The following is a 56809-nucleotide window of genomic DNA, read 5'->3' as shown; positions in this document are numbered from 1 at the left end:
CTGACACCCGCGCTGAACATCCCGGGAGGTGTCGTCCGCACGCTGGAGAGCCACCAGGCGCGGGCGACGATCGCCCAGCAGCAGAAGGTGGTCGTCGACGCCCTCGTGGACCCGAAGTCGCCGCAGTACGCCAAGCCGGCTCCGAAGTGACGGGGCGCCCGACGAACGGCCCGTCAAGGGCGGGCGGCACCCGCCGGGGGACGCCGCCGTCACATGGGCGAGACTGGTTCGCACCAGTACGCTCCGGAGGAACAACCGCAGTACCGACCGCCGGAGTACCGCTCCGGCGATCCCGAGCCGCAACGACCGGGCTCGCAGCATGTCCGAGGTTCTCACCCTGCCCCGCGGGCGGGTCTGTCACACGCAAGGGGATTCGCCCGTGAGTTTCTTCTCGAAGTTGTTCGGTCGCAACAAGGGCCGTGACGCGGCCGCCGTCGAGGCGCCCACCGCGCGTCACCGCCGACCGGAGGACGAGCCCGCAGTGCCGGGCATGCGTCCGGCCCCCGAGGCCGCGCCGTACGCAGGTCAGCAGCTGTACCGGGACGGCGGCGCCGCCCAGTACGCGGGGAATCCGGCGGGCTACGGCGCGTCGGTTGACCCCTCCGGCGAGCCGCGCATAGGTTTCCCGTCAGGACCCTCAACCTCTGGTGGAGGGTTTGCCCCGGATCCGTACGCCGGGCACAACCCGTCGGGTGTGCCGCGCCAGGAGGCTGTGAACATGGCTGGCCCCACTCCGTGCCCCAGGTGCGGCAACCAGAACCCGGCCTCGGCCCGGTTCTGTTCCAACTGCGGCACGGCGCTGCGCGGCGGCCTGCTCCCGGAGGGGGCGGCGGAGACCACGTCGACCATCTCCATCTCCGGCCTGGAGTCGTACGACCCCACCACCACGACCGGCACCGGCGCCACGCCGGCCCTGTCGGCCGAGGTGCTGTCGGCGATCGACGCGCTGCCGCCGGGCTCGGCCCTGCTGATCGTGCAGCGCGGTCCGAACTCCGGCAGCCGCTTCCTGCTGGACTCGGACATCACCACGGCGGGTCGTCACCCGCAGGGTGACATCTTCCTGGACGACGTCACGGTCTCGCGCCGCCACGTGGAGTTCCGCCGCACCCCGGCCGGCTTCAGCGTCGCGGACGTGGGCAGCCTCAACGGCACCTACGTGAACCGGGAGCGGATCGACGAGGTGTCGCTGAACAACGGCGACGAGGTGCAGATCGGGAAGTACCGGCTGGTGTTCTTCGCCGGCCACAACCGGGGGTACTGAAAGCGACGTCGGCAGGAGCCCGAGTGAATACGAATACCCCTTCCTCTTCTCTCGGGGCGGCCACCCCCACCCCGTCCGGTCCGCAGGCGGACCGCGGCGGGCGCGGGGTGGTCGCGGGCCCGCGGCAGCCGCTCCGGAGCGAGCGGCCCGCCGGGCGGCGGCGCGGCGGTGACGAACTGCTGAGCATCGGCGCGGTGCTGGCCTTCCTGCGCGACGACTTCCCCGAGGTCACCATCTCCAAGATCCGCTTCCTGGAGGCGGAGGGGCTGGTCGAGCCGCAGCGCACGCCCTCGGGGTACCGCAAGTTCAGCCCGGCCGACGTCGAGCGGCTGGCCTACGTCCTGCGCATGCAGCGGGACCACTACCTGCCGCTGCGGGTGATCCGGGAGCACCTGGACGCGATCGAGCGCGGCGAGAACCCTCCCGCGCTGCCCTCCGCCGCCGACACCCGGCCCGGGCCGCTGGAGGAGGCGGACCGGGAGCTGGTGGCCGCCGGCGAGGTGCCCTCCGGCGTCCGGCTGGGGCGTGCCGAGCTGCTCGCGGCGGCCGAGGCGGGGGAACCCGAGCTGGCCGAGTGGGAGTCCTACGGGCTGGTCGCCGCGGGCCCGGACGGCGGCTACGACGGCGAGGCGCTGCAGGTGGCCCGACTGGTCGCGGAGCTCGGCCGGTACGGGCTGGAACCCCGGCACCTGCGCGCGATGAAGGCCGCGGCGGATCGCGAGATCGCGCTGGTGGAGCAGGTGGTGGCGCCGCTGCGCCGGCACCGGAACCCGCAGACCAGGGCGCACGCGGAGGCCACCGCCCGGGAACTCGCGACCCTGTCGGTGCGGCTGCACGCGGCGATGGTCCAGGCCGGTCTGCGGTCCCGCGGATAGCGGCCGTGGTACTCCGGCGGCACCGGCTGCACCGCGCTGACCAGCGGCGTCGGCTCTGCGCTTTCATATCCGGGAGCGGAGCCATAGGGTTGCGTGTGTGAATGAGCTCGACGTCGTGGGTGTCCGAGTGGAGATGCCTTCCAACCAGCCGATCGTGCTGCTGCGGGAGGTCGGGGGAGATCGCTACCTGCCGATCTGGATCGGCCCCGGCGAGGCGACCGCGATCGCCTTCGCCCAGCAGGGCATGACGCCGGTGCGCCCGTTGACGCACGACCTCTTCAAGGACGTCCTGGAGGCGCTCGGCCAGCAGCTCACCGAGGTGCGGATCACCGACCTGCGGGAGGGCGTGTTCTACGCCGAGCTGGTGTTCTCCGGCGGGGTCGAGGTGAGCGCCCGGCCGTCCGACGCCATAGCGCTGGCGCTGCGCACCGGCACGCCGATCTACGGGAGCGAGGAGGTGCTCGCCGAGGCGGGCATCGCGATCCCGGACGAGCAGGAGGACGAGGTCGAGAAGTTCCGCGAGTTCCTCGACCAGGTGTCGCCCGAGGACTTCGGGGGCAGCGGTCCGCAGTAGCGGGGACCGGCCGTGCGGCCATGTGGCCGACCGTTTTGCCAAAAACCGTCCATCTACCCACACTAGGGGCACGAAAAACCACTCTCCTGAGTGATGTGGTTTGTCTGGCCCGGCGTGGCGATCGTTGACGGGTCATAGGGGACTGCCTACCGTCAGGAGTGGCTGTCCGGGTGGCCGATGCCCGCAGTCGGGTTGCCCGCAGCACAAGTGGACGGAGGCAGGCATGAGCAGCACCGGCGATGACGCGGCCGTGGGAGGCCGGTGCGCCGTGCACATGCCGCGCACCGCTCGCACCGTCACGGATCTCCCCCGGATGGGCAGGTTCCCGGCCGTACAACCGGGCCAGCCGGCCATCGAGCGGCTGGCCCCGACGTCCGACCTGCTCGGCTTCCGCGGCCCGACGGCCTGCGCGGCGGCCGGCATCACCTACCGCCAGCTGGACTACTGGGCCCGCACCGGACTGCTGGAGCCCAGCGTCCGCACCGCGTACCCGTCGACCAGCCAGCGGCTCTACAGCTTCCGCGACATCCTGCTGCTGAAGATCGTGAAGCGGCTGCTCGACGCGGGTGTCTCGCTGCAGAACATCCGGGTGGCGGTCGCCCACCTCCAGGCCGCCGACCAGGCCGACCTGGCCGGGCTGACGCTGATGTGCGACGGCGCGACGGTGTACGAGTGCACCACGCCGCAGCAGGTGGTGGACCTGCTGAAGGGCGGTCAAGGAGTCTTCGGCATCGCGGTGGGAGCGGTCTGGCGGGAGCTGGAGCTCACCCTCGGCCGGCTGCACGCCGAGCGCACCGACACCGGCGAGACCCTGGTCGGGCACGACCCGGCCGACGAGCTGGCCCAGCGGCGCAACCGGGCGGTCTGAGCAGGCGTTCGACGGGGCCGCGGGCCCGGACGGGGAACCGTTCGGACCCGCGGCCTCGTCGTGTTGCCTGGTTGACGGGATCGAGGGAGGGCACGTGGAGGTCGGCACCGGGATAGCGGGGCTGCTGCGGCGCAGGGCCGGGCTGCTGAGGACGCGGCTGCGGCAGCGGCGGACGCAGCGCAGGGTGTTCCAGGTCGCAACGGTGCTCTGCTCGCTCGCGCTGGCGCCGAGCGCCTGGGTGTGGTTCGCCGCCGGGGACCGGGTGGGCACCGTGGAGAGCGCGCCTTCCGCGCCGGTCGCCGTGGTCTTCGGCGCCGGGCTGTACCAGGGCAAGCCCTCCGCGTACCTGGAGCACCGGCTGGTCGCGGCGGTCGACCTGTACCGGGAGGGGAAGGTGCAGGCGATCCTGGTGACCGGGGACAACGGGCGGGTCGAGTACGACGAGCCCGACGCGATGTACACCTACCTGACCGAGCACGGGGTGCCCGAGGACCGGGTGGTCCGCGACTACGCGGGCTTCGACACCTGGGACTCCTGCACCCGGGCGCGCCGGATCTTCGGGGTGGACCACGCGGTGCTGGTCAGCCAGGACTTCCACGTCCGCCGCGCGCTGGCCCTGTGCGAGGCGGCGGGCATCCGCTCCTACGCCGTCGGGGTGCCGGAACTGCACGACGCGACCTGGCTGTACGGCGGGCTGCGGGAGGTCGCCGGGGCGGGCAAGGCGGCGGCCAACGCCTGGCTGCGGCCGGACCCGCTGTTCCTGGGGCCCCAGGAGGACGGCATCCCGAAGGCGCTGGCGGAGGCGGCGAAGCGGTAGCCCCCGGGCGCGGGCCGTCCGGCCGGGTTCGCACGCACTGTCGGACCCGTGCGCGATGATCGGCGGGTGCGATCTCTGCCGAGCATCATCCACCTCGACATGGACGCCTTCTTCGCGGCGGTGGAGCAGGCGGCCAAGCCGAGCCTGCGCGGCAAGCCGGTGGTCGTCGGCGGGCTCGGCGGACGCGGGGTGGTCTCCACGGCCTCGTACGAGGCGCGCAGGTTCGGGGTGCACTCGGCGATGCCGATGGCGCAGGCGCGCCGGCTCTGCCCCAACGCCGCCTTCCTGTCGGGGCGGTTCGAGGCCTACCGGCAGAACAGCGAGATCGTGATGGGGCTGCTGCGGCAGCTCTCCCCGCTGGTGCAGCCGCTCAGCCTGGACGAGGCCTTCGTGGACCTGGAGGCCGGTCCGTACGGACCGGCGCTGCTGGAGGCGGACCACGAGACCGGCGAGCGGCTGGTGCTGGCGCTGGCGGAGGACCTGCGGGCGGACATCCAGCGGCTGACCGGGCTGACCGGATCGGTCGGGGCGGCCGGGTCCAAGCTGATGGCCAAGATCGCCTCCGAGCAGGCCAAACCGGACGGGCTGGTGATGGTCGAGCCCGGGCAGGAGCGGGCCGTGCTCGGCCCGATGCCGGTGCGGGCGCTGCCCGGGATCGGGCCGGCCACCGAGCAGGTGCTGCGCCGGGCCGGGCTGAACACGGTGGCCGACCTCGCGGAGGCGGGGGAGGCGGAGCTGGTGCAGCTGGTCGGGCGGGCGCACGGTGCGGGGATCTTCCAGATGTCCACCGGGCTGGACGAACGGCCGGTGATCGCCGACCAGGACGCCAAGTCCGTGTCGGTGGAGGACACCTACGAGGTGGACCTGGCCGACCGGGAGCGGGTGCTGCGCGAGGTGGAGGCGCTGGCCGGGCGGTGCGTGCGGCGGCTGCGGGCGGCCGGGCGCTCCGGGCGGACGGTGGTGCTCAAGGTCCGGCGGTTCGACTTCTCGACGCTGACCCGCTCGGAGACGCTGGGCGGGCCCACCGACGACGAGACGGTGATCACCGCGACCGCGCGCCGGCTGGCCGAGCAGGTCGACATCACCGGCGGGGTCCGGCTGCTCGGCGTGGGCGTCGCCCAACTCGCCGACTACACCCAGGAGGACCTGTTCGCCCAGGCGCTGCGGGAGGAGGCCGCGGAGCACGCGGAGGCGGCGGCCGAGACCGAGGAGGCCGCGGAGGAGCCGGAGGCCGTCGTGGTGCGGCGCTGGATGCCCGGGCAGGACGTCCGGCACGCGGAGCACGGGCCGGGCTGGGTGCAGGGCAGCGGCGTCGGGAGGGTCACCGTACGGTTCGAGACGCCGTGGAGCGAGCGCGGGCGGGTGCGGACCTTCGCGGTGGACGACCCGGCGCTCGAACCCTCCCGGCCGCTGCCGCTGCGCCGGGACGAGGGGGCGGACGGAGCGCCGGACGAGGGCGGCGGTCCGGCGGAGGGCGCCTGAAACGCGAAGCGGCCCCACCCGGTGGGGGAGTACCGGGTGGGGCCGATCACCGTGCCGGACCCCGTACGTTCGTGATGCCCTCGCGACGTACGGAGGCCGGGGCCCCGCGCCCTGTCCCTGAGCGCGGGGGCCGGACGCCCTGTCAGGCGTCGGTCTTGACCAGCTCGGGGCTGGAGTCCTGCTGGGCCGCGCCGCCGGCGACCGTCGCGGTGGCGGCCGCGGTGCCGCCGCGGATCAGGAACGGGACGACGCCGGCGACGGCGCAGACCACGGCTGCCGTCCAGAACGCGTGCTTGTAGGCGTCCAGGGTGGGCAGGGAGAGCGGGATCTGCGGCGGCAGCTTCATGGTGTCGCCGGTCAGGATGGCGGCCATGACGGCGGTGCCGATCGCGCCACCGACCGTGCGCAGCACGGAGTTCATGCCGTTGGCGATGCCGCTCTGCTCGACCGGGACGGCGCCGTTGATGTAGGCCGGCATCGCGGCGAAGGCGAGGCCGACGCCGAGACCGAAGATCGCCGAGGCGGTGTAGATGTCGCCCTCGTGCCCGTGGCGCACGGCCAGGTAGGCCATCGCGACGGCGCCGAGGACGCCACCGAGGACCAGCGGCAGACGCGGGCCGCGACGGGCGATCAGCAGGGCGCCGACCGGGGCGGCGACCATCGAGCCGATCGCGGACGGCAGCAGCAGGAGGCCGGCGTGCAGCACGCTGGCGGTGAAGCCGTAGTGGGTCAGCTTCTCCGGGGTCTGGGCGAAGTTGCTGATGACCATGAAGGAGCCGTACATGCCGAAGCCGATGAGCAGGCCGGCCACGTTGGTGAAGGCGACGGCCGGACGGGCCATCATCTTCATGTCCACGAGCGGGTGCGCGACCTTGGTCTCGATGATCCCCCAGACCAGGGCGACCACGGCGGCGACGGCGAACAGGCCGAGCGTCTTGTTGGAGGTCCAGCCCCAGTGGTTGCCCTGGCTGACCGCGACCAGCAGCGCGGAGAGCCAGCCGGCCAGGGTGAGGGCGCCGAGCGGGTCGGCGCCGCCCTCCTTGTCGGTGACCGGGTCGGTCGGGACGCGGAAGGCGACCAGGGCGATCGCGATCAGGCCGAAGACCAGGCCCATCCAGAAGATCGACTTGTAGTCCCAGTGCTCCAGCAGGAGGCCGGTGGCGACCAGGCCGAGGCCGGAGCCGACGCCCATCGAGGCGCTGATGGCGGCGACGCCGCCGGTCACCTTCCGCTTGGGCAGCTCGTCCCGGACGATGCTGATCGCCAGCGGCAGGACGCCACCGCCGGCGCCCTGGAGGACACGGGCGACGACCAGCCAGGTGAAGGAGTGGGTGCTGACCGCCAGCGCCGAACCGGCGACCAGGCCGGCCAGCGAGATCAGCAGCATCGGCTTGCGGCCCCGGAGGTCGCCGAAGCGGCCCAGGAGGGGAGTCAGCACGGCTGCGGAGAGCAGGTTGGCGGTCATCAGCCAGGTGATGCTGGACGCGGAGACGCTCAGTTCCTTGGCCAGCGAGGGCAGGATCGGGACGACCGCGGTCTGCACCACGCTGAACGACAGCATCGCCAGGATGAGGGCCGGCAGGACCCGGGCGCTGCTCTGCTTCTCGGCCGCGGTGGTGGGCTGTGGTGCCTCACTCACGGTTGCTTCCTCCCGTACATAGTGAATGAACTGAAGTAACCATGCAGGGAGATACTTCAGAGTGTCAAATATCGAGTGGTTAAGCTTTGGCAAAGACGAACGGTCGGGTACGCGACAAGGGAGGTCGGGCGCCCGGTCGGGCGCGCGACCAGGGCCCCGGACGGTGTCCGGGGCCCTGGTCGCGGGGCGTTGCCCCCGCGGTCAGACGAGCGGTCGCAGGCCGGCCGGGCGGGGCGCCTCGTGGGCCATGTCACGGGCCGCGTCGGGGGACGCGCCGGAGGGCGGGGCGGCGGAATGGGCGGGGGTGGCCGAGGCGGTGGGCCGGGTGGCGGTGGCGTCGTGGACCTCGACGTTCTCGCGGCGGAGTTCCTCCCGGACCACCTCCTCGGTCGTGTACCGCTCGACGATCAGGCGGACCCGCTCGACGGGGGCGAGGTACTTGCGCACCACCGCGCGTTCCTCGCGGAGGGTCACCTCCTCGACGGCCTCGGAGATCTCCTTCTCGGTGAGCGTGGCGCGCTCGGCGTCGCTGATCGGCGTCCGCTCGACCCGGACGCGCTCGCGGACCACCGGGATGCGGCGCTCCACCTGTTCGGTCGTCACGTACTTGCGCAGCTTCGCGGTACCGAGGGTGTGCCACTCGGTGGTGATCTCCAGCCGCTCCTCGCGGCAGGTGATCTCGACCGGGCTGCTGGGGGCGGACGAGGAGGCGTCGGCGTTCGCGGCGGCGGTGACGTTCGCGGCCGCGGTGGTGGCGGCCGCCGGGGCGAGCGTGGGGACGGGCGTGGCGGCGGGCTGCGGCTGCGGCTTCGGCTCCACGACGGGGGCGGCGGAGGCGGTGCTGGCGGCGGGTGCGGCGAAGCCGGGCTCGGCCGGCGGGGAGGCGGTGGGGGCCGCGGGGGTGCTGAGGCTCCGCAGCTCGGCCTCCGGGGCGGTCCTGGTGGTGTCGGCGGCAACGGGCGCGGCGGCAACGGGGGGCCTGGTCGGTGCGGACTCGGGGGAGTGCTCGGGCGACCGCTCGGGTGACCGCTCGGGGGTGTGGAAGGTGAGCGACTTGGCCGGGGCCGCCGCGGTCGTCGTGGCGGCCGCCGCCGCCGTGGTGCCGAAGTCGAGGTCGGGCTGCCTGGGCCGGCTCCCGTTCTCGCCGTTCGGGCGGCTGTCCATCGGGGTGTCGAGCCCGTAGTAGCGGTAGAGCTGGAGCTCCTGGGCGGGGGACAGGTGCTGGCCGACGCCGAAGTCCGGCGACTCCTTCACCAGCGACTTGTCGTACGGCACCCGGAGCTCGTCGCCGGCGAACTCGCTCGTGGTCAGGGGGACGAAGGCGTCCCGGCCGAAGATGCCGGTCCGGACCGCGGCCCACTCGGGCCGGCCGGTGGCGTCGTCCAGGTAGACCTCGTCGACCGTGCCGATCTTGTCTCCGTTGCGGTCGACGGCTTTGTGGCCGATGAGGTCCCGGGGGTCGATGTCCGTCTGCACTTCTTTCCTCCCGCGCGCTGAACCTGCGGAACTCCCGCAGGAAGGCGGCCGGAGCACCCGATTCCGTCCGCCACTTCACACCAAAAGCCATGAATCGGACGAGCGCGACCCCGGGTGCGCCGTACGGGGTTGGCACTGGACCGTCCGGGGGACGCGCGTAGACCTCCAGTGACCAGACACACCCGTGATCGGGGGGCCTCCCGCTGGTACCCTGGGCGGCGACCGCAGAGCCCGCTCGGGAGAGTCTCCGATCACGAAAACCGCTGGTCGGAGCGCCGAAGGAGCAACTCCTCCCCGGAATCTCTCAGGCATCCGTACCGTGTGGGGTAGGTCACTCTGGAAAGCAGGGCAGGAGCGTCGGCACGGAAGCCGGCGATCACCACCCTCACCGACGGTGCAAGCCGGCGGGGCGCCCACAGCGCTCCGTGCGGGTGAAGCTCTCAGGTCCCGATGACAGAGGGGGAGGCCTGTTGGGTCCGCGCGCCCAGGCTCGTCCGCTGCCCGCAGCGGTGGAGCCGGCCGGCGTGCGTACCCCCGCCGGTCCGTGACCAGGAGGCCTCGACCACCATGAACGCCCAGCCGAACGCGGGACGCCCCACCGGCGCCTCGACCCTCACCGAGCTTGAGCTGGCCAGCCCCTTCGAGAACCGCCACATCGGCCCCGACGCCGCCGCGCAGGAGAAGATGCTGGCGTCCGTCGGCTACGGCTCGCTGGACGAGCTCGCCGGGACCGCGGTGCCCGAGGCGATCCGCTCCATCACCGCCCTGGACCTGCCCGCGGGCCGGTCCGAGGCCCAGGTCCTCGCCGAACTGCGCGAGCTGGCCGGCCGCAACCAGGTGCTCCAGCCGATGATCGGCCTGGGCTACTACGGCACCTTCACCCCGCCGGTGATCCTGCGCAACGTCATGGAGAACCCGGCCTGGTACACCGCCTACACCCCGTACCAGCCGGAGATCTCGCAGGGGCGCCTGGAGGCGCTGCTGAACTTCCAGACCCTGGTCTCCGACCTGACCGGCCTGCCGACCTCCGGCTCCTCCCTGCTGGACGAGGGCACCGCGGCCGCCGAGGCGATGGCGCTGGCCCGCCGCGTCACCAAGGTCAAGGGCGGCGTCTTCCTGGTCGACGCCGAGACCCTGCCGCAGACCGTCGCGGTGATCAACACCCGCGCCGTGCCGACCGGCGTCGAGGTCGTCGTCGCCGACCTGTCCGAGGGCATCCCGGCCGAGATCGCCGAGCGCGGCGTCTTCGGCGTGCTGCTCCAGTACCCGGGTGCCACCGGCGTGGTCCGCGACCTCACCCCGGTGATCGAGCAGGCGCACGGCCTGGGCGCGATCGTCGCCGTCGCCGCCGACCTGCTCGCGCTGACCCTGCTCAAGTCCCCGGGCTCGCTGGGCGCCGACATCGCCTGCGGCACCTCGCAGCGCTTCGGCGTGCCGATGGGCTTCGGCGGCCCGCACGCCGGCTACCTGTCGGTGCGCGCCGAGTACGCCCGCTCGCTGCCCGGCCGCCTGGTCGGCGTCTCCGTCGACGTCGACGGCAACCGCGCCTACCGCCTGGCGCTGCAGACCCGCGAGCAGCACATCCGCCGCGAGAAGGCCACCAGCAACATCTGCACCGCCCAGGTGCTGCTCGCCGTGATGGCCTCGATGTACGCCGTCTACCACGGCCCGGACGGCCTGGCCGACATCGCCCGCCGCACCCACCGCTACGCCGCCGCGCTCGCCGAGGGCCTGCGGGCCGGCGGCGTCGAGCTGCTGCACGGCGAGTTCTTCGACACCGTCACCGCCGTCGTCCCGGGCCGCGCCGCCGAGATCGCCGCCGCCGCCCGCGCCAACGGCATCAACCTGTTCCAGGACGGCGCGGACCGGATCTCCGTCTCCACCGACGAGACCACCACCCGCGAGCACCTGGCCGGCGTCTGGGCCGCGTTCGGCGTCGAGCCGGTCGAGGTCCCCGAGACCGCCGACGCGCTGCCCGCCGCGCTGCTGCGCGAGGACGAGTACCTGACCCACCCGGTCTTCCACAGCCACCGCTCGGAGACCGCCATGCTGCGCTACCTGCGCCGCCTGTCGGACCGGGACTACGCGCTGGACCGCGGCATGATCCCGCTGGGCTCCTGCACCATGAAGCTCAACGCGACCACCGAGATGGAGGCGGTGACCTGGCCGGAGTTCGGCCAGCTGCACCCCTTCGCGCCGATCGACCAGGCCCAGGGCTACCTCACCCTGATCCGCCAGCTGGAGCAGCAGCTGGTCGAGGTGACCGGCTACGACGCCGTCTCGATCCAGCCGAACGCCGGCTCGCAGGGCGAGCTGGCCGGCCTGCTGGCCGTCCGCGCCTACCACCACGCCAACGGTGACACCCAGCGCGACGTCTGCCTGATCCCGTCCTCCGCGCACGGCACCAACGCGGCCTCCGCCGTGATGGCCGGCATGCGGGTGGTCGTGGTGAAGACCCTGGTCGACGGCGACGTGGACGTCGAGGACCTGAAGGCCAAGATCGAGCAGCACCGCGACAACCTGTCGGTGCTGATGGTCACCTACCCGTCCACCCACGGCGTGTACGAGACCCAGATCACCGACATCTGCGCCCTGGTGCACGAGGCCGGCGGCCAGGTGTACGTGGACGGCGCCAACCTGAACGCCCTGGTCGGCCTCGCCAAGCCGGGCAAGTTCGGCGCGGACGTCTCCCACCTGAACCTGCACAAGACCTTCTGCATCCCGCACGGCGGCGGCGGCCCGGGCGTCGGCCCGGTCGCGGTGCGCGCCCACCTGGCGCCGTACCTGCCGAACCACCCGCTGCAGGCGGAGGCCGGCCCGGCCACCGGCGTGGGCCCGATCTCGGCCGCGCCGTGGGGCTCGGCGGCCATCCTGCCGATCTCCTGGGCGTACGTCCGGCTGATGGGCGGCGAGGGCCTCAAGCGCGCGACCCAGGTCGCGGTGCTGAACGCCAACTACATCGCCAAGCGCCTGGCGCCGCACTTCCCGGTGCTCTACACCGGCCCGGGCGGGCTGGTCGCGCACGAGTGCATCATCGACCTGCGCCCGCTGACCAAGGAGACGGGCGTGACGGTGGACGACATCGCCAAGCGCCTGATCGACTACGGCTTCCACGCGCCGACGATGTCCTTCCCGGTGGCCGGCACGCTGATGATCGAGCCGACCGAGTCCGAGGACCTGTACGAGATCGACCGGTTCTGCGACGCGATGATCACCATCCGGGCCGAGATCGACAAGGTCGGCTCGGGCGAGTGGGCGGCCGACGACAACCCGCTGCGCAACGCCCCGCACACCGCCGCCACGCTGGCCGGCGACTGGGCGCACGGCTACTCGCGGCAGGAGGCGGTCTTCCCGGCGGGCGTGAACCCGGCGGACAAGTACTGGCCGCCGGTGAGCCGGATCGACGGCGCGTACGGCGACCGCAACCTGGTCTGCTCCTGCCCGCCGCTGGACGAGTACGGCGTCTGACCGGACCGGGCCCTCGGAGGTCCGACCCGCACGACAGGGCCCCGGCGGAGTTTCCGCCGGGGCCCTGCCCGTGGTGCTGTCGAGTCGGCGGCTGCCCCCGCCGTACGGCCGGACGGGTGGTCAGGCCGCGTGGGCGACAGGGCGGCGCGGGGCGATCACCCGGCCGTCGGGCAGCAGCTCTCCGGTGTCCTCGAACAGGACGACGCCGTTGCAGAGCAGGCTCCAGCCCTGCTCCGGATGGCGGGCCACCGACGCGGCCGCCTCGCGGTCCTCGGACTCGGCCGATGGGCACTCAGGACGGTGCTGGCACATACGCGTACCCTCGCTTCGCTCTGCGATCCTCCCCGTGGTGCGGTCGCCGGAGGCCGTGCCGTCCGGAACCGCCGCGGTGGTCGGATCCTGTCCGCACGCCGGCCAAGTGTGGACCGGCGTTCAAGTGGGTAGGACAGGGGGTCCTTCCACGCTGGTTCCCAGTGTCGGCATCCCGGGACCCGCGCGCAGGGATTTCGTGACATGCGCCACAACTCCCGGGTAGAGATCACCCGTTCAGGTGGGGCCGACGGGAAAAGGCGCACCAGTGGGTCAGTCGGGGCATGGCCCGATGAGGCCATGCCGGATGGCCCGGACGGGTGGTCGCCGTTCGGGTGAGGAGCCGCGGGGGCGGGTGCGCCGGCAGGGCCGGGGGACCGCGGGGCGCCGTGCGGGCGCGCGGGTACGGCCTCGGGCCGCCGGGCGGGTGGGCCCGGCGGCCCGAGGGGGCGTCGGTGGGTCAGGAGGAGCCGAGCAGCAGCGGCCTGGCGAGCGGGGCGCGGGCGAGCAGCGGCAGCAGTTCGGCGGCCGGGCAGGCGCGGTGCGCGGTGACGCCGAGCGGGGCCGGGGCCAGCGGGATCAGCAGGTCGGCGGCCGGGTCGCCGTCGGGGCCGTGCAGCCACAGCGCCGTGGCGTACTGGCCGGGGAACGTCAGCAGCCGGGGCTGTTGGCGGGTCCGGGAGGTCTGGGCGAGCTGCCAGGCCTCGCGCAGCGCCCGGACCGTCGAGTCGAGGTAGGGGCCCGCGGTGAAGTGGGAGAAGGTGTGGCCCTCGGCGCTCTGCACCACCTCGGCGGCGGCGGCCACCTCGGCGCCGTCCTTGATCAGGAAGCGCCAGCCGGTGCGGCGGGCGGCCGGGAGCTCCGGGCGCCCGCCGGTCAGGACGTGCACCGCGAGGGGGTGGGCGGGGAGCAGCGGGCCGGTCGGATGACGCAGTGCTGCGGCGGCGGGCTGGCGCAGTGCGGTCTCCGAGTCGAGCGCGCCCAGGACGGCGCGCAGTGCGCTCGGCGGGGGCTGGGGGGTTTGCAGAGTCATGGCGGGGTCCGCCTCTCCAAGCGAGATCGGCGTGCGAGTGCGGCATACCGGCGTGGCGGGCGACGCGTCTTCGGTGACGGGGGCCCGGTCGTGTCCGGTTGTGCAGGATCGCGGTGCCGGCGCGGTCGCCGCCGTCGACGAGGGCCTTCGGGGCGAGGCGGACCGGCCGGAGCGCTGTACCAATTCGAACAGATGCACAGGGTGATCTGTTTATCACAGGCTGTGGCGCCGGGCAAGTCTACAGTTCGTCTGATTTTCCGTCAGATGCCTTGCAATGCAAGCCAGTACGCGCATTCGGGTATCGATCTTCGAGGTGGGCATGATGCTTGCACGGTCGGTCGACCGGGTGCTCGACGGGTGACTCTGGAGGAGGGGACCGTGGGCGAGAAGGTCGTGGCGACTCGCGCGGAACTGGCGGACCGACAGCTGTACCGGCGCAAGCTCCACGCGTGTCTCGAAGCGCTCGGACGGATGCTCCGCGAGGACCGCTTCGACCGGCCGCGGGCGGTGATGGGCCTGGAGATCGAGCTCAACCTGGCCGACGAGCAGGGCCTGCCGGCCATGAACAACGCGCAGGTGCTGAGCGCGATCGGCTCCAGCGACTTCCAGACCGAACTGGGCCGCTTCAACATCGAGGTCAACATCACGCCGCACCGGCTCTGCGGGCACGTCTTCGAGGAGCTGCGCGAGGAGATCGACACCGGGCTGCGCTACGCCGACCGGCGGGCGGCCGAGGCGGGCGCCCGGATCGTCATGGTGGGCATCCTGCCGACCCTGGAGCACGCCCACACCGGGCTCGACGCGATGAGCCACAACCAGCGGTACAGCCTGCTCAGCGACCAGATCCTGGCCGCCCGCGGCGAGGACATCGCCCTGGACATCGAGGGGGTCGAGCGCCTGCAGCTGGAGTCGATCACCATGGTGGCCGAGGCCGCCGCCACCTCGCTCCAGCTGCACCTCCAGGTGACCCCGGAGCGGTTCTCCTCGGTGTGGAACGCGGCCCAGGCGATCTGCGGGCCGCAGCTCGCGCTCGGCGCCAACTCGCCGTTCCTGTTCGGTCGGGAGCTGTGGCGGGAGACCCGTCCGGTGCTCTTCCAACAGGCCTGTGACACCCGGACGGCGGAGCTCAAGGCGCAGGGCGTGCGCCCCATCACCTGGTTCGGCGAGCGCTGGGTGGACTCGGCGTACGACCTGTTCGAGGAGAACCTGCGGTACTTCCCCGCGCTGCTGCCGATCTGCGACGACGAGGACCCGCTGAAGGTGCTGGCCTCCGGCGGCGCGCCCAGGCTCGCCGAGATGCGGCTGCACAACGGCACCATCTACCGCTGGAACCGCCCGGTGTACGACATCGCGGGCGGGGTGGCGCACCTGCGGGTGGAGAACCGGGCCCTGCCGGCCGGGCCCACGGTGGCCGACACCCTGGCCAACGCCGCCTTCTACTACGGGCTGGTGCGGGTGCTCGCCGAGCAGCCCCGGCCGATCTGGACCCGGCTCCCGTTCGAACGGGCGGACGAGAACTTCCAGCAGGGCGCCCGGTACGGCATCGACGCGGTGTTCCAGTGGCCGCGCTCCGGGCGGGCCGGGCGCGGCGGCGGGCTGCAGACCGTGTCCGCCGTCGACCTGGTGCTGAACGAGCTGCTGCCGATGGCCCACCAGGGCCTCGACGAGTGGGGCGTGGAGCCCGCCGACCGGGACCGCTACCTGGGCATCATCGAGCAGCGCTGCCTGCGCCGCGCCAACGGCGCGTCCTGGCAGGTCGCGACCTTCCACCGGCTGCGCGAGCAGTACGGCATGGACCGGCCGGCCGCGCTCGCGGCGATGACCAGGCGCTACGCCGAACACATGCGCGGCGGGGAGCCGGTGCACACCTGGCCGGTGGGCTGACCCCCGGAACCCGCCTCCCCGCCGGGGCGTCCCGGCGGTTGTGTCAGGATGATCGCTCCGGCGGTCGGCCGACGGCCGGAGCGACCGCCCCTCCGCTGGAGCCCCCGTGACCACCGTCCCGACCGCGCCGGAGACCGCGAAGCCCACCCGTCGGCTGTTCGGCGCGGAACTGCTGATCGTCCTCGGCCTCTCCCTCGGGGCCAGCGGGATCAGCGCGCTGATCAGCTTCACCGGCTCGCTCACCGAACCGCTCAAGCTCGGCCAGCAGGTCGCCACGCTGAACGGCTCGCGGGCGCCCGGGCGGCCCTGGCTGGACCTGGTCTGGCAGCTGTACTACATCGGGCGCGGGCTGATGCCGGTGGTGCTGGTCGGCTACCTGCTGGTGCGCGAGGGCGTCACGCTGCGGGTGCTGGGCTTCGACCTCGGGCAGAAGCTGCGCGACCTGGGGCGGGGCGCCGCCGTCGCGGCCGCGATCGGCGGGTCGGGGCTGGCGCTCTACCTGGCCTCGCAGGCGGCCGGGTACAACCTCACGGTGGCGCCGTCCGGGCTGCCGGACGTGTGGTGGCGGGTACCGGTGCTGGTGCTGTCGGCCTGGCAGAACGCCATCCTGGAGGAGGTCGTCGTCCTCGGCTACCTGCTGCGCCGGGTGGGGCAGTTGGGGTGGTCGTGGCCCGCCGCGGTGGTGGCGAGTTCGGTGCTGCGCGGCTCGTACCACCTGTACCAGGGGGTCGGCGGGCTGATCGGCAACATGGTGATGGGCGTGGTGTTCTGCCTGCTGTACCGGCGCTGGGGGCGGGTGATGCCGCTGGTGGCGGCGCACGCGCTGATCGACACCGTGGCCTTCGTCGGGTACGCCCTGCTGGCCGGGCACGTCAGCTGGCTTCCGACCCCTTGAGCGAGAGCGCCTGGCCGCGCGGCGGACGGGCGAGCAGCCGGTCGACGTGCCGGCGTTCCAGGCCCTGGCCGGGGTCGACGGGCAGCAGCAGGCGGTCCCGGCGCCACTGGGAGCGGCGGACCAGCCGCGGCGGGATGACGTCGTCCACCCAGGCGAACGGCCGGCCGTCGGCGTAGCGCAGCAGCGGGGCCCACTTGGCGGCGGAGAACAGCTCCATCAGCGGGACGCGCGGGTCGCCGGGCTGCGGGACGTAGCCGGTGAAGGTGACCACGGGGAGCGGGTCCAGGCCGATCGCGGGGGCGATGTGGGTGTTGGCGTGCTCCTCCCAGGTGGTGGCCCAGACCAGGTCGTACGTTCCGGCGAGCTCGCGCAGCCACGCGCCGTGCCGGGCGGACAGCAGGACGGTGTAGCCGAACAGGGTGTGGGCGTCGAACCCGGCGTCCGGGTGCGGGCAGACCGGGTTCAGGACGCCGTCGACGTCCAGGAACAGCAGTGGCTTCGGCACCGGTGGCCCCTCGGATGCGGTGGTGTTTCCTGCCTGTTCGGACGACCCTCGCACACCTCCGGTTGCCCGCGGGCGGGCGCACGCGGGGCGCACGGGGCGCTCACGGGGTGGGCGCGGGCTCGCCGACGGGCACCGGTGCGTCCGACGTGCTCCGACGGCTCAGCCGGCGGACCTGCGGGTCCAGCAGGACGACCGCGCTGAGCACCAGACAGGCGACGGCGCACGCCCAGAGCGCGCCGGACAGGCCGAGCGCCACGGCCGCGGGGCCGGCCAGCGCCGTGCCGACCGGGGCCAGCGAGTAGGAGCCGAGCTCGTCGTACGCGGACACCCGGGAGAACATCTCCTCGGGTATCTCCTGCTGGAGCGCGACCATCCAGTTGACGCTGAAGACGGTGACGCCGGCGCCGGACAGGAACATCGCGACGACCAGCAGCGGCAGCGGCACCTCGGCGGCGAGGGCCACGGCGGGCACGCCGAACAGGAAGACCCCCCAGTTGCCGACCAGCAGGATCCGGCGGGGCCGCCAGCGGGTCATCAACACGCCGGCGGCCACCAGGCCGACGCCGTAGGCGGACATCGCCAGGCCCCAGGCGCCCGCGCCGCCGAGCCGCTCCTTGGCGGCGGTCGGCCCGTACACCGACTCCACCGCGTTGATGCAGGCGACCAGCACGGAGAACTGGAGCACGATCACCCAGAGCCAGCGGCGGGAGGCGAACTCCCGCCAGCCCTCGCGCAGATCGCGCAGCATGCTGGTGCCGGTGGACGCGGGGCCCTGCTCCGGCTCCAGGAAGAAGCGGAGGGCGGCGGCGGCCAGGAAGCACAGCGCGTCCAGGGCGAGCACCCAGCCGGGGCCGACGGCGGCGGTGAGGGCGCCGCCGAGGGCGGCGCCGCCGATCTGGGAGGCGTTGAGGCCCATCCGGAAGACCGCGAAGGCGCGGGCGGCGTGCTCCTGCGGGACGGCCTGCATGATCATGCCGCCGGAGGCGGGGGAGTAGAGGGCGTAGCCGGCCCCGCCGGCCGCGGAGAGCGCCAGCATCTGCCAGAGCCGGACCTCCCCGGTCAGCACCAGGGCGGCCAGGACGGCCTGGGAGACCCCGCTGAACACATTGGCGGCGACCATGATCAGGTGGCGCGGCAGCCGGTCGGCGAGGGTGCCGCCGACCACCATGAGCAGCACGGTGGGCACCAGCCGGGCGGCGGTGACGTAGCCGACCTCGGTGGTGGTGCCGCCGGTGCCGAGCACGGCGAAGGCGGTGGCGATGGGGGCGCCGGCGTTGCCGAGGCCGCTGATCACGGTGGCGGCGGTCTGGATGCGGAAGTTGCGGCTCGCCCAGGCGAAGCGGCGCGGGGACGGGAGTGGGGTCGGCACCCGGAGACTATGCCGTGGGGCCGTACGGGTGTCCATCCGGTTTACCCGCCCGGAGGCCCGGAGCGTGGGGTTTCGGCCGAGACGGCCCGATCGGCCGAGGCGCCCCCCTCAGCCGAGGTGGCCCCAGAGGAAGGTGAGGGTCCGGCGCCAGGCGATCCGGGCCTGGAGCGGGTCGTGGGTGCCGATCAGGTTCTCGTCGTTCATGAAGGCGTGCCCGGCCGGGTAGAAGTGGATCTCCGGGCGGACGTCGGTGGCCTCGCCGATCCGGATCGCCGCCTCGTCCACGGCGGCCATCGGGATCGAGCCGTCCAACTCGCCGAAGTGGCCGAGCACATGGGCGGTCAGTCCGCGGTAGTCGAAGTCCGGATCGGGCGGCAGGCCGTAGAACGGGACCACGGCGGCCACCTTGTCGCCGGCCCGGGCGGCCAGCAGCAGGGCGAAGCCGCCGCCCATGCAGAAGCCGACCACGCCGACCGCGTCGCCGACCACGCCGTCCAGGGCGAGCAGGTGGTCGACGGCCCCGGCCAGGTCCTCCACCGCCCGGTCGACCGGGAGCTCGCGCTTGAACCGGGCGGCCTCGGCGCCGTCGTGGGTGGTGGCGCCGCCGAACAGGTCGGGGGCCAGGACGGTGAACCCCTCGGCGGCGAAGCGGTCGGCCATGTCGGCGATGTGCGAGGTGAGCCCCCACCATTCCTGCACCACCACCAGGCCCGGCCCGACCCCCTGCGGCGGGCGGGCCAGGTAGCCGTGCGCGGTGCGGCCGTTGCTCGGGAAGGTGACGTTCTGCCGGGAGCCGCCCTCGTCAGGCATGGCTTCCTCTCGGTGGGTCGGGCCGCGTGCGGCGGGTGTTCGGCGGGGCGGGCCGGGTCAGCCCATCTCCTCCAGGGCACGGCCCTTGGTCTCCTTGATGCAGAAGACCACGAACGGGACGGAGAGCAGGGCGAAGGCCGCGTAGATGACGTACGTCGCCGAGAGGTTCCAGTCGGCGAGGTCCGGGAAGCTGACGGTGATCGCCCAGTTGGCGATCCACTGCGCCGAGGCGGCGACGGACAGCGCCAGCGCGCGGATCCGGTTGGGGAACATCTCGCCGAGCAGGACCCAGACCACCACGCCCCAGGAGAAGGCGAAGCAGAGCACGAAGACGTGCGCCGCGATCAGGGCGACGGTGGCGTGGGTGTTGTCCAGGGTGGCGGTGCTGCCGGTGCCCTCCCGGTAGGAGAACGCCCAGGCGGCGGTGCCCAGCGCGGCCGCCATGCCGATCGAGCCCGCCAGGGCGAGCGGCTTGCGGCCGATCCGGTCCACCAGGGCCATCGCGATCACCGTGCCGATCACGTTGATGATCGAGGTGGAGAGGCTGATCAGCAGCGAGTTGGACTCGTTGATGCCGACCGACTGCCACAGGAACGACGAGTAATAGAAGATCACGTTGATGCCGACGAACTGCTGGAACACCGAGGCGCCGATGCCGACCCAGACGATCGGCAGCAGGCCGAAGCGGCCGCCGAGCAGGTCCTTGAGCCGGGGCTTGTGGGCGGACTCCAGCACCGCGCGGATCTCCGCCACCCGGGCGTCCAGGTCCACGCCCTCGCCCTCGACCTCCGCCAGCACCTTGCGGGCCTGCTCCTCGCGGTGGTCGGCGATCAGGAAGCGCGGCGACTCCGGGATGGCGAGCGCCATCAGCCCGTACACCAGGGCCGGGATGGCCTCGACACCGAGCATCCACTGCCAGGCCTGGATGCCGCCGAGGTGGTTGGTGGACTCGCCGCCGGCGGCCTGGTTGAGCGCCCAGTTGGCGAGCTGGGAGACGGTGATGCCGAGCACGATCGCCATCTGCTGGAAGGAGGCGAGCCGGCCGCGGTAGGCGGTCGGGGCGACCTCGGCGATGTAGGTGGGGGCGATCACCGAGGCGATGCCGATCGCGATGCCGCCGACCACGCGCCAGGCGGCGAGGGTCTCGATGTTCGGCGGGAACATCGAGCCGATGCCGCTGGCCGCGAACAGCGCGGCGGCCAGCAGCATCGTGCGGACCCGGCCGAGGTGGTCGGCGAGCCGGCCGGCGAGCACCGCCCCCACGGCCGAGCCGAGCAGGGCGATGGCCACCACGAAGGCGGTGGTGCCGTGGCCCACCGCGAAGTGCTTCTGGATGCCCGTCACGGCACCGTTGATCACCGCGCTGTCGTAGCCGAACAGGAAGCCGCCCATGGCGGCGGCCGCCGAGATGAACACCACGTGGCCGAGGTGGGCCTCACCGGCCGCCCGTTGGCTGTTGACTGAGGACACGCGCGCTCCCGGGGGTCGACGGGCCCGCTCCGACGCCGAGTGGGCAGGGCTCGTCTCACATTCGAGCAGCGCGGCGGCCGACCTGCCCGAGTTGGCGGCCGACCGGGTGATCCGGGGTCAGCCGGTGGCGTGCGGCCCGTCGGTGCGCCGTCCGGTGGTGCGCGGGAGGTCGGAGCGCGGGGCGTTGTCCGGGGGGCCGGCGGGGCCCTGCGGTGCGGTGCGCGGCCCGTCGGTGCGCCGCCGGTGACGGCGGAGCAACTGGGCGCGGGCGGCGGCGTACTGGTCCCGGCCGCGCCCCGGGCCGTCGGCGCGCTCGGCGAGCCGGTCGGCGATCGCGTACTGTGCCTCGGCCGGCTTCTTGTCGTCGTACTTGAACTTGGCCCGCACCTCGTCGACGGTCAGCCGGAGCGCGCGCAGCCCGGGCAGCTGCCGGGCCAACTCGCCCTCGCCGGGCACCACCCGGACCTCCGGCGTCTCCGGCTGGAAGTGCGCCAGCTGGCGGTTGAGGATCTCCGCCTTGCCGGCCGCGGACTCCACCACCTCGGCGGTGCAGTGGAAGTGGACGGAGGCGTAGTAGCTGGTGGGTGTGCCCGGTGCGCCGCGCCAGTGGCCCGGCGCGAAGGCGTAGCCGTCGGTGACCGCGAGGGTGACCTTCGGGTCGGCCCGGACGGCGGCCAGCAGCGGGTTGGGCGCGGCGAGGTGGAGCAGGATCTCGCCGTGTTCGACGTCCAGCAGGAAGTGGGTCGGGACCAGCACCGGGCCCTCGCCGGGGCCGCCGTTGGCGGCGAGCAGGCCGAAGTCGCGGCCCTCGGCGAGCCAGGCCCGCCACTCGGCCTCGTCGCCGCGGTCCCAGGATCTGATCAGCACGAGTGCGCCTCCCGTCAGCGGGGGTAGCCGCGCAGGTGCGCGGGGAGCGGGACGGTGGTGCCGGGGTGCGGCTCGGGGGTGCCGTGCACCGCGGTGACCGGGATCAGGCCGGACCAGTACGGCAGGTCGACGTCCTCCGGGTCGTCGTCGGCGCCGTCCTCGCGGGTCTTGGCCGAGACCTCGTCCAGCTCCAGCCGGAGGACGGCGGTGGCGGCGAGCTCCTTGGCGTTGGCCGGACGGACCTCGGCGGAGCGCCCCGGTATCGCGTGGTCGACCAGGGCGGCGAGCGCGACGTCCAGCTCCTCGGGGTCGGTGACCTGGTGCGCAGTGCCGTGGGCGACCACCGAGCGGAAGTTCACGGAGTGGTTGAACGCGGACTTGGTCAGCACCAGCGCGTCGACCTGGGTGACGGTGACGCAGACCGGCATGCCCTGCTCGCCGGAGGCGTTGCGCATCGGGCGGCTGCCGGTGGAGCCGTGGACGTAGAGCCGGCCGCCGACCCGGGCGAAGATCGTCGGCAGCACCACGGGGGCGCCGTCGACCACGAAGCCGAGGTGGCAGATGTAGGCACTGTCGAGGATGGCGTGGATCGCCTCCTGCTCCCAGGTGGCCCGGTCCCGGTAGCGGGTGGGGGTGGTCCTGGCGGTGCGGGAGTAGCTGGGCGACCCTTCCGGGGTGGCTGACATGACATCCTCTATGTACTAGTGCATAATTTGCTTTGTGCTAGGAGACTATCCGCTGAAGGGTCGACGCGCCAGCGAAATCGCGGCCCACATCGAGCAGGGCGTGAGCAGCGGGCGACTCGCCCCCGGAACCGCCCTGCCCCCGCTGCGCGACCTCGCCGCCGAACTGGGGGTCAACCCCAACACCGTCGCCGCGGCCTACCGGCTGCTGCGCGACCGCGGCGTGATCGAGACCGCCGGCCGCAAGGGCAGCCGCATCCTGCCCAGGCCCGCGCTCACCCCGCGCGACCAGATCCGCATCCCCGTCCCGCCGCACGCCCGCGACCTGTCCACCGGCAACCCCGACCCGGCCCTGCTGCCCGACCTCGCCCCGGCCCTCGCGGCCGCCGCCGAATCCGCGCGCACCGACCCGGTGCTGTACGGGCACGCCGACGTCGACCCGCAGCTGCTCGCGCTCGCCCGCGCCTCCTTCGAGGCCGACGGCCTGCCCGGCGGCCCGATCGCCGTCGCCTCCGGCTCGCTGGACACCATCGAACGGATCCTCGAGGCCCGGCTGCGCCCCGGCGACGCGGTGGCCGTCGAGGACCCGGGCTGGGGCAGCCTGCTCGACCTGCTGCCCGCGCTGGGCCTGAAGCAGGTGCCCGTCCGGCTGGACGACGAGGGCCCGCTGCCGGAGGCGCTGGCCGCCGCGCTGGCCGAGGGCGTCCGGGCCGTGGTGGTCACCAGCCGGGCGCAGAACCCGACCGGGGCGGCGCTCACCGCGCGGCGGGCCGAGGCGCTGAAGGCCGTACTGGCCGAGCACCCCGGGGTGCTGCTGATCGAGGACGACCACGGGCACGGCATGGTCGACCAGCCGTACCACCCGCTGGTCGGCCCCGGCACCCGGAACTGGGCGGTGGTGCGCTCGGCGGCCAAGGCGTACGGGCCGGACCTGCGGGTCTCGGTGGCGGTCGGCGACGCGGAGACGATCGGGCGGGTGGCCGGCCGGCTGCGGCTGGGCGCCGGCTGGGTCAGCCACCTGCTGCAGCGCACCGTCGCGGAGCTGTGGCGCGGCGACGCCGCGCCGGCGGACCGGGTGGCCGCCGCGTACCGGGCCCGGCGCGACGCGCTGCTGGGCGAGCTGGCGGCCCGTGGGATCGCGGCGCACGGGCGGAGCGGGCTGAACGTCTGGGTGCCGGTGCCGGACGAGACCTCGGTGCTGGCGGCCCTGGTACAGCGCGGCTGGGTCGCGGCGCCCGGCGCGCGGTACCGGATCCAGTCGCCGCCCGGGCTGCGGTTCACCACGGCGCGGCTGGAGGCGGCGCAGGCGCGGGAGCTGGCGGAGGACCTGGCGGCGGTGCTGGGGGCGGGCGGGGGCGGGTCGCGGCTGGTGTGAGCCCGTGGGCCGGTGCGCCGTGGGCCGGGTGGGGCAGGTGTGGCGGGTGTGAACCCCGGGCGGCATCCGGTCGTCGCCCGCCCGCCTGGTCTGAACCCGGCGGTAACAAAAGCGGAAACCTCCCGCAGATGCCTAGCGGTGGCGAGCGCGGGCATGTCATCTTTCATCGCGCCACCGGCCGGCGGCCCACCCTCACCCAGGCATCCTCCCGTTCCCCATTCCTCGGGAGGATCGAGCCGCAGGAGTTCCGCAGTGCCCGAGAACTGTTCGAGCATGACCCGCAACACCCGCAGCACCCGCAGTACCCGTCGTCCCGGCCGGCGGCTGCTGGCCGCAGCCCTCGCGCTCCCGCTCGTCGTCGCGGGCCTGGCCGTCGCCTCGCCGGCCTCCGCCGCACCGGCCGCACCGGCCGCCGTGCCGTCCGGGCCCACCGCCAGCGTCACGCTCGGCGACAGCTACATCTCCGGCGAGGCCGGCCGCTGGAAGGGCAACTCGGCCGGCACCAGCGGCAGCCGCAACGGCACCGACCGGGCCTGGACCGGCAGCGCGTACGACGCCTCGCGGGTCTACGGCGCCACCGCCGCGAGCGGATGCGACCGCTCGGACGTCTCCGAGGTGCTCAGCGCCTCGACCGGGGCCCAGAACGAGATCGACCTGGCCTGCTCCGGAGCCGTCAGCGCGAACGTCTTCCGCGCCTCCAACGGCGGCCAGTCGCTCAAGGGCGAGGCCCCGCAGGCCGACCAACTCGCCACCGTGGCACGGCAGAACAACGTCAAGCTGATCACCCTGTCGATCGGCGGCAACGACCTGGGCTTCTCGGACGTCATCTCCACCTGCGTGAAGGACTACCTGGTCTGGTACTCCTACTGCCACTACTCCGCGCAGTCCCAGATCGACGACAGGATGCCCGCCGCGATGGCCGGGGTCGGCAAGGCGGTCGACGAGGTCCGCGCGGTGATGGCCGACGCCGGCTACGCGCAGTCGGACTACCGCCTGGTGCTGCAGTCCTACCCGTCGCCGATCCCGCGCGGCGCCGAGATGCGCTACCCGGAGAGCGGCTGGACCCGCTCCAACACCGGCGGCTGCCCGTTCTGGGACGGGGACGCCGACTGGGCCCGCGACTCCATGGTGCCGCAGATCTCCCGGGCGCTGGCGGGCGTCGCCGCTGCCAAGGGCGCGCAGTTCCTGGACCTGTCGGACATGCTGCAGGGCCGCGAGGTCTGCTCGACGGCCACCAAGCAGCCGACCGCGAGCACCGGCCCGTCCGCGACCACCAGCGAGTGGGCGCGCTTCCTGGACGGCGGGCTCAACTCCACGCAGGGCGTGCTGCAGGAGTCGATGCACCCCAACTACTACGGCCAGCAGGCGGTCGGGCGCTGCCTGACGCTGCTGTGGGCGCGTCCGAGCGGTGACTACGCGTGCCGCAACACGGCCGGGCAGGACGCGGGCGGGATGTACCTCACCGCTCGGTGACCGCGCGCCCGACGGCGCGCCGACCGCGTGACACGGCGCCCCCGCAGCCTCGGCCACGGGGGCGCCGTACGGCCGTCGCTCAGCCCTTGGCGAGCAGCGACTGGGCGTGCGCGCGGACCTGGTCCTTCGTCAAGTACGCGTCGGTGTACTCGAAGTCCTGCAGGCGGGCGGGCTGGCGGGCGAGGAAGCCGGTGCGGACGAAGTCGTCGCCCGCGGTCGCGTTGAGCAGCCAGTTGGCGCCCACCCGGAACTTGGCCGCGTTGGTCCGCATCGCCATCAGGTGGTAGCCGCGCGCCACCAGCTGGGCGGGCACCCCGCGCAGCTCCACGCCGAGCGGCTTGGAGACCGCGTCCTTGCCGCCGAGGTCGACGACCAGGCCCAAGTCCTTGTGGTAGTACGGCTCCAGGGGGCGGCCGTGGAGCGAGGCGATCAGGTTGTTCGCGACCGCGCGGCCCTGGCGGGCGGAGTGCTGGGCGGTCGGCGGGCAGACCGCGCCGTCGCCCTTGGCGAGGTCGGGGACGGCGGCGGCGTCGCCGATCGCGAACACGCCCTCGAACTGCGGCACCCGCATCTCCGCCGTCACGGCGAGCCGGCCGCGGACCGTCTCGGCGTCCAGGGTGCCGATCAGCGGGCTCGCGGCCACGCCGGCGGTCCAGATCAGGGTGCGGCAGGGGAGCACCCGGCCGTCGGTGAACTTGACGGTCTCGGCGCCGACCTCGGCCACCGAGACACCCAGCGACACCTCGATGCCGCGCTCGCGCAGCACCTCCAGGGCGGCCTCGCCGAGCGGATCGCCCAGCTCCGGCATCAGCTTCGGGGCGATGTCGATCAGGTGCCACTTGATCTGCCGGGCGTCCAGGCGCGGGTAGCGGTGGGCGGCGGCGGTGGTCAGGCGCTGGAGGCAGGCGGCCGTCTCGGTGCCCGCGTAGCCGCCGCCGACGACCACGAACTGGAGCCGGGACTCGCGCTCCTTCTGGTCCAGGGTGGCGGAGGCGAGGTCGAGCTGGGCGATCACGTGGTCGCGGACGTAGGCCGCCTCGGCGAGCGTCTTCATGCCGCGGGCGTAGTCGGTGAGGCCGGGGATGTCGAAGGTGCGGGTGACGCTGCCGGGGGAGAGCACCAGGTAGTCGTACTTCTGCGCGACCACCTCGTCGGTGATCTTGCGGACGACGCACACCTTGGAGGCCGGGTCCACGCCGATGGCCCCGCCGGGGACGATGTGGGTGCGGCGCAGCGAGCGGCGCAGGGAGACGGCCACGGACTGCGGGGTCAGGACGCCGGCCGCGACATGGGGGAGGAGGGGGAGGTAGAGCTGGTAGCTGAACGGCGTGACCAGCGAGATCTCGGCCTCCGACGGTGACAGCTTGTGTTCGAGTCGGCGGGCGCACTCCAGGCCGGCGAAGCCACCGCCCACGATCAGGATCCGAGGTCGTTCCATCGCTCATCCCTTTGCCGTGAAGGTCCCCATTACTGTCCGCCACACTCGCACGGAGCAGCGGGGGCTGCCACCGGGATGGGGCCGTGGGGGTGGGGGAGAGCGGCGGTGCGGCGGTGGGGGAGCAGCGCGGCGGGTGGGGGAGAGGGGCGGCGCGGCGGTGGGGTCGGAGCGGGCGGGGTGGCGACACCGATAGGCTGTTGGCCGTGCTACCCGAGGTGACGGCGATCCGGTACGTGACGCCACTGCGAGAAGGCGGCTCGATGCCGGGCCTGGTCGAGGCCGACGATCGGCGGCTGTACGCGCTGAAATGGGTCGGTGCGGCGCAGGGCCGCAAGGCGTTGGTCGCGGAGGTGCTGGCCGGGGAACTCGGTCGGCGGCTCGGGCTGCCGGTGCCGGAGCTGGTGACGGTCGACCTGGACCCGGTGCTCGCGCGCAGCGAGCCGGACCACCAGGTCCAGGACCAGATGCGGGCCAGCGGCGGGACCAACCTCGGGATGGCCTTCGTCAGCGGCGCGCTCAACTTCGACCCGCTCTGCTTCGAGGTGGAGCCGGAGCTCGCCGGGCAGGTGCTCTGGTTCGACGCGCTGATCGGCAACGTCGACCGCTCCTGGCGCAATCCCAACCTGTTGGTGGCCACCGGTGGGCTGCGGCTGATCGACCACGGCGCGAGCCTGATCTTCCACCACAACTGGCCGGGCGCCGCCTCCTGGGTCCGCCGTCCGTACGACGCCTCCGACCACGCGCTGCTGCGGGCCAGGCCGGACCTGGCGGCGGCCGACAAGGCGCTCGCGCCGCTCGCCGAGGCGGCGATCGAGGGCGCGGTGGCGCAGATCCCCGAGGTCTGGCTGGTGGACGAGTTCGGCTTCGACTCGCCCGACGAGGTGCGCGCCGCGTACCGTGCCCAGCTGACCGAGCGACTGGCCGGTCCGCGCGACTGGCTGCCGGAGGTGCCCGCATGACCGAGCCCGCGCTGTCCGCGCTGCCGGCCACCGTCGAACTGCACGACTACGAGTACGCCGTGATCCGCGCGGTGCCGAGGGTCGAGCGCGGCGAGTGCGTCAACGTCGGGGTGCTGCTGTACTGCCGGCAGAGCTCGCACCTGGCGGCCCGTACCCATCTGGACCAGGCCCGGCTGCTGGCGCTGGACCCGGTGGCGGACGTCCAGGGCGTGCGGCGGGCGCTGCACGGGATCGAGGCGGTCTGCCACGGCGGGCCGCAGGCCGGTCCGGCGGCGGGGGACAGCCCCGGGCAGCGGTTCCGCTGGCTGACCGCGCCGCGCAGTGCGATCGTCCAGCCGGGGCCCGTGCACACCGGGCTGACCGCGGATCCGGAGGCGGAGCTGCGGCGGTTGTTCGACCAGCTGGTGCTCTGACACCGGGGGCCGGGGCGGTTCGTCGACGGTTGCCCTGGTCAAAGCTTGAGATACTGAAGCACCTGGCCGTACGCTGGCCCCATGGGTTCGACAGCGACGACGACCGTACCGACCAACGCCGAGTTGATGGAGGCGTTGGCCGCCGTCGGTGCCGCGTACTTCCAGGACTTCGCGGCGGCCGCGGCCCGGCACGGGCTCTCCTCCTCGCAGGCCAAGGCGCTGGGCGCGGTGCAGGAGCCGGTGCCGATGCGGGCGCTGGCCGGGCGGCTGGGCTGTGACGCGTCGAACGTCACCGGGATCGTGGACCGGCTGGAGTCGCTGGGTCTGGCCAACCGGGAGGCGGCGGCCGGTGACCGCCGGGTGAAGATCGTGGTGATCACGGCCGAGGGCCGGGAGATCCTCAACCGGATCCGCGGCGAGATGGCCCGGACCCACCAGGCCTTCGAGGCGATGGACGACGAGCAGCGGATCGCGCTGCACTCCATCTGCGCCCAGGTGCTGCCGGTGCTGGCCGGCCGTACGGGCGGCGCGCAGTAGCGCGCGCAGAAGAGAACGCGCCGCCCGCGCCGCCCGCGCGCCGTCCCGGTCAGAGCAGCCCGGCGAGTTCCGGTGGCAGCGGCCGGTGGTGGAGCAGGGTGAGTGAGCGGGTGGTCCGGGTCAGGGCGACGTAGAGGTCGCGCGGGGCGAGTCCGGCCGGCTCGACGACGACCACCGCGTCGAACTCCAGCCCCTTGGCGTCCGCGACGGTGAGCGCGTCCAGCTCGGCCGCCAGGGTGTCCGGGGCGATCACGCCCAGGGTGCCCGGGCCGCCGGGCAGCCGGGTGAGCGCCGCGGCGAAGTCGCCGTCCGGGACGGGGATGGCGCGGGGCCGCTCGGCGCCCGGGCGGATGGACTCGGGCGGCCGGTGGTCGGGCAGGGCGGTGCGCAGCACGGCGGTGGCGAGGGCCATGACGGGCTCCGGCGTGCGGTAGTTGACGGTCAGCCGTTCCTCGCGCCAGCGGCCGGGCAGGTGCGGGTCGAGCATGTCGGCCCAACCGCGGGCGCCGGCGGGCGATCCGGTCTGGGCGAGGTCTCCCACGATGGTGAGCGAGCTGGTCGGGACGCGCCGCAGGACGGCGCGCCAGGCCATCGCGGACAGCTCCTGCGCCTCGTCCACGACGACGTGGCCGTACGCCCAGGTGCGGTCGGCGGCGGCGCGTTCGGCGGTGGAGCGGTACGGGCCGTTGTCACGGAAGCGCTCGGCGAGGGCGGCGGAGTCCAGCAGGGCGTCGTCGGTCTGCCCGGTGATGGTCAGCACGCCCTGGGCGAAGGCGAGTTCGTCCGGGTCGTCGTCGGTCGGGGCGGATTCCCGTGTCGTGCCGAGGAGTTCGGCGGCCTCGTCGAGCAGTGGGACGTCCTCGACCGTCCAGTCCGAGCCGGGCGGGCGGAGCAGGGCGGATGCCTGGTCGGGGGCCGTCTCGGTGAGCAACTCCCGGTCGGTGAGCATTCGTTCGATCAGTTGCCGGGCGGTGAGCCGGGGCCAGAGCGGGTCGAGCGCGGCGCGGACGTCCGGCCGTTCCCACAGCTCGCGCGGGGCGTAGTGGGCCTCCTCGTCGTCGTACGGGCGGCCGAGGGTGAGCGCCTGGGCGATGGCGAGGGCGTCGAGCAGGGTGCTCAGGTAGAAGCCGCGGGCCCGGTTGTGCGGCAGCCGCAGGCCTCGGGCGGCGTCCCGGGCCTCGGCGCAGGTCCGGGCGGAGACCCGCAGCCCGTCGCCGAGGTCCAGGCCGTCGGCGGGGGCCGTCTGGTGGGCGGCCAGGGCGCGGCGGAGCACCCCGGCCATCCAGGGGCCGCCCTTGGCCAGGGCGGCGGCCGGCGCGTCGGTGCGGGTGGCGGTGACGCCGGGGAGGAGCTCGCCGACGGTGCGCAGCACCACCTCGGTCTCGCCGAGGGCGGGCAGCACCTGGTCGATGTACCGCAGGAAGCCGGGGTTGGGGCCGATCACCAGCACGCCCCGGCGCTCCAGTGCGGCGCGGTGGGTGAACAGCAGGTAGGCGGCGCGGTGCAGGGCGGCCAGCGTCTTGCCGGTGCCGGGGCCGCCCTGGACCACCAGGGCGCCGGGCAGCGGGGAGCGGATCACCCGGTCCTGCTCGGCCTGGATGGTGGCGACGGCGGTGCCCATCCGGCCGGTGCGCTCGCGGCCGAGGGCGGCGAGCAGTGCGGCCTCGCCGACCAGGCCGCGCCGGCCGGACTCGTCCAGCCCGGCGAGGTCGAGCGCCTCGTCGTCCAGCCCGGTGAGGGTGCGTCCCCGGGTGTGCAGGTGGCGGCGGCGCACGACCGGGCCCGGACGGGCGGGGGTCGCGGTGTAGAAGGGGCGGGCGGCCGGGGTGCGCCAGTCGAGCAGCAGCGGTTCGTACGCGTCGTCGGTCAGGCCGGTGCGGCCGATGTAGTGGACGGTGCCGTCGCGCTCGTCGAGGCGGCCGAAGCACAGGCCGCGTTCGACCGCGTCCAGCCGGGCCGCGTGGCGGGCGGCCTCGCGGGCGCGCACCTCGCGTTCCAGCCGGGCCTGGTGGGTGCCGCCGGGGGCGGCTCCGTCGTGGGCGCCGTCGGCGGTGCGGCGGGCCCGTTCGCGCACCGTGTCGAGCCGGGAGTAGAGCCGGGTGAGGCGGGCCTGCTCGGTGCGCAGGGCCGCGGCGAGGGCGTCGCCGGGGTTTCCCGGGACCACTGGATGTTCGCTCATCGGTGTGGTATCCTTGCGGTGAGAAGGTTGCGGTGCGCCATCTGAAAGGCGCTCAATTGACCCAGCCTACCCCGGCCGCCGACGTTCGGCGTGACCTCGGCTGTTACTCTTGCGAAGCGTGAGCGCGAAGCCCCAGATCCCCAATGTCCTGGCCTCCCGGTACGCCTCGGCGACCCTGGCCCAGCTGTGGTCCCCCGAGCACAAGGTGGTCCTCGAGCGCCACCTGTGGCTCGCCGTCCTGAAGGCCCAGCAGGACCTCGGCGTCGAGGTGCCGGCCACCGCCGTCGCCGACTACGAGCGGGTGATCGACCAGGTCGACCTCGGCTCGATCGCCGCCCGTGAGCGGGTCACCCGCCACGACGTCAAGGCCCGGATCGAGGAGTTCAGCGACCTCGCCGGGCACGAGCAGATCCACAAGGGAATGACCTCCCGGGACCTGACCGAGAACGTCGAGCAGCTCCAGATCCGCCAGTCCCTGGAGCACGTGCGCGACCGCACGGTGGCCGTCCTGGTGCGTCTGGCCAAGCTGTCCGCCCAGCACTCCGAGCTGGTCATGGCCGGCCGCTCGCACAACGTGGCCGCGCAGGCCACCACCCTGGGCAAGCGGTTCGCGTCGATCACCGACGAGCTGCTGGTCGCCTTCCGCCGCCTGGAGGAGCTGATCGCCCGCTACCCGCTGCGCGGGATCAAGGGCCCGGTCGGCACCGCCCAGGACATGCTGGACCTGCTCGGCGGCGACACCGACAAGCTGGCCGAGCTGGAGCGCCGGGTCGCCGGGCACCTCGGCTTCGAGAACGTGCTGACCAGCGTCGGCCAGGTCTACCCGCGCTCGCTGGACTTCGAGGTGCTCACCGCCCTCGTCCAGCTGGCCGCCGCGCCGTCCAGCCTGGCCAAGACCATCCGCCTGATGGCCGGCCACGAGCTGGTCACGGAGGGCTTCAAGGAGGGCCAGGTCGGCTCCTCCGCGATGCCCCACAAGATGAACACCCGCTCCTGCGAGCGCGTCAACGGCCTGGCCGTCATCCTGCGCGGCTACGCCTCGATGACCGGCGAGCTGGCCGGCGACCAGTGGAACGAGGGCGACGTCTCCTGCTCGGTGGTGCGCCGGGTCGCGCTGCCGGACGCGTTCTTCGCCTTCGACGGCCTGCTGGAGACCTTCCTGACCGTCCTCGACGAGTTCGGCGCCTTCCCCGCCGTGATCGAGGCCGAGCTGGACCGCTACCTGCCGTTCCTCGCCACCACGAAGGTGCTGATGGGCGCGGTGCGCGCGGGCGTCGGCCGGGAGACCGGGCACGAGGTCATCAAGGAGCACGCCGTCGCCTCCGCGCTGGCGATGCGCGCGGGCGCCCGGGAGAACGAGCTGCTGGACCGGCTGGCCGCCGACGAGCGGATCCCGCTGGACCGGGCCGCGCTGGACGCGCTGCTGGCCGACCGGCTGTCCTTCACCGGCGCGGCCGGTGCCCAGGTCGCCGAGGTCGTCCGCCAGGTGGAGGCCGTCGCGGCCGCCTACCCGGAGGCCGCCAAGTACGCGCCGGCCGACATCCTCTGACGTTCGGTCAGTTCAGAGTCGAGGGCCCTGCCGCCGGACCGGTGGCGGGGCCCTCGCTCGTCGTGGGGACGTGGCCGGGGTCGAGCGGCGGGGCGGTGGGTCCGCACGGCCAGTCGCAGTTCGGCTCGGCCACCGGCTGCTCCTCGGGGGCGAGCACATTGCCCCGTACGGTCGCGGCCGCGATCAGCCCGCCGGCCACCAGGAGGCCCGCGCAGATCAGCATCGCGGTGTGGAAGGCGGAGTCGACCGCGGAGGGCACCCGGTAGGCGTCGCCGCTCAGCCCGGCCAGCGCCGGCAGGGCGGCCACCGCGAGCAGGCCGGCCGCGCGGGCGGCGGCGTTGTTGACCCCGCTGGCGATGCCGGCGTGCCGGACCTCGACGGCGGCCAGCACGGTCGCCGTCAGCGGCGCGACCAGCAGCGTCATCCCGCAGCCCAGCACCGTGACGGCGGGCAGCACGTCCACCCAGTACGAGGAGCCGGGGCCGATGCGCAGCATCAGCAGCACCCCGGCGGCGCACAGCAGGGGGCCGACGGTCAGCGGGACGCGCGGGCCGATCCGTTTGCCGAGGCGCCCGGCGCGCGCGGACAGCGCCAGCATCAGCACGGTGATCGGCACCAGGGCGAAGCCCGACACCAGCGGCGAGAACCCGGACACGATCTGGAGCTGCACCACCAGCAGGAAGAAGACGCCGCTGAACGCCGCGTACACGCACAGGGTGACCAGGTTCACCGCGGTGAACAGCCGGGAGGAGAACAGCCCGAGCGGCAGCATCGGTTCGGGAGCGCGGCGCTCGACGGCCACGAAGGCGACGCCGAGCGCCACCCCGATCACCCCGCTGACCCAGACCGCCGGGGACAGGCCCTCGCCGGCCGCGGTCAGCGCGTAGGTGATCGCGCCGAGCGCGAGGGCGGCGAGCACGGCGCCGAGCACGTCGAAGCGGCCGGTGGCGGCCTCGTCCCGGGTCTCCGGCACCGACCGGGTGGTCACCGCGATCACGGCGGCGGCGAGCGGCAGGTTCAGCAGGAAGATCCAGCGCCAGCCGGGGCCGTCCACCAGCCAGCCGCCGAGGAAGGGGCCGATCGCGGCGGACACCCCGCCGAGGCCGGACCAGAGCCCGACCGCGGCCGAGCGGTCGTCGGGGTGGAAGACGGCCTGGAGCATGGCGAGCGAGCCGGGGGTGAGCAGCGCCCCGCCGATGCCCTGGACGGCGCGGGCGGCGATCAGCACGTGGATGTTCGGCGCCGCGGCGCAGGCCGCGGAGGCGATGGCGAACCAGACCACGCCGATCAGGAAGACCTTGCGCCGCCCGTACCGGTCGCCGAGCGCGCCGCCGAGCAGGATCAGGCCCGCCAGGGTGAGCAGATAGGCGTTCAGAGTCCATTGCAGGGACGCCAGGGAGGCGCCGAGGTCGGCGCCGATCCGGGGCAGGGCGACGTTCACGACGGTGCCGTCGAGCATCGCCATGCTGGAGCCGAGCACGGTCGCCAGTAGTACCCAGCGACCCTGCGCGGTGCCCAGGCGCAGGGTGCCGGCCTCGGAGGTGGCCACGGGCGAATCCTGCGCTGCCGGGGCGCACGTGACAAGGGTCACCGGTGGGTGTGTTGACGGTCGGCGGTGCGTGAACGGGTGGCTGCGTTCCGTCGCCGATCTCGGCGCAGGGTCGTGGATCAGTGGCGGGGGGTGAATGGGTTGTGTACGCACCGTGGGGTCCGGTCTGCGGAGGGTCACCGGAACGGGGGAGATGGTTGCCCTTTCAAGAGATCGACATTGCTTCACCCGAACGGATGGGTTTTAGTTCAGCGACCGCCCGGCCAGTCCGGACGGATCCACCGGGTGGAACGCCGAGTCCTGCCGCTGCCCGGTGGTTCGAAACGAACTCTGTACGGCAGGAGCGGGGGACCCACAGGTAAGTCGCCGGACCGGAGTTCGCGCCTCAGGGCGCGGGCGTCCAGGACCGGCTAGGGGTGAAGCCGCGCATGCGGCCGGGCAACTCCAGCCCGAACCCGACAGCTCACCTCGCAGGCGTCGGAGAGGAAAATTCCATGCCTGCTCAGGCTCGTCGTATCGCCCTGCCCCGCGCCGCCCGAATCGGCATCGCGACCGCCGTCACCGGTGTCTCCTTCGCCCTCCCGCTCGTCACCGCGGTGAGCGCCCAGGCCCACACCGTTCCGGCCGCCCCGGCCGCGCAGGCCGCCGCCTCCACGGACGCCAAGCCGGCCGCGCCGGCCGCTGCCCCGGCCACCCCGGCCGCGCAGGAGAGCTACCGCGTCGTCAGCGGAGACACCCTGTCCAAGATCGCCGACGCCAAGAACGTCGAGGGCGGCTGGCACGCGCTGTACGAGCAGAACCGCTCGGTCGTCGGTGCCGACCCGAACCTGATCTTCCCGGGCCAGCAGCTCGCGCTGTCGGGCCACGCCGCCGCGCCGGCCGCCGACGCCGCCCCGGCCAAGCCGGCCGCCCCGGCGAAGCCCGCCCAGCCGGCCGCCCCGGCGACCCAGGCCGCCAAGCCGCAGGCCCAGGTCCAGGTGAAGACCGAGGCCGCCAAGCCGTCCGCCCAGCTCCAGACCCAGCTGCAGGTCGCCGCTCCGGCTGCGGTCGTGACCGCCACTCCGGTCGCCGCCGCCACCTCCGGCTTCGTCGCCCCGCTGGCCAACCCGAGGCTCGGCACCGCCTACGGCGTGGCCGGCTCGATGTGGGCCTCCGGCCACCACACCGGCCAGGACTTCGTCGCCTCCACCGGCACCCCGCTGCGCGCCGTCGCCAACGGCGTCGTGGTCAAGGCCGGCAACGGCGGCGCCTACGGCAACGAGGTCGAGATCAAGCTCGCCGACGGCCACTACGCCGAGTACGCGCACCTCTCCTCGATCGGCGTGAGGATCGGTCAGGCCGTCACCGCCGGCCAGCAGATCGGCCTCTCCGGCGCCACCGGCAACGTGACCGGCCCGCACCTGCACTTCGAGATCCGCAACGGCTCGGAGTACGGCTCGGACATCAACCCGGTCGCCTACCTGCGCGCGCACGGCGTCGCGCTCTGATCCGGGGCCGCTGAGCGCCGAGGGTTTTCGGAACCACCGCTGCTGCGGGGCGAATCGATCCTCCGGGATGGTCATGTCGGGTGACCGCTCGACCGGGTGATCGCCGCACGGCGGACATGGGCGCGGGACACGCCCAGGCCGGCCCGGCCGCACGAGGACCTCCTCGTACGGCCGGGCCGGCCGCTGCCGTTTCCGGGCCCGTCCGGTCGTGCCCCGGCCGTCCGGCGGGTTCCGGAGCGTCGTTCGACCGGTCGAACGCGGCGTCAACCCGACTGCTCCGGAGGGCCGTCGGCCCGATCGCGGGGCTGCTCCGGCGCGCCATGCTGTCGGACGGTCAGCGTCCGGCCGGTCCGGCGGTCGGGCGGGTCCGGGAGGCGAGGAGGCCGGATGGCGGTCCGGAGCGGGGACGTGGCGGGGGAGAAGGCCGGGCGGGAGCGGCCGGGGACGGGCGGCGTCGACCGGCTGAAGGCGGACTCGGTCGGCCTGGTCGGCGTGGTGTTCATGGCGCTCGCCACCGCCGCCCCGATCACCGCGATGACGGGCAACCTGCCGATCATCGTCGGGCAGGGCAACGGCGCCGGCGCGCCCGCCGCGTACGTCGTGGCGACCGTGGTGCTGACGGTGTTCTCGGTCGGGTACGTGGCGATGGCCCGGCACATCACCGCGGCCGGCGCGTTCTACGGCTACGTCTCGCACGGGCTGGGCCGGGTGGTCGGGATGGCCTCGGGGCTGCTCGCGGTGCTGGCGTACGTCGTCACCGAGGCCTCGGCCCTCGGCTTCTTCGCGTACTCGCTGCGCGGGCTGGTCCGTTCGCAGCTGGGGCTGGACCTGGGCTGGGGCTGGTACGCGCTGTTCGGGGCGACGGTGATCGGGGTGATGGCCTGGTTCGACCTGCACCTGACGGCCAAGGTGCTCGGGGTCGCGCTGGTGCTGGAGATCGGGGTGCTGGGGGCGGTCTCGTTCGCGGTGCTGTTCTCCGGCGGCGGGCCGGACGGGATCGTGGTCGGGGCCGTGAACCCGCTGAACGCGCTGAGGGGGGTGGGTGGTTCGGGCGCGGCGGCGGCCGGGCTCGGCCTGTTCTTCGCGTTCTGGTCCTGGGTGGGATTCGAGTCCACCGCGATGTACGGCGAGGAGTCCCGCGACCCCAAGCGGGTGGTGCCGCGGGCGACGCTGGTGTCGGTGATCGGCGTCGGGCTGCTCTACGTCTTCGTGTCCTGGATGATCGTGTCCGGCAACGGCGTCGGGCGGGCGGTCGCGGTGGCGAGCGGCGCCGTGCCGGGCAAGGACGGCAACAGCCTGTTCTTCGACCCGCTCGGCGCGCACCTGGGGGCCTGGGCGGTGAAGGTGTTCCAATGGCTGGTCGTCACCGGCTCGTTCGCCTGCGCGATGGCCTTCCACCAGTGCGCGGCCCGGTACCTGTACGCGATCGGCCGGGAGGGGCTGCTGCACCCGGCGCTCGGCCGCACCCATGCGCGGCACGGTTCGCCGCACGTCGCCTCGGTGGTGCAGTCGGTGATCGCGGTGGGGCTGGTGGCGGGGTTCCTGGCGGCAGGGATGGACCCGTACGTCCACCTGTACACGCTGCTGGCGCTGCTCGGGACGATGGCGATCCTGGTCGTGCAGACGCTCTGCTCCTTCGCCGTGGTCGGGTACTTCCACGTGCGGGGGCGGCACCCGGAGACCGCGCACTGGTTCCGGACGCTGGTCGCACCGCTGGTGGGCGGGGTGGCGATGGCCGGGGTGGTGGTGCTGCTGGTGCTCAACAAGGACGCCGCGGCCGGGGCGGCGGCGCACACGCTGCTGTTCCGGCTGATCCCGTACCTGGTGATCGGGGTGTTCGCGGGCGGGGTCGGGCTGGCGCTGGCGGTGCGCCGTTGGCGGCCGGAGCTGTACGCGCGGATCGGGCGGGTGGTGCTGGAGGACGCGGTCGAGCGGTGACCGGGCGGGTGGTGCTGGGGGCGCGGTCGAGCGGTCACCGGCCGGCGCTCGCGGTGCGCCGGGTTCAGCGCCGGTGGACCGGCAGGCCGTACTGGGCGGCGGCCAGCAGCGCGTGCATCCGGTGGCCGAAGTCCTCGGTGTCCCGGGCCGGTTCGGGGAAGACCAGGCGGACGTCGCGGTGGCCGTGCGGGTGGTCCAGGCGCAGCACCAGGCCGTGGCGGTCCAGGGCGAGCGGGCGGACCTCGGGGTCGTGGGTGAGCACGGCCGGGTCGAGCAGCCGGGTCAGGACGTCGAGCCCCTCGGCGTGGTCGTCGGCGAAGTGGGTGAGCAGCGCGGCCTCGTGCCGGGCCAGCGGGTCGGGGCCGGCGAGCGCGAGGTCGGCGGCGGTGATCGCGCCGGTGCCGTACGGGGTGGCGAGGACGGCGTGGGCGACGTCCACCCGCAGGTGCACGCCGAGGCCGTCGTCGGCGAGGTGGGCCAGGTGGAGCCGGCCGGCCAGGGTGAGGCGGGCGCGGACCCGGTCGCGGACGGCGACGGGGGCGATGTCGGTGACGTCGAGGACGACGGCGAGACCGTCGGTGGCGCCGATGGCGGCCGTGGTGAGCGGGTCGTCCAGGGCGGTGCGCAGGCGCAGCCGGGAGCCGTGCACGGAGACCGGGGTGTTCAGGTGGTGGTGCTCGCCGAGGGCGCGGACGGTGAGCGAGGAGGTCGTGCTGAGCAGGCTGTGGATCCGTTCGGCGGTGGTGGGCTCGGGGACCTCGGTGTCGCCGGTGGGCAGGCTCATGGACGGACCTCCAGTTAGTTAGGTGAGCCTAACCTAATGTGCGGGTGGAGGCGTGGCAAGCAGGCCGCCGGACGGGCGAGGGGCCCGGACGCGACTGCGGCGTCCGGGCCCCTCGGTGCGGCGGTGCGTCAGCCGACGACGGCCTGGGCGTCGATCTCGACCAGCATCGGCTCCTGCGGCAGCTCGACGAAGACGGTGGTGCGGCACGGCTTCACGCCGCCGGGCTTGATGTTCTCGTCGATGAACTCGGCGTAGACCTCGTTCATCAGCGGGAAGTCGGCGCGCTTGGTCAGGTAGACGCGGAACATCACCACGTCCTCGACGGTGGCGCCGCCGGCCTCGACGATGGCCTTGACGTTCTCCAGGGTGCGGCGGGTCTGCGCCTTCACGTCGCCGTGGTGCAGGTACTCGCCGGTGGCCGGGTCCTGCGGGCCCTGGCCGGAGACCTGGAGGATCGGACCCTTGCGGACGCCCTGGGAGAACATCCAGGCGGGAGCGGGGGCGCCGTCGGTGCGGATCTCGGTCTTCTCGCCGTTCCGGAGGTGCTCGGAGGTCATGGGATTCGGATTCCTTAACTGTGTCGACGGTTCGTCAGTTGTGGTCGGGGCGGCCGCAGTCGGCCGAGACGGCGCGGGTGGTGGCGAGCAGCTGCGGGAGCAGGTCCAGCACCTGCTCGTACGGCAGGACGACGTCCGGGACGGAGATCGAGGCGGCGGCCACCACCCGGCCGCTGGCGTCCCGGACGGGTGCGGCCACGCAGTTGATGAAGGCCTCGTGCTCGGCGTGGTCCTGCGCCCAGCCCTGGGCGGCGACCTTCTCCAGCTCGGCGAGCAGGGCCTCGGGGGTGGTCAGGGTGCGCGCGGTGTGCGGGGTGAAGTCGATCCCGGCCACCACCCGGCGCCGCTCGGGCAGCGGCAGGTCGGCGAGCAGCACCTTGGAGACGGCGGCGCTGTGCAGGGCGGCGCGCAGGCCGATCCGGGAGTACATCCGCACCGGGTGGCGGGAGTCGAACTTGTCGATGTAGACCACCTCGCCGCCCTCGTAGGCGGCCAGGTGCACGGTCTGGCCGGTGGCGGCGTTCAGCTCGGCCAGGTGCGGGGCGGCGATCCGGCGCACGCCGCGCTGCTCCAGGGCCAGGCCGGAGAGTGCGAAGAGGCCGGCGCCCAGGTGGTAGCGGTAGCTCGCGTCGCGATAGACGAATCGTTCCTCTTCGAGGCTCTGCAGCAGCCGGAGGACGGTCGTCTTGTGGACGCCGAGCACCTCGGCGAGCTGGTCGAGGGAACGCTCGCCCTCGCCGAGCTCGGCGAGGATGCGCAGGGCGCGGGTGACGGTCTGACTCATCGTGCTCCGCTTCGAGGGCCGGGGTTCCCGCTCATTGTGCCCGGGCCCGGTCGGCGGCCGGCGGCGGTCCGGCGGACGGTGTGCGGTCGGCGGGACGCGCGCCGTCGGCGGGCAGGGCCGGGCCGGTGATGCCCTCCGCGGTCACCCGGGTGGCGGCCCACTGGGCGGGCGAGGCGTCGAGCAGCGCGGCCACCACGGCGGCGTCCGGCAGCTCGGCCTGGTCGCCGTGGGCGGTCAGCGCGCAGGCGGCGCTCAGGTGGCCGAGCCGCAGCCGGCGCCGCTGGTCCAGGCCCCGGACGGTGCCGGCCAGGTAGCCGGCCGCGAAGGCGTCGCCCGCGCCGGTCGCCTCGACCACCTCGACCGCGAGGGCCGGCTCGGTGACCGCCGTGCCGTCCCGTTCCAGGGCGGTCACCTGGCGGGCGGCGTCCTTGACCACGAGGGTGGCCGGGGCGGGAAAGCGGCGGCGCAGGGCGGCCGGGTCGCCGGTGCCGAAGGCGGCCTCGGCCTCGTCGGCGCCGAGCAGCAGCAGGTCGGCGGCGTCCAGCAGCGGCGGCAGCACGGCCGGGTCGCGCTCGCGCCAGAGCGAGGGGCGCCAGTTGAGGTCGAAGCTGACCAGGCGGTGCGGCCGGCGGTCGGCGAGCAGGGCGCGCAGCAGGGCGAGGCAGTCGTCGGAGAGCGCGGCCGTGATCCCGGACAGGTGCAGCAGCCGGGCGCCGGTCAGCAGGGCGGCGGCGGCCGGGGCGGCGAGCAGGTCGGGGGAGAGCGCGGCGGCCGCGGAGCCGCGCCGGTGGTAGTGCAGCCGGCTGCGGCCGGGCCCGAGGTCGTGGCGGTCGCCGGTGCTTCCGCCGACCTCCTTGAGGTAGAGGCCGGTCGGGCGGTGCGGGTCGACCGCGACCGCCGAGACGTCCACGCCGCGGGCGGCCACCTCGGCGAGCAGCCGGCGGCCGAAGCCGTCGTCGCCGACCCGGCTGATCCAGGCGGTCGGCACGCCGTGGGCGGCCAGTGCGCCCGCCACGTTGGACTCCGCTCCGCCGACCGAGAGCCGGAAGCTCTCCACCGACTCCAGCGGGCCCGGGCGGTCCGGCAGCAGGACGGCCATCGACTCGCCCACGCACACGGCCGTCGGGGGAGGGCCGGGGCGGGTCGGGCCCTTGGTGTCCTGTCGCGGCATGTGCGGGGCTCCTCGTCTGCGGCCGTTCCGTCGAGAGCGGGCCCACCGGGCCGACTCCGCTGCGTGTGAGCGTGTGAGTGCCGCGTCGTCCGAGAGCGCTCACGTGAGCCGACCCCGTTGACCGGGAGTCGGGTCCGTTGACCTTGATCCGGCGCCGATGCTAGAACCGTGCTGCCAGCATGTGCAACCCTCGTTGCGCATGTTGCAACCTGTGCGGATGGAGGAACACGGTGGAGCAGACCTTCGCAAGCAGTGTCACCGGACCGGGCATCGCCCGTGGCGCGGTGGCCGCCCTGGCCGACGAGCCGCTCGACTGGCGGTTCAAAGCCGCTCCACCGCAGTCGTGGGGCCGCAGCACCCGGGAATGGCTCGCCACCGGCCCCACCCTCTCCTCGCTCGGCACCCCGATGCTCACCCTCGACGGCGCCGCCGTCGACCACAACGTCCGCACCATGGCCGACTGGTGCGCCAAGGCGGGCGTCGCGCTCGCCCCGCACGGCAAGACCACCATGGCGCCCGCCCTCTGGCAGGCGCAGCTCGACGCCGGCAGCCACGGCATCACCCTCGCCAACCTGCCCCAGGTGCGGGTCGCCCGGGCCTTCGGGGTGCAGCGCATCCTGCTCGCCAACACCCTGCTCGACCCGGCCGGCCTCGCCTGGCTCGCCGACGAACTCGCCGCCGACCCGGACTTCGCCTTCCTGTCCTGGGTCGACTCCACCGAGAGCGTCCGGCTGATGGACGAGGCGCTGCGCGCCGCCGGCGCCGAGCGGCCGGTCGAGGTGCTGGTCGAGCTCGGCGGCCCCGGCGGACGGACCGGCGCCCGCGGCGCGGACGCCGCCGTCGAGGTCGCCGCCGCCGTGCTGCGCGCCCCCACCCTGCGCCTGGCGGGCGTCGGCGGGTACGAGGGCGCGATCGCGCACGACGCCTCGGCCGAGGGGCTGGCCGCCGTCCGCCGCTACCTGCGGGAGCTGGGCGACCTGCACGGCCGGCTGGCGAGCGCCTACCCGGACGGCACCCGGCCGGTGGTCTCGGCCGGCGGCAGCGCCTACTTCGACCTGGTGGTCGAGGAACTGGCGGACCTGCCGGAGGCGTTCACGGTGCTGCGCTCGGGCGCGTACATCGCCCACGACGACGGCTTCTACCGCGGCATCTCGCCGCTCGCCCGGGACGGTGGGCGGACGCCGTTCCGCGGCGCGCTGCACGGCTGGGCCCGGGTGGTGTCCCGGCCCGAGCCGCAGCTCGCGCTGCTGGACGCCGGCAAGCGCGACCTGCCCTTCGACGAGGGCCTGCCCGAGCCGCAACGGGTGCGCGGCGGAGTGGAGTTGACCGGAACGGCAGCGCGGATCACCGCGCTCAACGACCAGCACGCCTTCCTGCGCGACGCGGGCGACCTCGCGCCGATCGGCGCGGTGCTGCGGCTGGGCGTCTCGCACCCGTGCACGGCCTTCGACAAGTGGACGGCGATCCCGGTGCTGGACTCCGCGGACGCGGCCGAGCCGAAGGTCACCGGCCTGGTCAGGACGTTCTTCTGATGCCCGGGGAGAGAACGTCCGCCACGGGTGGGCGGGACGGCGGCGGCGCGACCGTCTTCCGGGGCGCCACCGTGGTGGACGGCACCGGCGCGGAGCGCTACCGGGCCGACGTCCGGATCGCCGACGGTCTGATCACCGAGATCGGCGAGGGCCTCGACGCGCCCGACCGGGTGGACGCCGACGGCCTGGTGCTGGCCCCCGGCTTCATCGACATGCACGCCCACTCCGACCTCGCCCTGCTGCTCGAACCCGAGCACCCGGCCAAGGTCACCCAGGGCGTCACCTGCGAGGTCCTCGGCCAGGACGGCCTGTCCTACGCCCCGGTGGACGACGTCACGCTGCCCGCGCTGCGCCGCCAGACAGCGGGCTGGAACGGCGATCCGGACGGCTTCGACTGGGACTGGCGGGACGTCGCCGGCTACCTGGACCGGATCGACCGCACCGGAACGGCCGTCAACGCCTGCTACCTCGTCCCGCACGGAACGCTGCGGATGCTCGCCATGGGCTGGGCCGACCGTCCGCCCACCCCGGGCGAACTCGACCGGATGCGGCAGGTGCTGGCGAAGAGCCTGCTGGACGGCGCGGTCGGCATGTCCAGCGGCCTCAGCTACACCCCCGGAATGTACGCCGACACCGCCGAGCTGATCGAGCTGTGCACCGTCGTCGCGGCCTACGGCGGCTTCCACGCCCCGCACCAACGCTCCTACGGCGCCGGGGCGTTGGAGGGCTACGCGGAGATGGTGGAGATCGCCCGGCGGAGCGGCTGCGCGCTGCACCTGACCCACGCCACGATGAACTTCGGGGTCAACCGGGGCCGGGCCGGCGAGCTGCTGGAGCTTCTCGACCGGGCGCTCGCCGACGGCGTCGACCTCACCCTGGACAGCTACCCCTACCTGCCCGGATCCACCACCCTGGCCGCCCTGCTGCCGAGTTGGGCCACCGAGGGCGGCCCGGCCGCGACGCTGGCGCGGCTCGCCGACCCCGCGCAGTGCGCGAGGATCCGGTACGAGGTGGAGGAGAAGGGCAGCGACGGCTGCCACGGCGTGGTCACCGACTGGACGACGATCCAGATCTCCGGCGTCCGCTCGGCCGCGCTCGACGGCGCGGTCGGCCGCACCGTCGCCGAACTGGCCGAGGAGGAGGAACGGACCGGCACCGAGGTGTTCCTGGACCTGCTGCGCCGGGACGAACTGTCCACCACGATCCTCCAGCACGTCGGGCACGAGGAGAACGTCCGGGCCATCATGCGCCACCCCGCGCACACCGTCGGCAGCGACGGGCTGCTGGTCGGGGCCCGGCCGCACCCGCGGGCCTGGGGCACCTTTCCCCGCTACCTCGGCCACTACAGCCGGGAGTTGGGCGTGCTGACGCTGGAGGAGACGATCGCCCGGATGACCGGCCGCCCGGCCGCCCGGCTGGGGCTGGACCGGCGCGGCCGGATCGCCCCCGGCCACCACGCCGACCTGGTGCTCCTCGACCCCGGGAAGGTCCGGGACGCCGCCACCTTCGAGAGCCCCCGGCTGCCCGCCGAGGGCATCGAGTACGTGTACGTCAACGGCACCGCCGTCGTCCGGCAGGGTCGCACCACCGGCGCCCGGCCCGGGCGCGCCCTGCGCCGCACCGATCGAGGAACCCTGGCCATATGACCGAGCTCTCCGCCCCGACCGATCTCCCGGCCCCGGCCGGTCCGTCCGCGGCTGGTCCGTCCGCGACCGGTCTCTCCGTGACCGGTTCCGCCGCCGCTACCGGCTGCTCCTTCCTGCGCGACGACCCGGTGATCGCGGTGGTCCGCGCACCCCGGATCCCGGACGCCGCCGCGCTCTGCGCCGCCCTGGCCGAGGGAGGCATCAACCTCACCGAATTCACCTGCACCACACCGAATGTGACGGAGCATCTGCTGAAGGCGTCGAAGGCCGGCTGGCGGGTCGGCCTCGGGACGGTGCTGACCGCGGAGCAGGCCCGGCGCGGGGTCGGGGCGGGGGCGGCCTTCCTGGTCACCCCCGGCTGCCGGCCCGAGGTCGCCGAGGCGGCGGCCGCCGCCGGGGTGCCGGTGGTGCTCGGGGCGCTCACCCCGACCGAGGTCGCGCACGCGGTGGACCTCGGCGCCGCCGCCGTCAAGATCTTCCCGGCCCGGGCCTTCGGCCCCGGCTACTTCAAGGACCTGCGCGGCCCCTACCCCGACGTGCCGCTGGTGGCCTCCGGTGGAGTGAACGCGGGCAACGCCGCCGAGTTCCTGGCGCACGGCGCGCTCGCGGTCTGCGCGGGGACGGACGTGGTCCCGCCGGACGTGGTCGCGGCGGGGGACTGGGCGGAGATCACCCGGCGGGCCCGGGCGTTCACGGCGGCCTGCGCGGCGTCGGCCTCGTAGGGGGCGCCGTCGCCGCGGGTCCCGTGAAGAAGGCAGTGCGGGTCCCGTGAAGAAGGCGGCGATGGTCCCGTGAAGAAGGCGGCGCGGGTGCGGGCCCCGTGAAGAAGGCGGTGGCGGGGCGAGGTGGGCTGTCGGGACGGCCGGGATTGGACGAGAATCGGGGGCACCCGGCTCGGCCCCGGCCGATCCCGTCCCGGCTCAGCCCCGCCCGGCCAGCCCCGGGCCCCCGGACCCCGGCAGGAGGAACCACCCATGACCTCGACCCGCCCCGGCCCCGACTGGCTCGCCGACGCCGTGCTGTACCAGATCTACCCGCAGAGCTTCGCCGACTCCGACGGCGACGGCATCGGCGACTTCGCCGGCATCGCCGGGCACCTGGACCACCTCGCCTGGCTCGGCATCGACACCGTCTGGCTCAACCCCTGCTTCGCCTCGCCGTTCCGCGACGCCGGGTACGACGTCACCGACTACCTCGCCCCCGCCCCGCGCTACGGCGGCACCGATGACCTGGTGGCCCTGGTCGAGGCCGCCCGCCGCAGGGGAATCCGGGTCCTGCTGGACCTGGTGGCCGGGCACACCTCCGACCGCCACCCCTGGTTCCTGGCCTCCGCCGAGGACCCGTCCGACCACCGCTACATCTGGTCCGACCGCCCGGTGGACGGCTTCGTGGCCTCGCCCGGCAGCCGCCCCGGCTGGTACCGGCCGAACTTCTTCGACTGTCAGCCGGCGCTCAACTTCGGGTACGCGCGCAGCAGTTCGGAGGAGCCCTGGCGGCAGGCGGTGGACGCGGACGGCCCGCGCGCCAACCGGGCGGCGCTGCGCACGATCATGGCGCACTGGCTCGGCCTCGGGGTGTCCGGCTTCCGGGTGGACATGGCGTACTCGCTGGTCAAGGACGACCCGGGCAAGGCGGAGACCGCCAAGCTCTGGACCGAGCTGCGCGACTGGCTGGACCGCGGCCACCCCGAGGCCGCCCTGCTCGCCGAGTGGGGCGACCCGGCCGCCGCCGTCGCGGCGGGCTTCCACGCGGACTTCTTCCTGCACTTCGGCGGGGAGGACCACGGCCTGCCGCTGCGCTCGCTCTGGAACAACAACGGCGGGACGGTCGAGGAGTTCTGGCACCAGGAGGCCTGCTACTTCGAGGCCGAGGGCCGCGGCACCCCGCAGCCCTTCCTGGACGCCTGGCGCTCGGCGGCCGAACTCACCGAGGGTGGCGGGCACATCGTGCTGCCCACCGCCAACCACGACTTCTCCCGCCTGGCCACCGGCCCGCGCGGCGCGGAGCAACTCGCCCCGGCCTTCGCCTTCCTGCTCACCTGGCCCACCCTCCCGGCCGTCTACTACGGCGACGAGATCGGAATGCGCTACCTGCCGGGCCTGCCCGACACCGAGGGCAGCGTGCTCGGCCCGCGGTTCAACCGGGCCGGCTCGCGCACCCCGATGCAGTGGACGCCCGGCCCGACCGCGGGCTTCTCCAGCGCCCCGCCCGAGCGGCTGTACCTGCCGGTGGACCCGGACCCGCACCGCCCGGACGTGCTCTCCCAGCGCGCCGACCCGACCTCGCTGCTGCACACCGTGCGGCGGCTGATCGCACTGCGCCGGGCGCACCCGGGGCTGGGCGCGGCCGGCGGGCTGGAGGTCCGCCACGCCGGCTACCCGCTGGTGTACACCCGGGCCGGGCGGTACCTGGTGGCGGTCAACCCGGGCCGGGAGCCGGCGTCCGTACGGCTGCCGGGCCTGTCGGAGGGTGACCGGTGGGCGCCGGGTGTCCGGCCGCTGGAGGTGCAGGGCGTGCGGCTGGTGGACGGGGAGCTGCGGGCGGACGGGTTCTCGTACGGGGTGTTCGAGCTGGGCTGACGGTCGCCCCGGGCAGGGCCTGGCCGCCGGTCGGTCGCTGTCCGGTCGCCGGTCGGTCGGTCGGTCGGTCGGTCGGCGGTCGGTCGGTCGGTCGGTGTCCGGTCGGTGGCCAGGCTTCCGAATGATGTCGGATAGTTGTAAGCTACATCGATAGATGGTTGCATTTACCACCTGCATTGGTTGCATTTCCCACCTTCTCGTCACCGAGAGACACCACCGGAGGACGGTACGAACGCCATGAGCACACCCCGGAACCCCGCCGCAGCGCCCACCCTGGGGCACTCGCTCAAGCACCTGGCCACCCACCTGATCACCCCGCTGCTGATGTGCCTGGGCATGGCGCTCGCCTACCAGGGCGCCTTCCACCAGCCCGAGCCGCACCACCTCAAGGTGGCCGTGGTCGGCACCACGCCGCAGGCGCAGGGCCTGGCGCAGGCGATCCAGGGCAAGGCCGGGGACGCGCTCGACGTCCGCACCGTGGACGACCGGGCCGCCGCCGAGCAGCAGCTGCGCGACCGGGACCTGGTGGGCGCCTTCGTCCCGGACGCCAAGAGCCCCGAACTGATCGTCGCCAAGGGCAACTCGGACACCTCCGTGGTGGCCGCCACCGCGGTGTTCACCAACGTCACCGACAGGCAGGGCGTGCCGCTGCACGTGACCGACCTGACCACCCCGGCCAAGGGCGACCCGACCGGACAGGGCCTGTTCTTCCTGCTGGTCGCGCTGAGCATCGGCTCCTACGCCAGCGTCGCGGCGATCGGCGCGGCCGGCGCGGGGCTGAGCGTGAAGATCCGGGCACTGGTCGGAGTGGCCGTCTCGCTGGTGGTCAGCGTGATCGGGATCGTCACCGCGGGGCCGGTCTTCCACGTGGTCGACCACGACTGCGCGGCGATCTGGGCGCTCGGCTGGCTCTACTCGGCGGGCATCGTACTGATCGGCATCGGCCTGCACAGCTTCCTGAAGAAGTGGACCACGCTGGCCCTGATGGTGCTGTTCGTGATGCTGAACTTCACCTCCTCCGGCGGCATCTACCGGCCCGAACTGCAGAACGGGTTCTTCGGTGGCCTGCACGGCTTCTGGACGGGCGCGGGCTTCCTGGAGGGCGCGCGCAGCATCATGTACTTCGACGGCGGCGCGGGCCTCGGCGGGCACGTCGTGACCCTGCTGGTCTGGCTGCTGCTCGGCGGGGCCGCCCTGGTGGCCGCGGCCATGTACGAAGGGCGTGGGCGCCGTCCGGCGGAGGCGCCGCAGGAGGCCGGGGAGGCCGAGGAGGAGATGGAGGAGACGGTCGCGGTCTGACCGGACTCCCCGGAGAGGCTCCACCCGGCGCCACGGGCATCGGCAGCGGGTGGGAACGGGGCGGCCCGCGCCCGGCTCTGGACAAGCCGGACGCGGGCCTCGGCGCGTCCCGGGGAGGTGAGCGCGCCCGGGGCGTGCCGAGGGCGTGTCGGACACGCCCTACCGGTAGGCCGCCTGCCCGGTGAGCGCCTGGCCGACCACCAGCGTGTGGATCTCGCCGGTGCCCTCGTAGGTCAGCACCGACTCCAGGTTGTTGGCGTGCCGGATCGGCGAGTACTCCAGCGAGATGCCGTTGGCCCCGAGGACCGTGCGGCACTCGCGGGCGATCTTCAGCGCCTCCCGCACGTTGTTGAGCTTGCCGACGCTGACCTGCTCGGGCCGCAGCCGCCCGCCGTCCTTGAGCCGGCCGAGGTGGACCGCCAGCAGCGCGGAGTTGCCGAGCGCGAGCGCCATGTCGGCGAACTTGCGCTGGGTCAGCTGGAAACCGCTGATCGGCCGGTCGAACTGGACCCGCGAGTCCGCGTACCGCAGCGCCGCCTGGAGCGAGTCCCGGCCCGCGCCGACCGCGCCGAACAGGATGCCGAACCGCGCCTCGTTCAGGCAGGACAGCGGGCCGCGCAGCCCCTTCGCGCCCGGCAGTCGGGCCTCGGCGGGCAGCCGGACGCCGTCCAGGTGCAGCTCGGAGGTGACCGAGGCGCGCAGCGACAGCTTCCGCCCGATGTCGCGGGTGGTGAAGCCGGGCGTGCCGCGCGGCACCAGGAAGCCGCGCACGCCGTCCTCGGTGTTCGCCCAGACGGTGGCGACGTCCGCGATGCCGCCGTTGGTGATCCACGTCTTGGTGCCGTCGAGGATCCAGTCCGAGCCGTCGCGCACCGCGCGGGTGCGCATTCCGGCCGGGTTGCTGCCGAAGTCCGGCTCGGTGAGGCCGAAGCAGCCGATCGCGGTGCCGGCGGCGAGCCCGGGCAGCCACTCCTGCTTCTGCTCCTCCGAGCCCCACCGGTGGATCGAGTGCATCGAGAGCGAGCCCTGGACCGAGACGAAGCTGCGCAAGCCCGAGTCGGCGGCCTCCAGTTCGAGGCAGGCCAGGCCGTAGGAGACGGCGTTGGTGCCGGCGCAGCCGTAGCCCTCCAGGTGCATCCCGAGCAGGCCCAACGCGCCGAGTTCGGGGGCGAGTTCGCGGGCGAAGTGGGCGTTGTCGAACCACTCCGGCAGGTGCGGGCGGACCCGGTCGGCGAGGAACCGGGAGACGGTGGCCTGGATCTCGCGCTCCTCCTCGGTGAGGAGGGTGGCGAAGTCGATCAGGTCGAGCGGGTCGGACATGGCGGTGCCGGTGCCGTGCGGGGTGCTCACGGGCGGTCCTCGAAGTCCTGGTCGTGCGGGGGAGGGTTGTGCGGCGGCCGGTCGTGCGGAGGCTGCTCGTGCGAAGGCTGCTCGTGGGGAGACCCGCCGTGCGGCGGCCGGTCGTGCGGGGTGTCCAGCCAGGCGGTGAGTTCGGCGGTGTGCTCGCCGAGCCGGGGCGGGGGCAGCTGGTAGCGGGGCGGGGTGCGGGAGAGGCCGATCGGGTTGGCGACCAGGTCCAGCGGGCGGCCGTCCGGGCCGGGCAGCGGCGCCCGGGGCCGCAGGCCGAGCGAGTCGGCGAGGTCGAAGGCCTCGGCCAGGTCGTTGACCGGGCCGCAGGGCACGCCGAGCGGGGTGAGCACCGCGAACCACTCGGCGGCGGTGCGGCGTTCGAGCCGGGCGGTGAGCTCGCGGGCCAGCGCGGTGACGTGCGCGACCCGGTCGGAGTTGGTGGCGAAGCGGGGGTCGTCGGCCAGCTCGGGGGCGCCCACGCCCCGGCAGAGCGCGGCGAACTGCCGGTCGTTGCCGACCGCGACGACCAGCGGGCGGTCGGCGGCGGTGAACACCTCGTAGGGGGCGATGGACGGGTGGCGGTTGCCGAGGATGCCCGGCACCGCGCCGGCCAGGGTGTAGCCGGCGGACTGGTTGACCAGGCCGGAGAGCAGCGTGGAGAGCAGGTTCAGCTCCACCAGCTGGCCCCGGCCGGTGGTCTCGCGCTCGCGCAGTGCGGCCAGCACGCCGACCGCCGCGTGCAGTCCGGTCAGCACGTCCACCAGTGCGACGCCGGTCTTCACCGGTTCGCCGGGGGCCGGCCCGGTCACCGACATCAGGCCGCCGACGGCCTGCACCAGCAGGTCGTAGCCGGGCAGTTCGGCGCCCTTGCCGGGGCCGAAGCCGGTGATCGAGCAGTAGACGAGCCGCGGGTTGAGGGCCTGGGCGCGGTCCGGGCCGAGGCCGTGGCGGGCCATCGTGCCGGGGCGGAAGTTCTCCACCAGCACGTCGGCGCGGCGGACGAGTTCGACGGCGCGGGCATGGTCGGCCGGTTCGCGCAGGTCGAGGGTGAGGGAGCGCTTGTTGCGGTTGACGGAGAGGAAGTAGGTGGCCTCGCCCTGGGCGTGCGGAGGGCCCCAGGCGCGGGTGTCGTCGCCGGTGCCGGGCCGTTCGACCTTGATCACGTCGGCGCCGAGGTCGGCCAGCAGCATGGTCAGGTAGGGCGCGGCGAGCACCCGGCCGAAGTCGGCGACCAGGACGCCGTCCAGCGGGAGCCCGGTCATGCCCGCCCCCGGGCCGGTTCGGCGGAGGCGGCCCCGGGCGCGGCCGTCGCGTCGCCCGAGGGGGCGTCGCCGCGCAGGTGCGGGCGGGCCAGCAGGAGGTAGAGGCCGCCGGCCGCGAGCACGACCACCGCCGAGAGCAGCACGAGGTAGTTGTCGTACCAGGCGGCGTCCGGGGTGCGGCCCCAGCAGATGTTGACGATCGCGGCGACGCCGTAGACCAGCGCGCCGATGTTCACCGCCAGGCCCCAGCGGCCGAGCCGGAAGTCCCCGCTCGGGCGCCAGCCGCGCAGCCGGGCCCGCAGGGCGGCCAGCACCACCATCTGGAAGGCCAGGTAGATGCCGATGCTGGAGAAGGAGATGATCTTCGTGAGGGCGCCCTCGGAGAGCGCCGAGGCACCCACGATGATCACACCGGGCAGCGCCGCGGCGAGCAGCAGCGCGTACGGCGGCACCCGCAGCCGGTCCGAGACGGTGGCCAGCAGCCGGCTGCCCACGATCATCCGGTCCCGGGCGAAGGAGTAGGCGAGCCGGCTCGCCGCCGCCTGGAGGCTGAGCACGCAGGACAGGAAGGAGATCAGCACCACGCCGATCACCACCCGGGCGCCGACCGCGCCGAAGGCGTCGTGCAGCACCTTGGCCACCGGATCCTTGTCGTCGCCGGAGACCACCGCGCCGATGTCCTGGATCGACATCACCAGGGCCAGGCTGATCCCGATCGCCGCAGCGCCGCCCACGTAGATGGTGCGCCGCATCGACTTGGGGATCTGTCGACCCGGGTCCGGCACCTCCTCGGCGACGTCGCCGCAGGCCTCGAAGCCGAAGAACAGGAAGACCGCGATCAGCCCGGCGGCCAGGAAGGCGTCGGCGTAGTCGCCGTCGCCGCCCGCGCCGAAGCGGTCGAGGACCACGCCGAGGCCGTGGTAGCGGTGTGTCAGCAGCAGCCAGGCGCCGACCGCCAGGGCGCCGAGCAACTCGGCGGCGAAGCCGAACACGGCTGCCGCCGACAGCACCCGGGTGCCGCCGAGGTTGATCACGGTGGCGAGCGCCAGCAGGCCCAGTGCGCACCAGACGGTCGTCGCGGTGCTCGGCTCGACGCCCAGCAGGGCGGCCACGTACGGGCCGGCGCCGTAGGAGACGGCCGCGATGGTGGACATCAGCGCCAGCAGGTAGGTCCAGCCGGTCAGCCAGCCCCAGGTGCGGCCCCAGAGCCGGCGCGCCCACGGGTACACCCCGCCGGCCACCGGGAACTGGGCGACCACCTCGCTGAACACCAGGGCCACCAGCAGCTGGCCGAGGCCCGCGATCAGGAAGCTCCAGACCATCGGCGGCCCGGCGGTCCGAAGTGAGGTGGCGAAGAGTGTGTACACGCCAACGACGGGGGAGAGATAGGTGAAGCCGAGCGAGAAGTTCGCCCAGAGGCTCATGTCGCGCTTGAACTCGGAGGTGTAGCCGAGGGCGGCCAGCCGTTCGGCGTCCGGGTCGGGGGAGTGGACGGTGGCACGTGCACTGGCATCGGTCATGACCTGCTCCTGGGAACGTGTCGTGATGCGTGGGGGAGCACTGCGGGGTGCGGCTCGGGCCGAGGTTGCGGGAAAACATACGAGATTGAGTTTCTACGGGCAAGAGTGCGCGTCGGACCTGGAGGTACCCTGCGGGAAACATCCGGTCGGGCAGCGATCGGGCGGCGATCGGGCGGCGATCGGGCAGCGATCGGGCCGGCGGTCCGGCGGCGATCCGGCGAGGATCCGGCGACGGCGATCGGGGAGGGGAACGGCGTGACGACCATCGGCAGTGCGACCCCGCTGCTCAGTGCCGTCCTCGCGCCGCTCGCCGACCTCGGCCGCGCCGACGCGGTGGCCCGCCGGATCACCGAGGCGATCGCCCTCGGACTGGTCGCCGACGGGGACCAGCTGCCCAGCGAGAACGACCTGGCCGACCAGCTCGGCGTCGCCAACGGCACCGTTCGCGAGGCCCTCGCCCTGCTCCGCGAGGCCGGACTGATCGAGACCCGGCGCGGCCGCAACGGCGGCAGCTTCGTCCGCACCCCCGCCGAGGGCTCCGAACACCTCCAGCTCGCCCGGCTGCGCGACCTCGCCACCGTCGACCTGCGCGACCTCGGTGACGAGGAGCTGGCCGTCTTCGGCACCGCCGCCCGGCTCGCCGCCGAGCGCGCCCCGGCCGACCTCGGCCCCCGGCTCACCCGACTGGTGCACGACCTGCGCGACGCCGCCGGGCCCGCCGAGCAGCGCCGCGCCGACGCCCGCTTCCACATCGAACTCGCCGTCGCCGCCCAGTCGGTGCGGCTCACCCAGCTCGCCGTCCGGCTCCAGGCCGAACTGGGCCCGCTGCTCTGGCTGCCCGCCCCGCACGGGCCGGACCAGGAGCGCTTCGCCGAGCAGCACCGGGAGATCCTGGTCGCCGTGCTGGCCGGCGACGCGGCCGGCGCCCGGGCCGCCGCCGAGACGCACGCCGTGGCCTGCGTGCACCATCTGGTCCGGCGGCACCTGGAGTTGGCGGACGACGGCTGAGCCGGGGCCGCGCCACCGTTCCCGGATCCCTCCCTCGCCGCCGGAGCCGTCATGACCAGCGCGTTCAGCACCACCCTGCCCGTGGCCCGATCCGCCGGTGCGCCGGTTGCCGGTGAGTCCGCCGCCGGCGGGCCCGACCTGGGCGAGCCCGCCGCCGGTGACCCTGCCGCCGGTGACGCTGCCGCCGTCGAGCGGTGCGCCCGGCAGATCGCCGCCGCCGTCGACGCGGTGCTCGCCGAACTGGACGGCCTGCGGGCGGCCGCGGCGGGCTGCTGGGCCCGGGCGGCCGCCGAGGGGCGCCGGCCCGCCGCGGCCGAACTCGCCGTGGTGCACGGAGTGGTGAGCGAGCTGCTGGCGCGGCCCGGCTCGCGCTGGTTCGGCTGCGGAACGGTCGTGGCACCCGGCGCGCTCGCCGACGCCGACCTGCACGTGGAGTGGTGGTACCGCGGTGCGCGCGGGGCGGGGGAGCGGCGGTTGCGGCTCGCGCTCGACCCGGCGGACGCCGAGTTCTACGACTACCGGGTGCTGCCCTGGTTCGCCCGGCCCCGGGACGAGGGGCGGGCGGCGGTGGCCGGGCCGCAGGTCGACCTGCTCTGTGCCGACCGGTACGTGCTGTGCTGCGCCCGGCCGGTGGTCGTCCCGAGTGCTGGCTTCGTCGGGGTGGTGGCCGGGGACGTCCCGCTGGCCGCGCTGGAGCGGCTGCTGATGCCCCCGCTGCGGGCGCTGTCCGGCGACGCGGCGCTGCTCGACGGCGAGGGCAGGGTGCTGGCCGCCACCACCCCGGCCCTGCCGGTGGGTTCGCTGGCACGAGGACTGCTCGCGGACCCGGCGGCCGGGCGGGCCGGGGTGCCGTCGGCGGCGGTGGACTGGGCGGTGGTGCGCGGCTGACGGCGGCCGAAGATCTGTATGACCTTCATTTGTGAAGGTATTACTCGTTCCGCTTCCCGCGGCCGGGCGGCGTGCTGAAGCAGCAGTCCCCGCAGAGCCCGGCACCCGGACCCACCCGGTAGTAGAGGCAGCAGCTGTTCCGCCGGAACGCCGTGCCACCCGGCCCGGCGCGCAGGACGCCCGACCCGGCCAGCGGCGGACGGTCCAGCAACTCCGCGGCCAACGCCCGTGCGGCGTCCGGCGCGTGGGCGTCCAGCACCCGCAGCGTCCCGGCCAGTGCGGAGGCGGCGTTGCCGAGCAGCAGACGGTGGGAGAGCGGGGCGGCGGCCCGGACGGCCTCCGCCAGCGGCGTCAACTGTCCCAGCAGGACGGCCTCGTGGAGCTGGTCGGCGAGCGAGCCGGCGGCCGGACGGGCGGGCTCCGGCGGTGCCCACAGGTCGAGCGGGCCCTGGTCCGGGATCCGCACCCAGGCGTGCTCCAAGGTCGGGACCGTCCCCAGCAGGACCGCCGAGCCCAGCCCCACCGACCAGAAACGGGCGGCCAGCCCCAGGTGCAGGATCGAGGCGGCGACCCGGGGCTCCCCGGTGCCGAGCCGCTGCGCCACCACCCGCAGCCGCGCCGCCAACGGCGCGTCCGGTCCGGTGCCGTACAGCTCGGCCAGCGGCCGGAAGCCCTCCGGCGGCCGGTCGGCCGGCGAGGTGTCCAGCGCGAAGTACGGCCCGACGGCGGCCAGCCGGGCGTAGTCGGGCGAATGCCGGTCGGGCGCGGGGTTCAACGGCCCTCCCCTGTCAGGTCGTTGAACCCCGCGCCCGCCGGTGGCGGAGCGGTCGGACGGTCGAGGGACAACGGGGCCTCCAGGTCTGCGGGCGCTCGGGTGGCGGTGCGCAGCCCCCGGTCGTCGCCCGGGTGGCCCGGTCGGCCCGGGTGGCCTGGTCGGTCCGGTCGGTCCGGTCGGTCCGGGAGGCCCTGACCGGTCCTGTCGGCCCGGTCGGCCGGGTGTCAGCTGCGCACGGAGAAGTCACCACTGGTCGTGCGGATGAACGGTACCGTGCCCTGGCAGTCCGACACCGGCTGGCCGAGCGCGCCCCAGACCCAGCCCATCCGGTCCCCGCGCCGCCCGTCGTCCTCCACCGAGAGCGAGACCTTCTGGCCGATCAGCTCCAGGCCCGGGAACCACGGCGCCTCGCCCTTGGTGACCACCCCGGTGGCGATCGCCTCCCGGCCGCCGACGGCCAGACAGGTGATGTCGCCCTCGAAGTCGGCGACCAGCCGGCCGTCGGTGTGCACGTGACGGACGTGGAAGTGGCCCGTGGTGCCGCGCGGATCGGTGTTGGTGGTCGCACGGGCGTCCACCGAGATCCGCACCGGGTCGCCCTCGAAGCCCTGGAACCCGGCGCTGAGGACGGTGTTGCCGGTGCCGCGCACACCGACCGGCCCGAAGTCGCCTGCTGGGGCGGCCGGTTCCGGGGCGGTGACCGGTGCGGCGGGGGCCGGCTCCGCGACGGCGGCCGGTGCGGCGGTGGCGGCGGTCGCGGCCAGCAGGAGCAGCGAGAGTGCGGCGGTGGCGAGGCGGCGGTTCATGGCGGTTCGGGTCTCCTTCGGCGCGGGTGTTCCCGGGTGACTGTTCCCGTGCGGGCGTCCGGCGTGGGCGTCCGGTTCGGGTGTCGCTTGCGGGCGTCCGGCTCGGGTGTCCGGTGCGGGCGTCCTCTGCGGGTGTTCCGATGCCACCGATCATGCTCCCGCCCGGTCGCACAGACCTCCCGCTGCGGAGGGGAGTTGACGGCGCACCGCTCCCTCCTGAGGAGGACCGTGCCTCCCCCGGGAGAGCTGCCCGTAGGCTCGGCCGGGTGCCCACCGACTCTCCCTTCGCTCACCCCGATCCCGCGCGGCCGCGACCGGCCCGGATCCGTCGGCCGCTCGCCGCCGTCTCCGCGTTCGCCCTGCTGGCGCCCGTGCTGCTGGCGCGACCGGACGCCCGGGGAGCGGCCGCGCTGCTCGCCCTGACGGCGGTGCTCGCCGCGGTGGCGGCACTGCTGCCCTGGCCCGCCGGTCGGATCACGCTCGGTGCGGCCGCCGGAGCGGTGGCCGGGGCCTCGCTGCTGGTCGACGCGGTCTACCCGGGGCCGTACCGGCTGCCCGCGTTCTGGCTGCCGTTCGAGTGGCTCGCCCTGCTCGGACTGCTCTTCCGGGCCGTTCGGCGGCTGCCCGACCGGTCGGCCGGTCCGGTCGGCGGGCTGGTGGGACTGGCGGCGGTGCTGCTGCCGCTGCGGTTCGCCCTGCGGACGCCGCAGGGCGGTGCGGCCGGGCCGGTGGTCGGGGTGCTGATCTCGCTGCTGCCACTGCTCGGTGTCGCGGCGGCGGCCCTCTACCTGCGCGTCCTGGACGCCCGCCGGGAGCGGGCGGTGGCCCGGGCCCGGCGCCAACAGCGGCTGGAGGTGGCCCGGGGACTGCACGACTTCGTCGCCCACGAGATCACCGGCATCGTGCTGGAGGCCCAGGCCGGCCAACTCCCGGGCCAGGAGCCGGAGGAGACGACCGCACTGCTGCGCCGCCTGGAGGAGGCCGGGCTGCGGGCACTGGACTCGATGGACGAGATGGTCGGCGCCCTGCGCGAGCCGAGCGGCCGGGAGGGCCAGGAGGGCCGGGAGGGCCGGGAGGGCCGGGACGGCAAGGGTGGCAAGGACCTCAAGGGCGACCGCTCCGACGGGTCGGACCGGGCGGGCGGAGCGACCACGCGTCGGCTGGGCCTGGCCGACCTCCCCGAGCTCGTCGCCCGCTTCGGCACCACCGGCGCCCTGCGCGCCACCGTCGAGCTGGCGCCCGGCACCGCGGGCCGGCTCTCCGCCGAGGCCGAGGCGACCGCGTACGCCGTGGTCCTGGAGGCGCTGACCAATATCCGCCGGCACGCCCCGCAGTCCACCGAGGTCACCGTCCGGGTGGCCCCCGGTGAGTGCGGCGCCGTCGAGCTGACCGTCGCCGACGACGGTGGCCCCGCCCGCAAGCCGCTGCTGCGCCGCCGCCCGGGCGCCGGTGGCACCGGCCTGGCCGGCCTCACCGCCCGGGCCGCCGCCCACGGCGGCTCGCTGACCGCCGGCCCGGGCACGCCCGCGGGCTGGCGGGTCGGCTGCTCCCTGCCGGGGCGCTGAGGCGCGCCCCGCGGCGCCCACCCCCACCGGGGGGGGCCGCGGCCCTGCGGGGGCGGGTGGGGGGGGGGGGACCCGGGGGGGCCCGCAGAAGGGGTGAGGCG

At 74.2% G+C, this 56809-nt stretch carries 47 protein-coding genes, 2 pseudogenes and 2 riboswitches (1 of these 51 cut by a window edge); of the genes and pseudogenes, 26 read left to right on the top strand and 23 right to left on the bottom strand.

Translation table 11 applies throughout. From position 1 onward, the window contains the following. The 7 genes from ACFVHV_RS19560 to ACFVHV_RS19530 all read left to right on the top strand — a co-directional run. On the top strand, positions 1 to 150 hold the final stretch of the coding sequence (locus ACFVHV_RS19560) for a DUF881 domain-containing protein (RefSeq protein ID WP_380352375.1). The gene continues 909 nt to the left of window position 1, outside the view; the window shows 150 of its 1059 coding nt (coding positions 910-1059); its start codon lies beyond the left edge, outside the window; it ends in the stop codon at positions 148 to 150. A 229-nt stretch (positions 151 to 379) separates the two neighbouring features. Beyond that, complete coding sequence (locus ACFVHV_RS19555) at positions 380 to 1261, top strand: FHA domain-containing protein (protein WP_359915009.1); 882 nt, start codon at positions 380 to 382, stop codon at positions 1259 to 1261. Between the two features lie 179 nt (positions 1262 to 1440). After that, a complete protein-coding gene (locus ACFVHV_RS19550) occupies positions 1441 to 2136 on the top strand; it encodes a MerR family transcriptional regulator (RefSeq protein ID WP_359915026.1) in 696 nt (231 codons plus the stop codon). A 97-nt stretch (positions 2137 to 2233) separates the two neighbouring features. Further along, positions 2234 to 2710 carry a bifunctional nuclease family protein gene (locus ACFVHV_RS19545; RefSeq protein WP_224276619.1) on the top strand — a complete coding sequence of 159 codons (477 nt, stop codon included), beginning with the start codon at positions 2234 to 2236 and terminating at the stop codon, positions 2708 to 2710. Positions 2711 to 2933: 223 nt separating this feature from the next. After that, positions 2934 to 3578, top strand: a complete 645-nt coding sequence (locus tag ACFVHV_RS19540; protein ID WP_359915012.1) for a MerR family transcriptional regulator — start codon at positions 2934 to 2936, stop codon at positions 3576 to 3578. Between the two features lie 94 nt (positions 3579 to 3672). After that, positions 3673 to 4395, top strand: a complete 723-nt coding sequence (locus ACFVHV_RS19535; RefSeq protein ID WP_359915015.1) for an ElyC/SanA/YdcF family protein — start codon at positions 3673 to 3675, stop codon at positions 4393 to 4395. Positions 4396 to 4461: 66 nt separating this feature from the next. After that, on the top strand, positions 4462 to 5877 hold the full coding sequence (locus ACFVHV_RS19530; RefSeq protein WP_359915018.1) for a DNA polymerase IV: 1416 nt from the start codon (positions 4462 to 4464) through the stop codon (positions 5875 to 5877). A gap of 142 nt (positions 5878 to 6019) precedes the next feature. Here ACFVHV_RS19530 and ACFVHV_RS19525 read toward each other — a convergent pair whose 3' ends face one another. The 3 genes and pseudogenes from ACFVHV_RS19525 to ACFVHV_RS19515 form a co-directional block, all read right to left on the bottom strand. Beyond that, positions 6020 to 7516 (bottom strand): MFS transporter, encoded by a 1497-nt coding sequence (locus ACFVHV_RS19525; RefSeq protein ID WP_359915021.1) that lies wholly within the window; start codon positions 7514 to 7516, stop codon positions 6020 to 6022. A gap of 201 nt (positions 7517 to 7717) precedes the next feature. Further along, positions 7718 to 8182 (bottom strand): annotated as a pseudogene (locus ACFVHV_RS19520) (YsnF/AvaK domain-containing protein); the annotation flags it as partial. Positions 8183 to 8608: 426 nt separating this feature from the next. Continuing rightward, positions 8609 to 8992: pseudogene (locus ACFVHV_RS19515) on the bottom strand (PRC-barrel domain-containing protein); the annotation flags it as partial. Positions 8993 to 9218: 226 nt separating this feature from the next. Beyond that, positions 9219 to 9322: riboswitch (glycine riboswitch) on the top strand. 237 nt (positions 9323 to 9559) lie between these two features. Here ACFVHV_RS19515 and gcvP point away from each other — a divergent pair. Further along, entirely contained in the window at positions 9560 to 12460 is a 2901-nt protein-coding gene (gene gcvP, locus ACFVHV_RS19510; protein WP_380352369.1) for an aminomethyl-transferring glycine dehydrogenase, read from the top strand. A 120-nt stretch (positions 12461 to 12580) separates the two neighbouring features. Here the strand turns inward: gcvP and ACFVHV_RS19505 are convergent, their stop codons facing one another. After that, positions 12581 to 12772, bottom strand: a complete 192-nt coding sequence (locus ACFVHV_RS19505) for a DUF5999 family protein (protein WP_188300053.1) — start codon at positions 12770 to 12772, stop codon at positions 12581 to 12583. 457 nt (positions 12773 to 13229) lie between these two features. Continuing rightward, a complete protein-coding gene (locus tag ACFVHV_RS19500) occupies positions 13230 to 13802 on the bottom strand; it encodes a hypothetical protein (RefSeq protein WP_359907856.1) in 573 nt (190 codons plus the stop codon). Positions 13803 to 14180: 378 nt separating this feature from the next. On the opposite strand from ACFVHV_RS19500, the gene ACFVHV_RS19495 reads away from it, so the two are divergent. Next, entirely contained in the window at positions 14181 to 15686 is a 1506-nt protein-coding gene (locus ACFVHV_RS19495; RefSeq protein WP_359907854.1) for a glutamate--cysteine ligase, read from the top strand. 106 nt (positions 15687 to 15792) lie between these two features. Beyond that, positions 15793 to 16581, top strand: coding sequence for a CPBP family intramembrane glutamic endopeptidase (locus ACFVHV_RS19490; RefSeq protein WP_380352367.1), 789 nt, complete (start codon positions 15793 to 15795; stop codon positions 16579 to 16581). Here the strand turns inward: ACFVHV_RS19490 and ACFVHV_RS19485 are convergent. The 6 genes from ACFVHV_RS19485 to ACFVHV_RS19460 all read right to left on the bottom strand — a co-directional run bounded on the left by ACFVHV_RS19485 (position 16559) and on the right by ACFVHV_RS19460 (position 22288). Beyond that, positions 16559 to 17086: an HAD domain-containing protein gene (locus ACFVHV_RS19485; protein WP_359907848.1), complete on the bottom strand. Its 528-nt coding sequence runs from the start codon at positions 17084 to 17086 to the stop codon at positions 16559 to 16561. The two genes, ACFVHV_RS19490 and ACFVHV_RS19485, sit on opposite strands and share 23 nt — an antisense overlap. Before the next feature lie 100 nt (positions 17087 to 17186). Further along, a complete protein-coding gene (locus ACFVHV_RS19480; protein WP_359907845.1) occupies positions 17187 to 18455 on the bottom strand; it encodes an MFS transporter in 1269 nt (422 codons plus the stop codon). A gap of 108 nt (positions 18456 to 18563) precedes the next feature. Beyond that, positions 18564 to 19265, bottom strand: coding sequence for an alpha/beta fold hydrolase (locus tag ACFVHV_RS19475; RefSeq protein ID WP_359907842.1), 702 nt, complete (start codon positions 19263 to 19265; stop codon positions 18564 to 18566). Positions 19266 to 19322: 57 nt separating this feature from the next. Further along, on the bottom strand, positions 19323 to 20735 hold the full coding sequence (locus ACFVHV_RS19470) for a sugar porter family MFS transporter (protein ID WP_359907839.1): 1413 nt from the start codon (positions 20733 to 20735) through the stop codon (positions 19323 to 19325). A gap of 117 nt (positions 20736 to 20852) precedes the next feature. Beyond that, complete coding sequence (locus ACFVHV_RS19465) at positions 20853 to 21602, bottom strand: FMN-binding negative transcriptional regulator (RefSeq protein ID WP_359907836.1); 750 nt, start codon at positions 21600 to 21602, stop codon at positions 20853 to 20855. Between the two features lie 14 nt (positions 21603 to 21616). Next, entirely contained in the window at positions 21617 to 22288 is a 672-nt protein-coding gene (locus ACFVHV_RS19460) for a pyridoxamine 5'-phosphate oxidase family protein (RefSeq protein ID WP_359907833.1), read from the bottom strand. Between the two features lie 34 nt (positions 22289 to 22322). Here ACFVHV_RS19460 and ACFVHV_RS19455 point away from each other — a divergent pair, with 34 nt between their 5' ends. Together ACFVHV_RS19455 and ACFVHV_RS19450 are read left to right on the top strand one after the other, a co-directional pair. Then, positions 22323 to 23660 (top strand): aminotransferase class I/II-fold pyridoxal phosphate-dependent enzyme, encoded by a 1338-nt coding sequence (locus ACFVHV_RS19455; RefSeq protein WP_359907831.1) that lies wholly within the window; start codon positions 22323 to 22325, stop codon positions 23658 to 23660. Between the two features lie 273 nt (positions 23661 to 23933). Next, on the top strand, positions 23934 to 25133 hold the full coding sequence (locus ACFVHV_RS19450) for a GDSL-type esterase/lipase family protein (RefSeq protein WP_380352364.1): 1200 nt from the start codon (positions 23934 to 23936) through the stop codon (positions 25131 to 25133). Between the two features lie 79 nt (positions 25134 to 25212). Here the strand turns inward: ACFVHV_RS19450 and ACFVHV_RS19445 are convergent, their stop codons facing one another. Beyond that, the gene (locus ACFVHV_RS19445) at positions 25213 to 26571 is read right to left on the bottom strand and encodes an NAD(P)/FAD-dependent oxidoreductase (protein WP_359907826.1); all 1359 of its coding nucleotides are present in this window, start codon (positions 26569 to 26571) and stop codon (positions 25213 to 25215) included. A gap of 203 nt (positions 26572 to 26774) precedes the next feature. Here ACFVHV_RS19445 and ACFVHV_RS19440 point away from each other — a divergent pair, with 203 nt between their 5' ends. From ACFVHV_RS19440 to ACFVHV_RS19430, 3 genes are all read left to right on the top strand, one after another. Beyond that, positions 26775 to 27530, top strand: a complete 756-nt coding sequence (locus ACFVHV_RS19440; RefSeq protein ID WP_380352362.1) for a HipA family kinase — start codon at positions 26775 to 26777, stop codon at positions 27528 to 27530. Then, complete coding sequence (locus tag ACFVHV_RS19435; RefSeq protein WP_359907821.1) at positions 27527 to 27943, top strand: DUF3037 domain-containing protein; 417 nt, start codon at positions 27527 to 27529, stop codon at positions 27941 to 27943. The genes ACFVHV_RS19440 and ACFVHV_RS19435 overlap by 4 nt, the downstream gene beginning before the upstream one ends. Positions 27944 to 28024: 81 nt before the next feature. Next, entirely contained in the window at positions 28025 to 28480 is a 456-nt protein-coding gene (locus ACFVHV_RS19430; RefSeq protein WP_359907818.1) for a MarR family transcriptional regulator, read from the top strand. A gap of 49 nt (positions 28481 to 28529) precedes the next feature. On the opposite strand, the gene ACFVHV_RS19425 is transcribed toward ACFVHV_RS19430, so the two are convergent. Further along, a complete protein-coding gene (locus ACFVHV_RS19425; RefSeq protein ID WP_380352360.1) occupies positions 28530 to 30659 on the bottom strand; it encodes a HelD family protein in 2130 nt (709 codons plus the stop codon). 109 nt (positions 30660 to 30768) lie between these two features. Between ACFVHV_RS19425 and purB the strand changes: the two genes are divergently transcribed. Then, entirely contained in the window at positions 30769 to 32208 is a 1440-nt protein-coding gene (gene purB, locus ACFVHV_RS19420; RefSeq protein WP_359907812.1) for an adenylosuccinate lyase, read from the top strand. Positions 32209 to 32215: 7 nt separating this feature from the next. On the opposite strand, the gene ACFVHV_RS19415 is transcribed toward purB, so the two are convergent. After that, the gene (locus ACFVHV_RS19415; protein ID WP_359907810.1) at positions 32216 to 33757 is read right to left on the bottom strand and encodes an MFS transporter; all 1542 of its coding nucleotides are present in this window, start codon (positions 33755 to 33757) and stop codon (positions 32216 to 32218) included. 291 nt (positions 33758 to 34048) lie between these two features. Further along, a riboswitch (cyclic di-AMP (ydaO/yuaA leader) is annotated at positions 34049 to 34249 on the top strand. 2 nt (positions 34250 to 34251) lie between these two features. Here ACFVHV_RS19415 and ACFVHV_RS19410 point away from each other — a divergent pair. Both ACFVHV_RS19410 and ACFVHV_RS19405 read left to right on the top strand, forming a co-directional pair. Continuing rightward, positions 34252 to 35244, top strand: coding sequence for a peptidoglycan DD-metalloendopeptidase family protein (locus tag ACFVHV_RS19410; protein ID WP_380352358.1), 993 nt, complete (start codon positions 34252 to 34254; stop codon positions 35242 to 35244). Positions 35245 to 35631: 387 nt separating this feature from the next. After that, positions 35632 to 37182 (top strand): APC family permease, encoded by a 1551-nt coding sequence (locus tag ACFVHV_RS19405; protein ID WP_380352357.1) that lies wholly within the window; start codon positions 35632 to 35634, stop codon positions 37180 to 37182. Positions 37183 to 37246: 64 nt separating this feature from the next. On the opposite strand, the gene ACFVHV_RS19400 is transcribed toward ACFVHV_RS19405, so the two are convergent. The 4 genes from ACFVHV_RS19400 to ACFVHV_RS19385 all read right to left on the bottom strand — a co-directional run bounded on the left by ACFVHV_RS19400 (position 37247) and on the right by ACFVHV_RS19385 (position 40478). Then, positions 37247 to 37966 carry a DUF2470 domain-containing protein gene (locus ACFVHV_RS19400; RefSeq protein WP_380352355.1) on the bottom strand — a complete coding sequence of 240 codons (720 nt, stop codon included), beginning with the start codon at positions 37964 to 37966 and terminating at the stop codon, positions 37247 to 37249. A 128-nt stretch (positions 37967 to 38094) separates the two neighbouring features. After that, positions 38095 to 38523 carry a RidA family protein gene (locus ACFVHV_RS19395; RefSeq protein ID WP_359907799.1) on the bottom strand — a complete coding sequence of 143 codons (429 nt, stop codon included), beginning with the start codon at positions 38521 to 38523 and terminating at the stop codon, positions 38095 to 38097. A gap of 34 nt (positions 38524 to 38557) precedes the next feature. After that, on the bottom strand, positions 38558 to 39307 hold the full coding sequence (locus ACFVHV_RS19390; protein WP_359907796.1) for an IclR family transcriptional regulator: 750 nt from the start codon (positions 39305 to 39307) through the stop codon (positions 38558 to 38560). Positions 39308 to 39338: 31 nt separating this feature from the next. Then, positions 39339 to 40478 carry a sugar kinase gene (locus ACFVHV_RS19385; RefSeq protein WP_380352353.1) on the bottom strand — a complete coding sequence of 380 codons (1140 nt, stop codon included), beginning with the start codon at positions 40476 to 40478 and terminating at the stop codon, positions 39339 to 39341. Positions 40479 to 40708: 230 nt separating this feature from the next. Between ACFVHV_RS19385 and ACFVHV_RS19380 the strand changes: the two genes are divergently transcribed. From ACFVHV_RS19380 to ACFVHV_RS19360, 5 genes are all read left to right on the top strand, one after another. After that, complete coding sequence (locus ACFVHV_RS19380) at positions 40709 to 42010, top strand: amino acid deaminase (RefSeq protein ID WP_359907790.1); 1302 nt, start codon at positions 40709 to 40711, stop codon at positions 42008 to 42010. Then, positions 42010 to 43656: a D-aminoacylase gene (locus ACFVHV_RS19375; protein WP_359907788.1), complete on the top strand. Its 1647-nt coding sequence runs from the start codon at positions 42010 to 42012 to the stop codon at positions 43654 to 43656. Before ACFVHV_RS19380 ends, ACFVHV_RS19375 begins: the two co-directional genes overlap by 1 nt. Beyond that, a complete protein-coding gene (locus tag ACFVHV_RS19370; RefSeq protein ID WP_359907785.1) occupies positions 43653 to 44378 on the top strand; it encodes a bifunctional 4-hydroxy-2-oxoglutarate aldolase/2-dehydro-3-deoxy-phosphogluconate aldolase in 726 nt (241 codons plus the stop codon). The genes ACFVHV_RS19375 and ACFVHV_RS19370 overlap by 4 nt, the downstream gene beginning before the upstream one ends. Before the next feature lie 252 nt (positions 44379 to 44630). After that, on the top strand, positions 44631 to 46235 hold the full coding sequence (locus ACFVHV_RS19365) for an alpha-amylase family glycosyl hydrolase (protein WP_380352351.1): 1605 nt from the start codon (positions 44631 to 44633) through the stop codon (positions 46233 to 46235). A 237-nt stretch (positions 46236 to 46472) separates the two neighbouring features. Then, a complete protein-coding gene (locus tag ACFVHV_RS19360) occupies positions 46473 to 47534 on the top strand; it encodes a hypothetical protein (RefSeq protein WP_380352349.1) in 1062 nt (353 codons plus the stop codon). A 159-nt stretch (positions 47535 to 47693) separates the two neighbouring features. Here the strand turns inward: ACFVHV_RS19360 and ACFVHV_RS19355 are convergent, their stop codons facing one another. From ACFVHV_RS19355 to ACFVHV_RS19345, 3 genes are read right to left on the bottom strand one after another with little or no spacing between them, the layout of a single operon-like run. Beyond that, positions 47694 to 48854 carry an acyl-CoA dehydrogenase family protein gene (locus tag ACFVHV_RS19355; protein WP_359907862.1) on the bottom strand — a complete coding sequence of 387 codons (1161 nt, stop codon included), beginning with the start codon at positions 48852 to 48854 and terminating at the stop codon, positions 47694 to 47696. A gap of 26 nt (positions 48855 to 48880) precedes the next feature. Continuing rightward, positions 48881 to 50146, bottom strand: a complete 1266-nt coding sequence (locus ACFVHV_RS19350; RefSeq protein ID WP_380352348.1) for a CaiB/BaiF CoA transferase family protein — start codon at positions 50144 to 50146, stop codon at positions 48881 to 48883. Then, entirely contained in the window at positions 50143 to 51666 is a 1524-nt protein-coding gene (locus ACFVHV_RS19345; RefSeq protein WP_359907773.1) for an amino acid permease, read from the bottom strand. Before ACFVHV_RS19345 ends, ACFVHV_RS19350 begins: the two co-directional genes overlap by 4 nt. A gap of 255 nt (positions 51667 to 51921) precedes the next feature. Between ACFVHV_RS19345 and ACFVHV_RS19340 the strand changes: the two genes are divergently transcribed. Continuing rightward, positions 51922 to 52674, top strand: a complete 753-nt coding sequence (locus ACFVHV_RS19340; protein ID WP_359907770.1) for an FCD domain-containing protein — start codon at positions 51922 to 51924, stop codon at positions 52672 to 52674. A 51-nt stretch (positions 52675 to 52725) separates the two neighbouring features. Beyond that, complete coding sequence (locus ACFVHV_RS19335) at positions 52726 to 53562, top strand: cache domain-containing protein (protein ID WP_380352346.1); 837 nt, start codon at positions 52726 to 52728, stop codon at positions 53560 to 53562. Positions 53563 to 53602: 40 nt separating this feature from the next. On the opposite strand, the gene ACFVHV_RS19330 is transcribed toward ACFVHV_RS19335, so the two are convergent. Together ACFVHV_RS19330 and ACFVHV_RS19325 are read right to left on the bottom strand one after the other, a co-directional pair. Then, a complete protein-coding gene (locus ACFVHV_RS19330; protein WP_380352345.1) occupies positions 53603 to 54337 on the bottom strand; it encodes a (2Fe-2S)-binding protein in 735 nt (244 codons plus the stop codon). A 224-nt stretch (positions 54338 to 54561) separates the two neighbouring features. Beyond that, the gene (locus ACFVHV_RS19325) at positions 54562 to 55143 is read right to left on the bottom strand and encodes a hypothetical protein (protein WP_359907761.1); all 582 of its coding nucleotides are present in this window, start codon (positions 55141 to 55143) and stop codon (positions 54562 to 54564) included. Positions 55144 to 55409: 266 nt separating this feature from the next. On the opposite strand from ACFVHV_RS19325, the gene ACFVHV_RS19320 reads away from it, so the two are divergent. Beyond that, positions 55410 to 56708, top strand: coding sequence for a sensor histidine kinase (locus tag ACFVHV_RS19320; protein WP_380352343.1), 1299 nt, complete (start codon positions 55410 to 55412; stop codon positions 56706 to 56708). Positions 56709 to 56809 lie beyond the last annotated feature (101 nt).

Source organism: Kitasatospora sp. NPDC127116, from assembly GCF_042677365.1.
In the GTDB taxonomy this organism is placed as follows: Bacteria; Actinomycetota; Actinomycetes; order Streptomycetales; family Streptomycetaceae; genus Kitasatospora; species Kitasatospora lactacystinica.
Note: the sequence above shows the minus strand (reverse complement) of the source record. Positions and strands in the feature narration are given on the sequence as shown.

What these genes read in the sequence shown, in the direction of transcription:
- ACFVHV_RS19460 (WP_359907833.1), bottom strand. Translation starts at nt 22,288, where the DNA reads ATGTCAGCCACCCCGGAAGGGTCGCCCAGCTACTCCCGCACCGCCAGG.
- ACFVHV_RS19500 (WP_359907856.1), bottom strand. Translation starts at nt 13,802, where the DNA reads ATGACTCTGCAAACCCCCCAGCCCCCGCCGAGCGCACTGCGCGCCGTC.
- ACFVHV_RS19540 (WP_359915012.1), top strand. Translation starts at nt 2,934, where the DNA reads ATGAGCAGCACCGGCGATGACGCGGCCGTGGGAGGCCGGTGCGCCGTG.
- ACFVHV_RS19400 (WP_380352355.1), bottom strand. Translation starts at nt 37,966, where the DNA reads ATGAGCCTGCCCACCGGCGACACCGAGGTCCCCGAGCCCACCACCGCC.
- ACFVHV_RS19325 (WP_359907761.1), bottom strand. Translation starts at nt 55,143, where the DNA reads ATGAACCGCCGCCTCGCCACCGCCGCACTCTCGCTGCTCCTGCTGGCC.
- ACFVHV_RS19425 (WP_380352360.1), bottom strand. Translation starts at nt 30,659, where the DNA reads ATGAGCGAACATCCAGTGGTCCCGGGAAACCCCGGCGACGCCCTCGCC.
- ACFVHV_RS19335 (WP_380352346.1), top strand. Translation starts at nt 52,726, where the DNA reads ATGACCAGCGCGTTCAGCACCACCCTGCCCGTGGCCCGATCCGCCGGT.
- ACFVHV_RS19365 (WP_380352351.1), top strand. Translation starts at nt 44,631, where the DNA reads ATGACCTCGACCCGCCCCGGCCCCGACTGGCTCGCCGACGCCGTGCTG.
- ACFVHV_RS19375 (WP_359907788.1), top strand. Translation starts at nt 42,010, where the DNA reads ATGCCCGGGGAGAGAACGTCCGCCACGGGTGGGCGGGACGGCGGCGGC.
- ACFVHV_RS19435 (WP_359907821.1), top strand. Translation starts at nt 27,527, where the DNA reads ATGACCGAGCCCGCGCTGTCCGCGCTGCCGGCCACCGTCGAACTGCAC.
- ACFVHV_RS19450 (WP_380352364.1), top strand. Translation starts at nt 23,934, where the DNA reads ATGACCCGCAACACCCGCAGCACCCGCAGTACCCGTCGTCCCGGCCGG.
- ACFVHV_RS19355 (WP_359907862.1), bottom strand. Translation starts at nt 48,854, where the DNA reads ATGTCCGACCCGCTCGACCTGATCGACTTCGCCACCCTCCTCACCGAG.
- ACFVHV_RS19360 (WP_380352349.1), top strand. Translation starts at nt 46,473, where the DNA reads ATGAGCACACCCCGGAACCCCGCCGCAGCGCCCACCCTGGGGCACTCG.
- ACFVHV_RS19405 (WP_380352357.1), top strand. Translation starts at nt 35,632, where the DNA reads ATGGCGGTCCGGAGCGGGGACGTGGCGGGGGAGAAGGCCGGGCGGGAG.
- ACFVHV_RS19430 (WP_359907818.1), top strand. Translation starts at nt 28,025, where the DNA reads ATGGGTTCGACAGCGACGACGACCGTACCGACCAACGCCGAGTTGATG.
- ACFVHV_RS19385 (WP_380352353.1), bottom strand. Translation starts at nt 40,478, where the DNA reads ATGCCGCGACAGGACACCAAGGGCCCGACCCGCCCCGGCCCTCCCCCG.
- ACFVHV_RS19505 (WP_188300053.1), bottom strand. Translation starts at nt 12,772, where the DNA reads ATGTGCCAGCACCGTCCTGAGTGCCCATCGGCCGAGTCCGAGGACCGC.
- ACFVHV_RS19390 (WP_359907796.1), bottom strand. Translation starts at nt 39,307, where the DNA reads ATGAGTCAGACCGTCACCCGCGCCCTGCGCATCCTCGCCGAGCTCGGC.
- ACFVHV_RS19445 (WP_359907826.1), bottom strand. Translation starts at nt 26,571, where the DNA reads ATGGAACGACCTCGGATCCTGATCGTGGGCGGTGGCTTCGCCGGCCTG.
- ACFVHV_RS19475 (WP_359907842.1), bottom strand. Translation starts at nt 19,265, where the DNA reads ATGCCTGACGAGGGCGGCTCCCGGCAGAACGTCACCTTCCCGAGCAAC.
- ACFVHV_RS19350 (WP_380352348.1), bottom strand. Translation starts at nt 50,146, where the DNA reads ATGACCGGGCTCCCGCTGGACGGCGTCCTGGTCGCCGACTTCGGCCGG.
- ACFVHV_RS19395 (WP_359907799.1), bottom strand. Translation starts at nt 38,523, where the DNA reads ATGACCTCCGAGCACCTCCGGAACGGCGAGAAGACCGAGATCCGCACC.
- gcvP (WP_380352369.1), top strand. Translation starts at nt 9,560, where the DNA reads ATGAACGCCCAGCCGAACGCGGGACGCCCCACCGGCGCCTCGACCCTC.
- ACFVHV_RS19345 (WP_359907773.1), bottom strand. Translation starts at nt 51,666, where the DNA reads ATGACCGATGCCAGTGCACGTGCCACCGTCCACTCCCCCGACCCGGAC.
- ACFVHV_RS19370 (WP_359907785.1), top strand. Translation starts at nt 43,653, where the DNA reads ATGACCGAGCTCTCCGCCCCGACCGATCTCCCGGCCCCGGCCGGTCCG.
- ACFVHV_RS19410 (WP_380352358.1), top strand. Translation starts at nt 34,252, where the DNA reads ATGCCTGCTCAGGCTCGTCGTATCGCCCTGCCCCGCGCCGCCCGAATC.